This is a genomic window from Corynebacterium sp. HMSC22B11 (assembly GCF_001815965.1).
Classification (GTDB): domain Bacteria; phylum Actinomycetota; class Actinomycetes; order Mycobacteriales; family Mycobacteriaceae; genus Corynebacterium.
Genome location: NZ_KV823470.1, coordinates 57,672 through 114,556 on the forward strand (window position 1 = coordinate 57,672; position 56,885 = coordinate 114,556).

Genomic DNA, 56,885 nt, shown 5'->3' on the forward strand with positions numbered 1-56,885 from the left:
CCGTGAACACGAAGGGTGGACAGCACAGCGGCCTGTTCTCCCGGCTGCGCAAGCACTTCTCCCGCGCCTAAAGCGGCGCAATAAGGCCGATAAGGCCGACCTAGCTCAAGCATCCGTGCACCGGCTCAACCAGCCGAGCCACCAGCGGAAGAAGCGGAAAGAATCTAGTGACAGAATCAGTGTTCATCCAGCCCCTGCCTCAGGGTGTCGCGGTCGGTGATTCCGTTCAGCTTACCGGGGCAGAGGCGCGGCACAGCCAGGTCAAGCGCATTGCCGACGGGGAGGCGGTCATCGTCAGTGACGGTGCCGCCACCGCTGTGCGCGGCACGTTCTCGTCTGCGGGAGTGCACGTTTCGGAGCTGCTGGAGTTGCCGCAACCCAGTCCTCGGGTGACGATCGTTCAAGCGTTGCCGAAGTCCGACCGCTCCGAGCTGGCGGTGGATCTGATGGTCCAGGCTGGGGCGGATCGCATCATCCCATGGGCGGCCAGCCGCTGCATCGCCCGCTGGGACAAGAAGGAAGATAAGGCGCTGGCTCGCTGGGAGAAAACCGCGTTCGCGGCCACCAAGCAGTCCCGTCGGCTCGTTCTTCCCGAGATCACCGGGCTGTTGCGCAATCTCACCGACCTACCGAAGCTGGTGCCGGGGCTAGCGAGCCCCGCGAGCACCGCGCGCCTCGGGATGCTTCACGAGGACGCCCGCGGCAGCTTCCGCACCTTCGTTGAGGGTGCTGCCGATGTAGAGGACATCGTCCTGGTCATCGGGCCAGAGGGCGGCATCGCTCCGGAGGAGCTGGCGACCCTCGAGGAGCTCGGCGGCCAAGCGGTCGTCCTCGGCCCCGAGGTGCTGCGCACGGCCACCGCCGGCGCGGTGGCGCTGGGTGCGATTGGCGCCCTCACGGACCGCTGGGGCGCGGTAGGATAAAGCCCATATGGTTCCTCATAATGTCCGCACCCACGGAGCCCACGCAGCGCAATCACCACGCCCGCGAGTCGCCAGCTCCACCCTCGAACTTCCCCCAGAAGCCGTGCTGGCCATCTCCGGTCCAGCAGATGAGAATCTCAGGATCGTCGAAGACGCCGTCGACGCAGACATCCTGACCAGAGGCAACCACCTGGTCTTGCGAGGCGAGGCCAGCGAGGTGAGCCGCACCCGCAAGATCCTGATGGAGATGGCCGCCATCGCTGATCACGGCCAGGCCGTCACCCCGGACGTCACTCGCCGCATCATCGAAATGCTCGACGAGCAGGGCGCGGCGCTGAACTACAAGGCTGCCCCCATCGTCAGCTACCGCGGCAAGGCGGTGCGGCCGAAGACCCTTGGCCAGGAAGAATACGTCGAGGCCATCGACAACTACTCGGTCGTCTTTGGGCTCGGCCCCGCAGGCACGGGCAAGACCTACCTGGCGATGGCCAAGGCAGTGCAAGCGCTGCAGGCCAAGGAGGTCACCCGGATCATCCTGACCCGGCCAGCAGTGGAGGCGGGGGAGAACCTCGGTTTCCTGCCCGGCACCCTGGGCGACAAGATCGACCCCTACCTGCGCCCCCTCCACGACGCGCTGCGGGAGATGGTGGACCCCGAGATCATCCCGCGACTCATGGAATCCGGCGTCATTGAGGTCGCCCCGCTGGCCTATATGCGTGGCCGCACGCTGAACAACAGCTTCGTCATCCTGGACGAGGCTCAGAACACAACGCCCGCGCAGATGAAGATGTTCCTCACCCGGCTGGGTTTCGGGTCGAAGATGGTCATCACCGGCGACCTGACCCAGGTGGACCTGCCGAAGAAACAGCGCAGCGGCCTGGCCGCCAGCCAGGAGATCCTGGATGGGGTGGACGGCATCCGGTTCGCCGAGCTCAGCAGCAACGACGTCGTCCGGCACCGCCTGGTGACCCGCATCGTGGACGCCTATGAGCGCTTCGAGGCTGAAGAGGAGCTCGCCCGCTTGGACCGTGAAGAAGAACAGGAATGGAGAACCCGCTAGTGAGCATCGAGGTTTTTAACGAATCCGGCTGGGGCGAGATCAACGAGGAAGAGCTGATCGACGTCGCCCGCTACACGCTGTGGACCATGGACGTCCACTCCAGCGCGGAGCTGTCCATCCACATCGTGGACGAGGAGACCATCGCCGACCTCCACCTGCGCTGGCTGAACCTGCCGGGTCCGACGGACGTGATGAGCTTCCCGATGGATGAGCTGACCCCGGGCTGGGGCCGCAAGGACGGCCCGCCGACCTCCCCGGCGATGCTGGGCGACATCATGCTCTGCCCGAGTTTCGCGAAGGGGCAGGCCGAGCGCGCCGGCCACTCCCTGGCCCACGAGCTGGACTTGCTGACCGTGCACGGCGTGCTGCACCTGCTGGGCTTCGACCACGTGACCCCGGAGGAGGAGCAGCAGATGTTCTCCATCCAGAACGAGGTCCTGGCGAATTGGTACGACTCCCAGGAGGAGCGCGGCGTGAAGTTCGGCCCGAAGCCAAGCGGTGCTGCAGCCTTCCCGAGCGCGGCCGACCGCGACGACACCGGCTCCGGCAGCTCCTTCAGCACAGGACCAGAAACCGAGCCGAAGTAAATGGACTCCTGGATAATAGCTGGCACTATTGGCCTGATCCTCGCGCTCGCGGTCGGCGCGATGTTCTCCCTTGCTGAGACAGCACTATCCTCGCTCTCTCCGGCGCGGGTCGAATCGCTGGTGAAGGACGAGCGCCCGGGGGCTCGCCGCTTGGCGAAGGTCATGGCCCGCCGCGCGGAGCACATCAACCTGCTCGTCCTGCTGCGCACCCTGTGCGAGGTCACGGGCACGGCGCTGATGGCCGCGGTGTTCGTCGAGGCTTTCGGCCTACACGTTTGGTCTCTGCTTGCCGCGATCCTGCTGACGGCGCTCATCAACTTCGTCGTCATCGGCGTGCTGTCTCGTACTTTGGGACGTCAAAACCCCTACTCCATCTCCCTGGCGGCGGCCCCGCTCCTGCTAGGGGTGAACCGGGTCTTCGGTTTTCTCGCCCGCGGGTTGGTGCGCGCCGGTTCGGTGCTCTCCCCGGGCCGTGGCTTTAGGGATGGCCCGTTCGCCTCGGAGATTGAGTTGCGAGAGATGGTGGACATCGCGACGGAGCGCGGGATCGTGGAGACCGACGAGCGTCGGATGATCCAGTCTGTTTTCGATCTGACGAATACGACTGCGCGCGCGGTGATGGTGCCCCGCACGGAGATGGTGTGGATCGAGGACACCAAGTCCGCCGGGCAGGCGACGAGCCTGTGCGTGCGCTCGGGGCTGTCCCGGCTTCCGGTGATCGGCGAGGACGTCGACGACATCGTCGGCATCGTCTACTTGAAGGACCTGGTCGCGCAGACGTACCACGACCAGGACGCCGGCCGTCACACCCCGGTGACCGAGGTGATGCGCAAGCCGAATTTCGTCCCCGATTCCCGGATGCTCACCGACCTGCTCGAGGACATGCAGCGGGACCAGGTGCACCTGACGATGCTGGTTGACGAGTACGGCGCGGTCGCGGGCCTGATCTCCATCGAGGACATCCTGGAGGAGATCGTCGGCGAGATCTCCGACGAGTACGACGCCGACGAGGACCTGCCGATCGAGGACCTGGGCGATGGCCGCTACCGGGTCAGCTCCCGGCTTTCCCTGGGGGAGCTGGAGGAGCTTTTCCGCGAGCAGCGCTACGAGGGCGGACACCACGGGGAGCCGAGGAACCCCTCCCGTGGCGAGCCTGGAAATGGGGAGGCAGACCACGAGGAACGCGGCGGAGAAGGCTCCTGGGAGGACCGCAGCTGGATTCCGGAGCGGGCCACGGAGATCGAATTCAGCGAGGAGCAGCACGACCAGGCCGACACCGTGGCTGGGCTGGGCGCCCTGGAGCTGGGCAAGGTGCCGATGCCGGGGGCGGAGATCACCACCGCCGGGCTGCACCTGGTCTTCGAGGGCGGTCATAACAAGAGGGGGCGCTACATCGTGAAGTCCGCGGTCGTCAGCCGGGTGGACCCGGGGGAGGAACAGCCCGATGCGGATAGCGCCGAGGCGGTGGGCCCGTCCGGTTCCGGCGAGGCTGCCCCGCGACGCGATGATTCCGCCCCGCGGCCTGCAGTAGGGCAGAATGGGGAGGGTGACTAGCGAGATGAACTTCCCCGATGAGTCGATGCTCCCCGCCGATGCCGCTGCCAACCCAACAGCAGGCAGCCCCGCTGCCGACGGTGCGGGTGCTGGGCTCGGCTTCGACACGCCCGAGGGCTTCCGCTCCGGCTTCGTGAGCTTCGTGGGCCGGCCGAATACCGGTAAATCCACGCTGACCAATGCCCTGGTTGGGGAGAAGATCGCCATCACGGCCGATCAGCCGGAAACCACCCGCCACCCGATCCGTGGGCTCGTGCATCGCCCGAAGGCCCAGATCGTCGTCGTGGACACCCCGGGCCTGCACCGGCCGCGCACACTGCTGGGCGAGCGGCTCAACGACGTGGTCAAGGAAACCTACGTGGACATGGACCTGATCTGTGTGTGCGTGCCAGCCGATGAGAAGATCGGCCCCGGCGACCGCTGGATCGTGGAGAACGTCCGCCAGGTCGCGCCCAAGGTGCCGCTGATGGGCATCGTCACCAAGACCGACAAGGTCTCCAAAGACCGGGTTGGCCAGCAGCTGCTCGGCCTGCACGCCATGCTCACCGAAGCACTCGACGACGCCGAGGTGGACGTCGTCCCACTGTCCGCCCAGGACGGATTCCAGCTGGACACCCTGGTGGACGTCATCGCCGAAAAGCTGCCCGAGGGACCGAAGTTCTACCCAGATGACCACGTCACCGACGACGACACCGAGACCCGCATCGCCGAGCTGATCCGCGAGGCCGCGCTGAGCGGACTGGAGCACGAGCTGCCGCACTCGGTGGCTGTGAAGGTCGATGAGATCCTGCCGTCCCCCACCAGGGAGGGCGTGCTGAACGTGCACGCGGTGATCTACGTGGAGCGGGAGGGCCAGAAGGCCATCCTGCGGGGCCGCAACAACCGCCGCCTGTCGCGGATCGTGCACAACTCTCGCCTCCAGATCATCGAGATGCTGGGGCAGAACATCTACCTGGACGTCCGCCTGAAGGTGGCAAAGAACTGGCAATCCGACCCGAAGGCATTGGAGCGCATGGGCTTCTAAAACCACGCCCGGCCCGGCCACTGGGCGCGTCGCGGCACACCGGCGCGATCGCGCATCCAAGGAGTACACATGGATAACCCCGAGAACCAACCTTCCGACTTCTCGCCCCGCACCCCGGGCGAGCTGACACCTGAGCAGGCCCGGCAAGCCAACGAGACCTTCCTGCAGGGCCAGGGCATGGACCACAGCGCCGGGGACCCCAGCGCCGAGGATCACGGCGCTGGGACTCGTGGTGCTGGGACTCGTGGCGTTGGGGCACACGCTGGCGTGGACGTTGCCCCACGCGCGCCATTCGCAGCGGGGTCGGCGGGCTACCCGGCGGATCAGGACCCGCAGGGTGGCAGCTTCCTCGGCGCGCTTTTCGACTTCAGCTTCCGCCGCTACGTCACCCCGAGCGTGGCCCAGGTGCTGTACATGGTGCTCTTCGTGGTCATCGGCGTGGCCGCGGGGCTGGCGCTGCTGGGTGCGGTGAGCGTGTTCTTCTCCGGTCAGCCGCTGGGCTTCAGCCTGCTGGTCTTCGTCCTGGCTGTCCCGCCGATCGTGCTGATCACGGTGGCGGTGCTGGCGCTGTCCCGCGTCTACCTCGAGGTTGCCGTGTCCCTGATCCGCACCTCCCAGTCTGTGCAGGCCATCGACGCGCGCCAGGAGCAGCGCCTGCGCGCCATGGAACAGGAGCAGAACCAGAACCCGGGACAGAACCATGGCGCGCAGAATTAACCAGCCTGCGCAACAGGGGGCCTTCCTCCGGACCCTGACGGATTTCGGCTTTGACCGCATCCTTTCCCCCGGCTTCATCCGGGTGCTCTACATCCTGGGCATCGTGATCATTCTGGTGAACGCGGTGGTTATGACCTTCGGTTCGATGATCGGGCTGAGTGGGGTGGGCATTTCCATCAACGGCTTCGATGGTTCCGAGTTCTTCACCAGCTCTCCGGAGATCAGCTTCGAGCCGAACGTGGCCAATGTTCTGGTTTCCGGCGTGCTCTACGCTGTCCTCGCCTTCATCGAGATCGCCCTGCTGCGCGTCGGCCTGGAGATGGTCGCCGCCATCGCCGCGACGGCCACGGCCTGGCAGCGGATCCGTCGCCGCTCCGACGCGCACCCCGAGCTCATCGTCTAAGTAGCTGCCTCACGCGGTAGCCTGTCAGCCATGTCATCTTTTTCGCCTCGCCCGAACTTCCGGGACGAGGCTTTCGTCTTGCGCAGCTACAAGCTGGGGGAGGCCGACCTCATCCTCGTGCTGCTGACCCGCAGTCACGGGGTGGTGCGCGCGGTCGCCAAGGGCATCCGCAAGACGAAGTCCCGCTTCGGGGCCCGCCTCGATCGTTTCTCGAAGGTCAACGTGCAGGTCTACCGGGGCCGCAGCCTGGGAAAGATCACGGACGCCGCCTCCCTGGCTAGTTACGCCGGCCCCATCGTCGCGGACGTGGACAAGTACTTCGCCGGGGCCGCGATGCTGGAGCTCGCCCAGATCCTCTCCACCGCGGAAGGGTCCTCCGAAGCCGTCTTTTCTAGCTTGGACGCAGGCCTCGCCCTGCTTGCCGGAACTGACCCAGCCACCCCAGAGCTGCCCCCAGTGAGCGTGGCCGATCGCTTCGTCCTCCACGGGCTCGCAGAAGCTGGCTGGATGCCTAGCCTCGTGGACTGCGCCCAATGCGGCCGTCCTGGGCCACACCGGGCCTTCCATCCGCGCGCCGGGGGCAGCGTGTGCGTGCTCTGCCGCCCACCGGGTTCGGCCACCCCGCCGCCCGAGGCGGTGCGCCTGCTGTGGCTGCTGGCTCACGATCGGCTGGCAGTGGCCGCCCAGGTCGCGGCCAATCCCGGCAATGTGCGGGTGGCCCACGAACTGCTGCTGGCACACGTCCGCCAGCAGCTAGAGGTCGCCTGCCCGGCCTACGCGGCCCTGTGAACCGATCGGACCCGGCCGGGAAGAATCATCCGCCAGCCGGTGGCGTCGTCCCCACAACAACGGGGTGACCGCGGGAGGGGATAACGGATCCGCGGAGCGGGGCTGGCACAATGGCTGTTGTGAAGAACGAAACCGCAACCCGAGAACAGATCGCCAGCCTGCCCACCGGGCTTGTGCCGCGGCACATCGCGCTGGTCATGGACGGCAACGGTCGCTGGGCGCAGGAGCGCGGCCTGGCACGGACCGAGGGGCACAAGCGCGGGGAGTCGGTGCTGATCAGCCTGGTGGAGGAGTGCCTGGAGCTGGGTGTCGAGGCGCTCTCCGCCTATGCTTTCTCCACGGAGAACTGGCGGCGCTCGGCCGAGGAGGTGCGCTTCCTCATGGGCTTCAACCGCGATGTGCTGCGCAAACAGCGCGATTACCTGGATTCCCTCGGGGTGCGGATCCGTTGGGTGGGCCGCCGACCGCGTCTGTGGCGCTCGGTGATTAGCGAGCTGGAGCGCGCGGAGGAGCAGACGAAGCACAACACCCGGATGACGCTGTACATGTGCATCAACTACGGCGGCCGCGCGGAGATCGCGGATGCGGCGAAGGCCCTGGTGGCGGAGGCGAATCAGGGGCGGATCAAGCCCCGGGATGTCTCGGAGAAGGATTTTTCCCGCTACCTCGACGAGCCCGACATGCCGGATGTGGACCTGTTCCTGCGCCCGTCGGGGGAGCAGCGGACCAGCAATTTTTTGATCTGGCAGTCGGCCTACGCGGAGATGGTCTACCAGCAGGTGCTCTTCCCGGACTACACCCCGGCTCACCTGCGCGGGGCGATCTGGGAGTTCGCTTCGCGGGATCGCCGTTTCGGTGGCGTGAAGTAGGATTGCTCTCTGGTTTTCTTTTCCGCTTCTCTGATTTTTTTAGGACGTCGCCGCCGCGGCGTGAGGAAGGCGTGATGGTTCGTGGTTGATCAGCCGGATCAGCGGCCCAACGAGCAGCCTGCCGAGCTGTCGGCTGAGCAACCAGTGGAGCAGCCGACCAAGAAGCAGATCGCCACGTGGCGGCGCTATCTCGCCGACGAGCGGGCGGAGGGGGCCGTCTACCGCGAGCTGGCGCGCAAGAAGACGGGGGAGGAGCGCGAGATCCTGCTCGGCCTGGCTGAGGCGGAGGCCCGGCACGAGGCCTATTGGCGCGCCCGGCTGGGCGAGTACGTTGGCCTGCCGCAGAAGGCCAGTTTCAGCACCCGGGTGCACGCCTTCTTGGCGGAGCGCTTCGGTTCGGTCTTCGTGCTTGCGCTGCTGCAGTCGGCTGAGGAACGCCGCAGCGGGGTGGCGGATATCGACGCGGCGGATTCCATCCTCGCGGACGAGGCCATTCACGCCGAGGTTGTCCGCGGTCTGGCGGCGCGTGGCCGGGCACGGATGTCGGGGGACTTCCGGGCAGCGATCTTCGGCGCCAACGACGGGCTAGTGTCGAACCTCGCGCTGGTGCTCGGCATGGTGGGTACCGGCGCCCCCTCCAACGTGGTGTTGGTGACCGGCATTGCCGGGCTGCTTGCCGGTGCGCTGTCCATGGCGGCCGGCGAATACGTTTCGGTGTCTAGCCAGCAGGAGCTGCTCGCCGCCAACGCCCCGGCGGAAGACACGGCGGGGGCGGTGCCCAAGCTGGACGTGCGGGAAAACGAGCTGGAGCTGGTCTACCGCGCCCGCGGCATGGCGCCAGAGGAGGCCCGGGCGAAGGCGCAGCGGGTCTTCGAGGAGATTCTTTCCTCCCCGGCCGTGGACGTGGGATTGACCCACGAGGATCCGGCTCACGAGTCCCCTCGTCACGGGGATTCGGCGGAGGCAGAGAAGGGGGACGAGGAGTCCACGGGCTCTCCGGTCTCCGCCGCGGTGTCGAGCTTCCTGCTGTTCTCCCTGGGCGCGATCGTGCCGGTGCTGCCGTACCTCTTTGGTGCGGAGGGGTTGAGCGCGGCGGTGATCGCCTGCGTGCTGGTGGGCCTGGCGCTGCTGCTGACCGGCGGGATCGTGGGCCTGCTCTCGGGTGCCTCCCCGGCTAAGCGCGCGTTCCGCCAGCTGGCGATCGGTGCCGGGGCCGCTGCGGTGACCTACGGGCTGGGTTCCTTCTTCGACGTCAGCGTCTAAAACTTCTAGGCCTGCTTGGCGGCGCAATCGGCGCAGAGGCCGAAGATGTCCGCGGTGTGGCCGGTCTTGCGGAATCCGTACTTCTTTGCGACGTCGCGGGCCCAATCCTCCACCGGGCCGCCGTCGATCTCCACGGTGGTGCGGCACTCGTTGCACACCAAGTGATGGTGGTGGGTGTCCATGGCGCAGTGCCGGTAGAGGGTTTCCCCGGACTCGTTGTTGAGTGTGTCGATCGCCCCCATCGCGGACATCTGCTGCAGGGTGCGGTAGACCGTGGTGAGCCCAACCTTCTCGCCGGCCGCGACGAGGCGCGCGTGGATGTCCTGGGCGCTGGCGAACTCCTCAACCTGTTCGAGCATGGCGACGACCGCCGCGCGCTGCCGGGTGTTGCGTTGACCGATGTTGATTCCGCCGGTGGAGTTCTTGCTGACCATGAATCGAAGCCTAGCCCTGCCGACGCTGATTTTCAATAAGTTGTCAATAGTGAGTCTGGGGGTGCTTCGGTGGGGAGGGGGCGCACTGAAACGCCGAATTGCCATATCGGTTAAGATGGCCTCTGGTAAGCGACTGCCCTGGTGCCCAGGAATGCACGTCGCGCAACAGTGCAAGAAATTGCAGAACAGAGTTCGTTTTTAAAGGAGAGCGTCCCAGCATGGCAGGAAAAGTAGATGCCGTTGTCAACCTCGCGAAGCGTCGCGGCCTGGTTTACCCCTGTGGTGAGATTTACGGCGGTACCCGCTCTGCGTGGGATTACGGCCCGCTGGGCGTGGAGCTCAAGGAGAACATCAAGCGCCAGTGGTGGCGTTCGATGGTGACCAGCCGCGGCGACGTCGTCGGCCTGGACAGCTCCGTCATCCTCCCGCGCCGCGTGTGGGAGGTCTCCGGTCACGTGGACGTCTTCACCGACCCACTGGTCGAGTCCCTCTACACCCACAAGCGTTACCGCGCCGACCACCTGCTGGAGGCCTACGAGGAGAAGCACGGCCACCCGCCGGCAAACGGCCTGGCCGACATCAACGACCCGGAGACCGGCCAGCCGGGCAAGTGGACCGAGCCGCGCGCCTTCTCCGGCCTGATGAAGACCTACCTGGGCCCGGTCGACGATAAGGAAGGCCTGGCCTACCTGCGTCCGGAGACCGCACAGGGTATCTTCACGCAGTTCAAGAACGTCATGAACTCCTCCCGCCAGAAGCCACCGTTCGGTATCGCCCAGATCGGTAAGTCCTTCCGCAACGAGATCACCCCGGGCAACTTCATCTTCCGTACCCGCGAGTTCGAGCAGATGGAGATGGAGTTCTTCGTCGAGCCGGGCACCGACGAGGAGTGGCAGGAGTACTGGATCGAGCAGCGCCTGAACTGGTACGTCAACCTGGGTATCGACCGCGAGAACCTGCGCCTGCGCGAGCACACCGAGGACGAGCTGTCCCACTACGCCAAGCGCACCGTGGACGTCGAGTACGCCTTCCACTTCACCGGCTCCAAGTGGGGCGAGCTCGAGGGTGTCGCCAACCGCACGGACTACGACCTGAAGACCCACTCCGAGGGTTCCGGCGAGGATCTGTCCTACTACGACCAGCAGAAGGAAGAGCGCTGGATCCCGTACGTCATCGAGCCGGCCGCCGGCCTGGGCCGCTCCCTGATGGCCTTCCTCGTCGACGCCTACACCGAGGAGGAGGTGCCGAACGCTAAGGGCGGCACCGACACCCGCACCGTCCTGAAGCTGGACCCGCGCCTGTCCCCGGTGAAGGTCGCCGTCTTGCCGCTGTCGAAGAAGGAGACCCTGACCCCGACGGCGGAGAAGATCGCTGACAAGCTGCGCGGTCTGTGGAACATCGACTACGACACCTCCGGTGCCATCGGCCGCCGTTACCGTCGTCAGGACGAGATCGGCACCCCGTACTGCGTGACCGTTGACTTCGACACCCTGGAAGACAACGCCGTCACCGTCCGCGAGCGCGACACGATGGAGCAGGAGCGCGTCGCCATCGACGAGCTCGAGGGCTACCTCGCACAGCGCCTGGCTGGCTGCTAATGAACAGCGACATCCGATGGGGCGTGCCCAGCGACGGGCACACCTTCCCGATCTACGCCGGCCCGGCGGATGACATGGACCGCATCGCGGAGTTCGCCGACGAGCGCGGGGTACAACATATCCGCTTCGGCGGCGACACCTGGCGGCTCACCGCCGACGAGGGACCGGAGGCACAGGCGGAGACCCCGACGGGCACCTGGACGGCGAAGGGGAACAGCGATAAGTTCCACACCGCGGACCGGGTGACCATCAACGCGGACCGCCACGAAATCGGAATCATTGCTGAATCCCGACGCAACTTCGTCCTCGACATCGATGGCGAGAAGGCGGGGCAGTACAGTTCCGACAACCGGGGCCTGCGCAACCTCCACGTGGAGTTCGAAGGGCCGGGGGAGAAGCTGCCGCTGGATGTCCAGGTCTTCGTATCCTGGGTTGCCCGGCGTACCCTGGAAACTCGAGTGGTTCGAACCACGGGGATGTTGACGATGGCGCTGGCCATTTGCGTGGTCATCGCGATTGTCGTCTGGTTCACCACCTAGCCGAAGAATAAAATTCTTAAGGAGCATCATCAATGCCAAGTGGTCGCAAACTCATCCGTAAAGCGGTGAAGTACGGGGCACTGGCCGCCTCTGCCGTTGCGGCGGTGGACATCATCCAGCCAAAGCACGCTATTCGCCGTAACTACCCGGTCCTGGGCCGCGCCCGCTGGATGATGGAATCCATCCGCCCGGAGATCCAGCAGTACTTCGTCGAGTCCAACACCGACGGCCGCCCGTTCGACCGCGTGACCCGCACGATGGTCTACCAGAACGCGAAGAACATCCCGGCGGAGGAGGCCTTCGGTACCCAGCGCGACCTCTTTGTGCCGGGCCGCGACCACCTGCTGCACTCCACCCACCCGGTGCCGGCCCGCACCGATGCGCCACTCGTGCGCCTCGGCGGCCCGGAGTGCACCCAGCCCTATGACATCTCCCTGTTCAACATCTCCTCGATGTCCTTCGGCTCCCTGTCTGCCAACGCTGTGCTCGCCATGAACAAGGGCGCGGCGATGGGCGGATTCATCCAGGAGACCGGCGAGGGTGGGCTGACCAAGTACCACCTGGAGTACGGCGCGGACCTGATCTGGGAGATCGGCTCCAGCTACTTCGGCTGCCGCACCGAGGACGGCCACTTCGACCCGGAGCAGTTCCGCGTCAAGGCGAACTACCCAGAGGTCAAGGGCATCCTCATCAAGCTCAGCCAAGGCGCGAAGCCGGGCATGGGCGGCATGCTGCCGGGCCACAAGGTCACCGCGGAGATCGCCGAGGCCCGTGGCATCGAGGAGGGGCAGGACTGCCTCTCCCCGGCGTGGCACTCCGAGTTCGACACCCCGCTGGAGCTGATGCACTTCGTCAAGAAGCTGCGCCGCCTGGCCAATGGCAAGCCGGTGGGTATCAAGTTCTGCGTGGGTTCCCGCCACGAGGTGCTCTCCCTGTGTAAGGCGATGCTCAAGGCGAAGACCGCGCCGGATTGGATCACCGTCGACGGTGCCGAGGGCGGCACGGGCGCGGCCCCGCTGGAGTTCCTGGACCGCGTGGGCACCCCGCTGACCGAGGGCCTGATGATCGTCCACAATGCCCTGGTGGGCACGGGTCTGCGCGACCAGGTCGCCGTCGGCGCGGCCGGCAAGGTCGTCGGTGGCGCGGACATCATCCGCCGCCTCGCGATCGGCGCGGACTTCACGATGTCCGCCCGCGGCATGATGATGGCCGCAGGCTGCATCCAGGCCAAGAAGTGCCACGACAATACCTGCCCGACTGGTGTGGCCACCCAGAACCCGTGGCTCTCCCGCGGCCTGGACGTGGACAGCAAGGCCGAGCGTGTGGCGAACTACCACCGCAATACGCTGAAGTCCACCACTCGCATTCTGGGAGCCATGGGTCTGCATGACGTCAGCCAGCTGGGACCCGGCCACCTGGTGCGCCGCGTGGACCAGACCCAGGCCCGCCCGTACGAGGATCTTTACCCGTGGCTCGAGCCGGGCAGCCTGCTGGAAGGCAAGGCTCCGGACGACTGGCAGCGTGACTACGACCGCGCGACTTACGACCAGTACTCGATGCTGCCGCCGGTGCAGGGCCGTGTGCGCCGCCCGGGGCACCACTTCTTCGCCGAGGGCAACATCGGCAGCGTCTAGGGGTTAAACGCCCCGTGGGCTGGGGTGGTTCTGCCGGTGCGGGGCACCTGGTAACGACCTCCCACGGGGACGGAGACAGGACTAACGGAGCGCGAGATGCAGCGGTATCAGTACACGGAGCACGACTGCGCGCGCCGTCATGCCGTCGCACCGAAGACCCTGGGGCTGGAGGGATCGGTCCCGGATGGCCGGGAGGATTTCGACCGCGACCGGGCGCGCGTCCTGCACTCCGCGGCGCTGCGCCGCTTGGCCGATAAGACGCAGGTCGTGGGACCGGGGTCGGGGGACACTCCGCGCACCCGGCTCACACACTCCCTGGAGGTCGCCCAGATTGCCCGCGGCATCGGCAAGACCCTGGGCGCGGACCCCGACCTCGCGGACTTGGCGGGGCTGAGCCACGACATCGGCCACCCGCCCTATGGCCACAACGGCGAGCGCGCCCTGGACGAGGCCGCGGCCAGCATCGGCGGCTTCGAAGGTAACGCGCAGACCCTGCGCATCCTGGCTCGCCTGGAGCCGAAGACCCTTGGGGAGGACGGCACCTCCTATGGTCTGAACCTCACCCGCGCCGCCCTGGATGCGGCCTGCAAATACCCCTGGGGGCCGACCGCCCCGGATGGCACCCCGCGCCGCAAGTACAGTGCCTACGAGTCCGACCTGCACATCCTGGAGTGGATCCGTCAGGGCGCGCCCGAAGGGGAGCAGTGCCTGGAGGCACAGATCATGGACTGGTCGGACGATGTTGCTTACTCCGTCCACGACGTCGAGGATGGCATGCTCTCCGGTCGCATCACCCTGGGTGTGCTGTGGGACCTGGTGGAGCTGGCAGCACTCGCGGACAAGGGAGCCCACCACTTCGGCGGGGAACCCGAGGAGTTGCTGGAAGCGGCGGACCGGTTGCGGCAGATGCCGGTGGTCTCCCGGGCCGCGGACTTCCGCCACAGCCTGCAGGACTTGGTCGCGCTGAAATCGATGACTTCGGAGTTGGTCAGCCGCTTTGTGACGGCCGTGGTTACCGCGACCCGTCGGGAGTACGGCACCGGACCGCTGGGCCGCTATGCGGCGAACCTCGTCATTCCCGCGGAGGTTAAGGCCGAGGTCACGCTGCTGAAGTCCATCGCCGTGCTCTATGTGATGGACGAGAAGCTGCACCTGGCGGAGCAGGATCGCCAGCGGGAGCGCATCTTCCGCGTCACGGAGTTCCTGGCCCGTGGCGGTGCCGGGGCGCTGGATCCGGTCTTCCGGCTCTGGTACGAGAACGCGGCCACGGAGGTGGAGCGTCGACGTGTGGTCATCGACCAGGTCGCCTCGCTCACCGAATCCCGGCTGGAGCGCTTGGACGCCTCCGCTGCCGGTATCAGCGCGGCGTGGGCATAGTATTTTCTTCGCGTTAATCCTCGGCGTCGGGGATCTCGCAGAAGCTTTCGAAGTGGTCGGAGGTGTAGTACCAGACCTCAGGGTCGGTCTCTGTGCCACCGCCGACGACGAGGCGGCGCTCGCCCCGGTGATTCAGGCCCGGGGTTTTGACGGTGTACTCGCGGTAGTAGCTGGACTTCTCCTTCGGCAGGAGGCCCTCGTAATTGCCGAAGTGCTTGCCGTCGTGCGGGCCGTCGTCGGAAGGGGCGCCGGTGAGGATGTCCTCGATCTGCTCCCGGGCCTCCTCCGGCAGGGTGTCCACCGCGCACTCGGAATCAGCAGCGCTATCCGCGCCCGGGTTCTGCTGGGCAGCGTTGGAGGACTGCCCGGACTGGGAGCTGCCACCCTGGCCGCCGCCGGCGTTATCGTCATCGCCGAAGAGACCGAGTTGGCTCGCCCCGGCCAGCGCCAGGGCGACGACCACGCCGCCGACCGTTCCGTACTTACCAGCTTTAGGACCGTTGTTCTTCTGCGCCATAACAGCCAGTTATACCGGGCGGGGTAGGGCTAGTTGCCCACCGGGGTGATCGGCAGGCGCAGCGCGGCCGGGGCGGTGGCAGGAACCATCGGGGAGGCCGGCTCCACGGCCTCGATGCGCTGATATCCCTCGGACTGGTTGGGGCGCGGGTCCGCCTCGCCCTTATTCGGCCACATCGCAGCGGCGCGCTCCGCGTTGGCGGTGATGGACAGAGAAGGGTTCACGCCGGGGTTGGCGGCCATGGACGAGCCGTCGACCACGAAGAGATCCGGCAGCCCCCACACGCGGTGATAGGGGTCCACCACGCCGTCGTCCGGGGAGCTGGAGATTGAACAACCGCCGAGGAAGTGGGCGGTCAGGGGGATGTCGACCACCTCGGACCACACCCCGCCTGCCAGGCCACCCTTGCGCAGGGAGGCCAGGATGCGGGTGGCCTTATTGCCCTCCGGGATCCAGCTGGGGTTCGGCTCGCCGGTGCCCTGCTTGGAGGTCAGCCAGGTGAACTTCCCGAGCGTGCGCGGGTAGGTGGTCAGCGAGTTATCGCGGGACTGCATCACCAGGTTGATCACCGTGCGCTGCGACCAGCGGCGCAGGTTCACCAGGCGAGGGATCTGGCGGAACTGGAGAACCAGCTGGCGGAGGAACTCGAGCACGCGGGGGCGCAGTTTGTCGCCGTCGGTCATGAGGGTCTGCAGCAGGCCCATGGAGTTCGAGCCCTTGCCGTAGCGCACCGGTTCGATGTGGGTATCCGGGGCGGGGAAGTAGCTGGAGGTGATGGCCACGCCCTCGGAGAAATCCCACTCCGGGTCGTACTTCTTGAACTGCGCGCCGAGCAGGGCCTCGGAGTTGGTGCGGGTCATCGTGCCGAGGGAGTCCGGCAGCTGTGGCAGGTTGCCGTTGATCTTCTGCCGGTGCAGTAGGTTCTGGGTGCCCCACGCACCCGCGGCGACGACGACCTTGTCCGCGGTGAATCGGCGGGTCTTCTTCTTGCCCAGCAGGCCTCCCGTGGTCTTCGTATCCACGTTCCAGCCGCCGCCCGGTTTGCGGGTGATGTCGGTGACCGTGGTCAGCGGGTGGACCTCGGCTCCACCCTTCTCGGCGAGGTAGAGGTAGTTCTTCAGCAGGGTGTTCTTCGCCCCGTGGCGGCAGCCGGTCATGCACTCGCCGCACTCGTGGCAGGCGGTGCGCTGCGGGCCTGCGCCACCGAAGTAGGGGTCCTCCACGGTCTGTTTCGGCTTGCCGTTCAGCCCCACCTTTTCGCCGAAGAACACGCCCACCGGAGCCATGCGGAAGGTATCGCCCACGCCGAGTTCCTCGGCGGTCTGCTTCGAGAGTTTGTCCGCCGGGGTCATGGTGGGGTTGGTGACCACACCCAGCATGCGGCGTGCCTGGTCGTAGTAGGGGGTCAGCTCGTCCTTCCAGTCGGTGATGTGTGCCCACTGCTTATTGCGGAAGTACTCGTCCTCGGGCTGGTAGAGGGTGTTGGCGTAGTTCAGCGAACCGCCGCCGACACCGGCGCCGGCGAGGATCATGACGTTGCGCAGCAGGTGGATGCGCTGGATGCCGTAGCAGCCGATCGCGGGTGCCCAGAGGAACTGCTTGAGGTGCCAGGAGTTCTTCGCGAAGTCCTTGTCCGCGTAGCGCTTGCCGGCCTCGAGGACACCGACCTTGTATCCCTTCTCGACGAGGCGTAGGGCGGTGACGGAGCCGCCGAAGCCGGAGCCGATGATGAGGACGTCGTAGTGGGTTGCGGTCATGGCGACCTACCTTCCCGGGTCTGTGGTGCACGCGATGGGTAAACATCGTGGCAAATAAGTATGTCAGGGAACCTATGTTAAAAAGCTGGCCCGGTTTTGTCTGGCGAATGGGCGTTCCGCTCGGCCGCATCCCGTATCTGCCGGGTGTATTAGCATGTCCCTTATGGCTAAGGGCAGGATCCCGGAGCGGGACATCGAGGCGATTCGCGAGGCAACGCCGATCGAGGAGATCGTGGGGGAGTACGTCCAGCTCACGCCCGGCGGCGTCGATTCCATGAAGGGATTAAGCCCGTTCAAGGATGAGAAGACCCCGTCCTTCCACGTCCGCCCGAACAAGGGCTACTTCCACTGCTTCTCTACCGGCGAGGGCGGGGACGTGTTCAGCTTCCTCATGAAGATGGAGCACCTGACCTTCCCGGAGGCCGTGGAGCAGGTCGCCGAGCGCATCGGTTACCGCATCAACTACGAGGGCGGCGGCCCGGGGAGGCGGGAGAAGCCCGGCACCCGCCAGCGACTGGTCGCGGCGAATAAGGCGGCCTTCGAGTTCTACCGGGAGCAGTTCGCCTCGGACGTCCAGGGTGCGGACGTGGCCCGTCAGTTCCTCATCGACCGCGGCTTCACCCAGGAGCATGCGGATCAGTTCGGCTGCGGCTACGCCCCGCCCGGCTGGGACACCCTCACCAAGCACCTGCTGCGCAAGGGCTTCGAGTTCCAGGAGCTGGAGGCCGCTGGCCTATCCCGCATGGGATCCAAGGGGCCGATCGACCGTTTCCATCGCCGCCTGCTGTGGCCGATCCGTTCGGTGGCAGGTGACGTCATTGGTTTTGGCGCCCGTAAGTTGTTTGAGGACGACAAGCTGGGCAAGTACATGAACACCCCGGAGACCTTGCTGTACAAGAAGTCCAAGGTGCTCTTCGGTATCGACCAAGCCAAGCGCAGCATCGCGCAGAAGCACCAGGCCGTGGTGGTGGAGGGCTACACGGACGTCATGGCCATGCACGCCGCGGGAGTGGACACGGCGGTGGCCTCCTGTGGCACGGCCTTCGGCTCCGAGCACCTGGCGATGCTGCGGCGCTTCATGCTGGACGACCGCTACTTCCGCGGCGAGATCATCTACACCTTCGACGGCGACGAGGCCGGCCAGAAGGCCGCGCTGCGCGCTTTCGAAGGGGACCAGCAGTTTACCGGCCGCAGCTATGTCACCGTCGCTCCGGGCGGCCAGGATCCCTGCGATATCCGCCTGGAACGCGGCGACGAGGCGGTGCGGGAGCTGGTCTCCAACCGCATCCCCATGTTCGAGTTCGTGATCCGCACCCTGCTGGAGGGTTACGACACCGCCGCCGTGGATGGCCGTATCCACGCGATGCGGCGGATCATCCCGGTGCTCGCCGGGATTAAGGACGACGCCCTGCGCGACGAGTACTCCCGCCAGGCCGCCGGTTGGGTGGGTTTCGACGACCCGGACGACATCGTGGCCCAGGTGCGCGAGGAGGCCCGGCGCGGCCGGACGGAGAAGCCGAAACTGGAGCTCAAGCGCGGGGCGGCGCGCCGGGAACGGCTCGCGAAGGGTGCCGCTCCAGCAGGTCCGGGCGCGGCGAACCAGGGCGGTGTTCCTGGCGGAGAGGATTCCGGCGGTCACCTGCGGGTCGTGGCGGGCATGGAGCGCCCGGACCCGAAGGACGAGTTGTTACTGGGTATCCGCGAAGTCCTAAAGCTGGGGCTGCAGGAGCCGGAGCTGGCGGGGCAGATCTTCGACCTCATGCCGCCGGAGAGTTTCCTGCACCCGACGTATATCGCGATCGTCAATGCGATGGCCGCGGCTGGTGGTGCCGCCCAGGCCAAGTCCGGTTCGGGGTGGCTGGACGCGGTGAGTAACAACGTGCCGGATGCGATGGGGCAGGCCGTGGTCTCGGAACTCGCGGTGGAGGACCTGCAGTGCCAGCAGGAGCGGCTGCCGTACTATGCCTCGGCGATCATGGCCCGGATGCAGGAACGCTGGGTGAGCAACGAGGTTGCTGAGCTGCGCGCGCAGATGCAGCGGATGCGGCCGGACGAGGACAAGGAGGCCTATATGGCCACCTTCGCCGACCTCACCGCGCTGGAGAAGTACCGGCGCTCGCTCAACGAGCGGGCCAACGCCTACGGGGAATTCACCTTCGGTAACTAAGCCGCCCGCCGCTCCTGGGCTGTACGACGGGCATTCAGCTGGCGGGTCAACGCCGGCGGTGAAGCGGCCGGCGAGCAGCGGAAGAGGGACGAGACCCTAGCTCTAGCGAGCCCTAGCGGGGCTTCTTGGGGGAGCGGGGGCGCTTGAACTCGGACGCGGAGCGTAGCGGACGGTCATTGGGGTGGGCGTCGTCCGGCTCGACGATGCTGTGCCCATCGGCCAGCGAGCTGCGGGTGTTGGCGTTCAGGTCGCGCACCTCGTGCATGCGCGGATCCGGGTCCAGGCGATTGGCCAGGGCCTTGCGGCTGGCACGGAGCGCGGACTGGGCGACCTCAGAGTTGATCGCGGTTTCGTAGCCGCGCCGGATCTGCTCGTAACGGCGCCGCCCGGCCTTGGTTCCCATCAGGTAGCCGGCTGCGGCCCCGACAACGAACTGGATCATGAAGTTCAAGCCCTCCCAAACGTGGTGTGCACTCGGCCACCGCCCGCCCGGGTGTTTGGCTAGCGGTGGAGCTGTGAAAGCCTAGTCTACGTCATAACCCCGCCGCGGGAATCAGCTTCGCCCGAGTGCGAGGGGCCCACATACTACCCGCGCAGCAGCCCCGGGGCGCACCCGCGGAACTTATGCCACAATGGAAAGTGCAAGTCAGCGCCCCGCTGAACGGGTTGACGTCCTAAAAATGACGGAACGTGGCAGCGGTGGCGCCAAAAATTTAGACACAGCAGGAGGAAAGCATGACTCAGAGCGTTAAGGCAGTGGTCTCGCGCGGCAAGGGCGACCCGGTGGAGCTGGTGGATATTCAGATTCCCGCCCCGGGCGCGAACGATGTGGTTGTGCAGGTGCAGGCCTGCGGCGTCTGCCACACCGACCTCGCATACCGCGACGGTGGCATTACGGACGACTACCCCTTCCTGCTGGGCCACGAGGCTGCGGGTGTGGTCTCGGAGGTCGGTGAGGACGTCACCCACGTCGCCGTCGGCGATTATGTGGTCCTGAACTGGCGCGCGGTGTGCGGCGAGTGCCGAGCCTGCAAGAAGGGCCAGCCGCACTACTGCTTCGATACCTTCAATGCTTCGAAGAAGATGACGCTCACTGACGGCACCGAGCTGGAGCCCGCCCTGGGCATTGGTGCGTTCGCGGAGAAGACCCTGGTCCATGAGCGTCAGTGCACCAAGGTGGATCCGGAGGCGGACCCGGCGGCTGCGGGTCTGATGGGCTGTGGCGTGATGGCAGGCCTGGGCGCTGCGGTGAATACCGGTGAGATCCAGCGCGGCGAGTCCATCGCCGTCATCGGCCTGGGTGGCGTGGGCATGGCCGCCGTCGCTGGTGCCGAGGTCGCCGGAGCCAGCACGATCATCGCGATCGACATCTCCGAGGACAAGCTCACGCGCGCGAAGGAGGAGTTCGGCGCGACCCACACCATCAACTCCCGCGGCCTCACCACCGACGAGCTGGTGGAAAAGGTTCAGGAGCTCACCGGCGGTTTCGGCGTGGACGTCGCCGTGGACGCGGTGGGAGTCCCGGAGACCTTCAAGCAGGCCTTCTACATCCGCGACCTGGCTGGCCGCGTGGTGCTGGTAGGCGTGCCGACCCCGGAGATGACGCTGGAGCTGCCGTTCCTGGACGTGTTCTCCCGCGGTGGCGCCCTGAAGTCCAGCTGGTACGGCGACTGCCTGCCGGAGCGAGACTTCCCGACCTATATCGACCTCTACCGCCAGGGCCGTTTCCCGCTCGACCGCTTCGTCGACGAGCGCATCGGCATCGCGGACGTGGAGGCCGCCTTCGAGAAGATGCGGGGCGGCGAGGTCATGCGCTCCGTGGTGGAGTTTTCCTAAAAACCCCTTGCTGCGGGGTTCGCAGCGCTGTGTTACCGGGGTACTGGCACCCCAATGAAGGAGAAGAATCATGAGCGATAACGCGATTAAGGACATCATTTCCCCAGGTCAGCTCTCTGGCGCGGGCGAGAAGCTGCGCGTGACCCGGGTGATCACCAACGGCACCTTCGCCCTGGACGGCGGCGAGTGGGACGTGGAGAACAACATCTGGGTCATCGGTGATGATAAGGAGTGCTACATCATCGACGCCGCCCACGAGCTGGACCCGATCCGGGAGGCGGTCGACGGCCGCGAGGTCAAGGCTATCCTGTGCACCCACGCGCACAATGACCACATCACCGTGGCGCCGGAGCTCTCCCAGATCTTCGGCGCGGACATCTACGTCCACCCGGCGGACCGCGTGCTCTGGGACCAGAGCTACCCGGACCTGGAGCCGAAGAAGCTGGCCGACGGCGACGTCTTCGAGGTAGGCGGCGTGGAGCTCAAGACGATGAACACCCCGGGGCACTCGCCGGGCTGCTGCGTGTTCTACGTGCCGGCCGCGGACGTGCTGTTCTCCGGCGACACGCTGTTCAACGGTGGTCCGGGTGCGACGGGGCGTTCCTTCTCGGACTTCGACACGATCATCGAGTCGATCAAGACGAAGCTGCTGACGCTGCCGGCGGAGACGAAGGTGCTCACCGGCCACGGCGATTCCACCGCCATCGGGGACGAGGCCCCGCACCTGGACGAGTGGATTAAGCGCGGCTACTAGTGCGCTGGATCGGGGCCTTAGGGGTCTCGGTCGAGGGGCCGTGGGGATTCTTCCCGCGGCCCCTTTTCCTCGTCTTTGGTGTGTCTTTTTGCGTTTTACCGTGCCACTGCGGAACCCCTTGCCTCATACCCCCAGGGGGTATAGGGTCGGTGGTGGAAAGGGGATGGAAAACTTGTCTCAACACCAAGACAGCTCGGCCACCGAGGTGGGCGCCATCGGGGCAGCCCAGCCAGTTCTCGACCTGGACTACCAGATCACTGGCATGACCTGCGCTTCGTGCGCGAACCGGATCGAGCGCAAACTCAACAAGCTGGACGGGGTGACCGCCTCCGTCAACTACGCCACGGAGAAAGCGCACGTCGAGCAGGACGGCGCCGCCGAGGCAGTGACGGATGAGCAGATCCGGGAGATCATCGCGGACATGGGCTACGAGGCCCAGCTCTCGCAGCCGCTGGCTTCCCAGCCTGGCGCCGGTGACCCGCAGGGCGGGGCCGGCGAACAAGGGGCGGCGGACGCACCTCGGTCAGAGGCCGAACCGACGTCCCAAACCCCAGCGGAGCAGGCGGCAGAGCGTGAGCTGGAGGGCCTGCGCAACCGCCTGATCGGGTCCCTGTGGCTGGCGATCCCGGTGATCGTGCTGGCCATGATTCCGAACCTGCAGTTCACGAACTGGCAGTGGCTCTCGCTGACGCTGGCCGCGCCCGTGATCGTGTGGGCCGGTTACCCGTTCCACCGCGCAACCTGGCTGAACATCAAGCACGGCGCGGTGACGATGGACACCCTGATCACCGTGGGCACGGGGGCGGCCTTCCTGTGGTCGCTGGTCGCGCTATTCTTTGGCACCGCCGGCGAGCCAGGCATGAGCCACACCTGGAACCTGTTTAATGCCCACAGCGACCCGATGGGGGATATTTACCTCGAGGTCGCCGCGGGCGTGATCATGTTCGTCCTGGCGGGGCGCTACTACGAGAAGCGCGCGAAGCATCGTGCTGGCGAGGCGCTGCGTGCGCTGAGTGAGCTGGGTGCAAAGGATGTTGCCGTCGTCGATGACGCCCAGGGTGGCAACGAGCGCCGCATCCCGATCGGCCAGCTGGCTGAGGGTATGTACTTTGTGGTGCGCCCGGGCGAAAAGATCGCCACGGACGGGCGAGTGGTGGCAGGAAGCTCCGCAGTGGACGAGTCCATGCTGACCGGCGAATCCGTGCCGGTGGAGGTCGCCCCGGGTGATGGGGTGACGGGCGCGACCGTCAACGCATCGGGCCGACTGATCGTTGAGGCCACCCGTGTGGGCTCCGATACCCAGCTGGCGCAGATGGCCAAGCTGGTGGAGCAGGCGCAATCCGGCAAGGCCGATGTGCAGCGGCTGGCCGACCGGGTGTCCGCGGTGTTCGTGCCGGTGGTCATCGCCCTTGCAGTCATCACGTTGGTCGCCTGGCTCCTGATCACGGGTGATGTGGGTGCCGCGATGGCCTCGGCCGTGGCAGTGCTGATCATCGCCTGCCCGTGTGCGCTGGGCCTTGCCACCCCGACCGCCCTATTGGTCGGTACGGGCCGGGGTGCATCGATGGGCGTGCTGATCCGCGGGCCGGAGACCCTGGAGCAGACCCGTGGCGTGGATGCCATCATTCTGGATAAAACCGGCACCATCACGACCGGCGAGATGACGGCTACCGAGGCCTGGCTCGCGCCGGCTGCGGACTCGATCGCGGATGGTTCCGGCAAGGCCGGGTTCAGCGAGGCGGACCTGTGGCGCATCGCCGGAGCGGTGGAGAATCACTCCGAGCACCCGATCGCCCAGGCGATCGCCGAGCGTGCCCGCAAGGAAATCGGCGGCGAACTGCCCGAAGCGGAGGACTTCGAGTCCGTCCCGGGTCGCGGCGTGACCGCCACCGTCGACGGCGTGACCGTTCAGGTCGGACGCGGCTTCGAGACCTCCGACGGCACCACCGTTGGCGCCGAGATCGTCGAGCGCAGCGGGCTGGGCGGCACCGTGGTTCCGGTGCTCGTCGCCGGTCAGCTGGCTGGTGCGGTCGCCGTCGAGGACGCGGTGAAGCCGGACAGCGCGGAGGCCATTGCTCAGCTTAAGGAGCTGGGCCTGGAACCGATGCTGGTCACCGGTGACAACGAGCAGGTCGCACGTGAGGTCGCCGACCTCGTGGGGATTAACCCCGACAACGTGCGGGCGGGCGTGATGCCCGCCGATAAGGTCACTGCGGTCAAGGATCTGCAGGCCGAAGGCAAGCGCGTGGCGATGGTTGGCGATGGCGTCAACGATGCCGCCGCGCTGGCCCAGGCGGACCTCGGTATCGCCATGGGCACGGGGACGGACGTGGCTATCGAGGCCGCGGACATCACGCTCGTGCGCGCCGAGATGAGCGCGGTGGTGGACTCCATCCGCCTGTCGCGCAAGACCCTGCGCACCATCAAGATGAACCTGTTCTGGGCCTTCGCCTATAACGTCGCGGCGATCCCGCTGGCCGCCTTCGGCCTGCTGAACCCGATGCTGGCGGGTGCGGCCATGGCACTGTCCAGTGTGTTCGTGGTCTCGAATAGCCTGCGACTGCGTGGCTTCAAGTCCATCCAGCCTGAGGTTGAGGAGAAGTAGTCACCATGGATAATCCGAAGCCAGCAACCAAGAGCGACTGCCACGCGCCACAGCACGGCGAGCCCGCGGCCAATGGCAAGGTTGATCACAGCGAGAAGCCGCTCAGCGGCCACGGCGACCGGGCCAAGCTGATCGCGCGGCTGAAGCGCATCGAAGGCCAGGTGCGCGGTGTGCAGCGGATGGTCGCCGAGGAGGAGTACTGCATCGACGTGCTCACCCAGATCGCGGCACTGCAGTCCGCACTCAAGGGGGTGGGGCTGGTGCTGCTGGAGGAGCACATGGCGCACTGCGTGGTGCAGGCCGCCCGCACCTCGGATCAGGCGGTGGAGGAGAAGCTGGAGGAAGTGTCGCAGGCGATCGCGCGCTTCACTCGCTAACTGCCTAAGGGCGGGGTGAAGGATACGAAAACCCCGGCGGGGCTGGTGCTCTTTCCAAGCTGCCGGCCCGCCGGGGAGCCGCCCCGCGTCGGGCGGCGAATGATTCTTTGTGGGACCAGCGGGGCTCGAACCCGCGACCAGCGAATTATGAGTTCGCGGCTCTAACCGACTGAGCTATGGTCCCGCCACCAGGTCATTGAACCATACCGTAGCCTTAAAGCCGATATTCCGGGTCTGACCTGCTGATTTGGTGCTTATAGGCTTGCTGGGTAGAGTGTCTATTCGTTGCCAAGATGGCATATTCCCCCATAGCTCAATGGCAGAGCACTCGACTGTTAATCGAGCGGTTGCTGGTTCGAATCCAGCTGGGGGAGCGACACTATAACCCAGGGCCCGCAAGCCCTGGGTTTTCTTCTTTTCTACCGTCCTGTGAACCTGTTCCCAGTACCGGGCTGGGGGGTGGTGCCAAGATTTGGTGGACGGGTTAAGCCTTAGTAAGCTTCCTCCTGAGCATTCCCCCATAGCTCAATGGCAGAGCACTCGACTGTTAATCGAGTGGTTGCTGGTTCGAATCCAGCTGGGGGAGCAAAAAGGCCCAGGCTTTAAAGCCTGGGCCATATTTCTTTCCACAGCCGGGGCGCATGCTGGGAGGGGTACGCGCCACCGCGCTAACCGGAGCTAGCGGGAACTATCGTCTTCGCTGTCCGCGTCTTCCTTGGAGTGTTCCTCTGTGTCCGAATCAGAATTAGATCCGGAGACACGTTCAGTCCAGTAGTCCTCCATCGCTCGGGCATCGTTGGCGATCTCCGCCTCTGCCTCGGCCCGGGCCTCAGCGTCAGCGATGGCCTGCTCGAACTCTTCCCGCTCGATCTGTGCGCCGGCCTTCTCTTTCAGCTTGTGGACGATGTAGTCCTCCGAGGCATTGTCGGTGTACCAGGTGTGGAAGGACTCGTCCTCCACGTCCACGGCTTCAGCAGCACCCTGGCCCTCCGGCACCTGGGTGGCGCCGAAGATGAAGTGGCCATCGTGTTCGTCCAGGCCCCGGCGCACGCCCCGGTCGATCGCCTCCACGGCGAAACGACGCCGTAGCATCACCGGGTCATTGTGCAGGTCCTTCGCCCACGCGACCATCACGCCGATGAGGATTACCGCGAACGGCAGAGCACAGGACACCATGATGGACTGCAGGCCGGAGAGGGCATCGTCGCCACCGGCGAGAAGCAGGAACAGGGCGACCGAACCCAGGGCGGTCCCCCAGACGATCGTTACCGGCAGGGATGGGACCGGCCGACCGCTCTGGGACATCGAACCCATCACGTTCGTCGCGGAGTCCGCGGCCGTGTTGAAGAAGATGATGATCGCTACCAGTCCGATGATGCTCACGAAGCCGGAGAACGGCAGCTTGTCGATGAGGTCGAACATGACGTTCTCGCCCGAGCCCTTGATCTCGATCGGGTCGCCGTTGAGGGTGCGCCAGATGGTGGTGCCGCCGAAGACGACGAACCAGGCGATAGACAGGCCCGACGGGACGAGCAGCACCACGGTGACGAACTGGCGCAGAGTGCGGCCCTTGGAGATCTTCGCGATGAACATGCCCACGAACGGGGACCAGGAGATCCACCAGGCCCAGAAGAGCATGGTGTAGGCGGTGACGAACTCCTTCTCCACCGGGCCCTCGGAGGGGTTGGTGGACATCATGTCGATGAAGTTCTGGATCAGCTGCATCACCGTGACCGGCAGCAGGTCGAAGATGAACAGCGTTGGGCCGGTGATCAGCACAAATAGGCCCAGAGCGATGACCAGACCCATGTTCGTATTCGACAGGATGCGGATGCCGCGCTTGACCCCCGAGGTCGCCGAGATGATGAAGACCACGGTGAGGATGGAGATGATCGCCACCACCACGCCGTCGCCCTCCAGGGGCTTGCCGGTGATGATCGAGGTGCCCGTGCGGATCTGCAGAGCGCCGATACCCAGGGAGGTCGCGGTGCCAAAGAGGGTGACCAGCACGGCGAAGATGTCGATGATCCTGCCCGTGACCCGGTTATTCGGGTCGGTGATTAGCGGCTCGAAGAGCGAGGAGATCAGCGGCAGGCGCCCACGGCGAAAGGCGGCATAGGCTAGCGACCCGCCGACCAGCGCGTAGACCACCCACGGCAGGGAAGCCTGGTGGAGGATCGCGGCGGTCAGCGCTGGGAACACGGCGTCCTGCGTCCCCGCTTCCACGCCAGCAAACGGTGGCGGGTTGAGGAAGTGCGTCAGTGGCTCCATCGGGCCGTAGAAGATCAGGCCGATGCCCAGGCCCGCGGCAAAGAGCATGGAAATCCAGGCGAAGGTGGAGAACTCGGGCTCGGAATCATCCGCTCCGAGCCGAATCTTGCCCGTTGGGCCAAGACCCACGACCAGCAGGAACACCAGGGCGGCGATCATGATCGTGGTGAACATCCAGCCGAAGTGCACGACCCCCCACTCGCGCATCGCCCCGCCGGTCTCGGCGAGGTTTTCGGGTGCGATGATCGCCCATGCCAGCACGCCGACCGCGGCGAGGAGCGCCACGGCGAAGACCGGCTTGTTGGTTTTGAACTCCGCGTCGGTGTTTTCGACGTCGATGCCGGGGATCAGGGCCGGGTGAATGGAGCGCTCACCGCTGGAGGCCTTCGCCAGGGCGGTGCGGGCGCGCCTGGTCATCGCGGCCTGGGTTTCGCGGCGGCGGGCACGTTCCTGGTGGGCACGCTCGGCAGCTCGCTGCGCGCCGGCTGCAGCTGCTTCCTTACGCCGCTCTGCGGCTGCCTGTTCGGGCGGCAGCCCTTGGGGTTTGTCTGACATGGTGGGGCCCTTCCTCACACTTGCTCGCTGAAATGTGTAGTGATTTCGGCATAAATGCGTTCAGTGTAGTGAAGGCGGGGGCTGGCGTCCCCGAAACGCCGGTTATGAACCGGTTCTGGATTGTCGACCGGTTATGGGGCTGCGCCGGATGCTTGAACCATGCCGCAGCCGGGTGCGTGGCGCGGGCGAAGTGGCTAGCTGTGTGCTCCGGCCAGTCGCGGCGCGCTGCTGTCCACATTCGGCGGAAGGTTGGGTTCCTCCTGGACGCCATTGCTGGTCGCCCGGGTGGTGACGGAGCCGGTCGTACCCTGCGCGGTGCGGTAGGTGACCTGGACGGCGCCGTCCCCGAGGCGTTGAATTCCGGTGACGGCGGTGATCAGCCGCGGTTGCGGGGAGTTTACCGGGTTGCCGTTGTGATAGAACAGCACGGCTTCCTTTGGCCCGTCGTGCTCGCCGGCGATGTGGATCCAGGACAGCGTCTTGCAGGGGTTATAGCGGTTCGCCTTCAGCGTGTAGTGGAAGCTGCCGCCGCCAGCCATCGGGATGGTGGTGTTGTTCAGCGGTGGGGCGCTGCGGTTGCGGCAGTTGTAGTCCGGCGCGCTCGGCGCCGGCGTTCTTGGGGTGTTTGCCGCCGCGTTGCTGCGGTCGGGTTGTGGCGCACCGTTGTGGGGCGACGTCGCCGGCTCCGGCGTGCCCCCGTGTGCCGGGTCGGTATCGCTGGCCGTGGTGGGGTTGGGGGCGGCGTCGCTGCTTGACGTGCTGGGGGAGGCGTCGCTGCTCGTCGTCGTGGGCTGAGCACTCGAGGAGGTTGCGGAGGTCTGCCCGGTGGGTTCTTCTTCCTCCGAGCCGCAGGCGGTCGCGGTGGCGAGCAGGGGGAGGGTGCACGCCAGGAAAAGTAGCTGGCGGGACCGGGATCGGGCAGGTGTTGGGTGGGCCACGATCGTCTCCTTCCTCTGGGCCTGCTGAACAGCGGCGTTAACCACACGACGTTAATCTCACGGTGTTGATCACGCAGTGCTGGTCTCACGGTGCTGAACGCGCGGGGTGAGCTGTTGTGAAAGCCAGTGTAACGGCCGGGGGTGTGGCGCGGGTATGTCAGGTTGCTTGGGTGCATCGCGTTGTCTGCCCCGTGCGCTAACTTTAGGGGCATGACGAAGCCACAGAATCACCACTCTGATGACCCCGGCGCCGAGGGCGGGGACGCCTCGGGCCCGCAGCCACCGCAGTACCGCCGCCCCGGGGATACCCCAGCCGGCGATGGTGCCGGACAGCCGGGCGCCAACCCTTGGGCTCAACCGGGCGCTGGCCCGTCCGCGCAACAAGGCTCCGGTCAGTGGGGGCAGCAGGATCCGGGCCAGTGGGGACAGGCTGGCGCCGGGTATGGCGCTGGTGCATCCCAGCAGTGGGCGCAGCAGAACCCCTATGGCGCCCAGGGGCAGGCTGGCCAGTGGCAGGGACAGGGCTATAACAACCAGGGATACGGTGGGCCGAACTACGGCAACCAGGGCTACCCGGAGCAGAGCTACGCGGGCCCGGGTGGAGAGTGGCAGGGCCAGGGTTACGAGAACCAGGGCTATCAGGAGCAGCCGGAGGAGAAGTCCAACGGGCGCAACATCCTGATCATCGTGCTGCTGGTCCTGGCGCTGTTGGCTGCCGTGGCCTTCGCTGCCTTCTGGTTCACCGGCAAGCCAGGCGAAGGGAAGAGTTCCGAGCAGACCACCGTGAGTTCGTCCGAGGCAACGGATGCCCGTGGCACCGAGGACGAGGACGCCGACGCTCAAGGGGACGACCGCGACGATGACGAGGACGCCAACCGCGGGGACGATGACAAAGACACCGACGATGAGGCCGAGTCCCGTCCGAAGAATCCGCGCCTCCCGGGGTACGCGACCCCGGTGAACAGCTCGGCGCGGAGCTCGAACCCGGGCGGCGACCTGAATAGCGTCTGGAAGTCCGGCCCGACCAGCGATAGCTTCGCCCTCGCTGTGCGCGATGCCTACGTGGACGCCTACCTGGACGGCGACGAGGACGAGTTCAACCACGTGGTCGAGGCCTATAGCGATGTCACGGGCACCAGCTACACCATGAGCTGCCGCGATAACGGCGAGTACGTGCACTGCACCGGTGGAAACGACGCCAATGTCTACATCGCTTAACCGGCGCGCGGCGATCGCGGGAACCGTCCTGGCCACCGGTCTGGGGTTGGCGTCCTGCACCATTCCCACCGACCACCGGGAAGAGGAGGAATCGACCGTGGCGCAGACCGGCCCTCGCGAGGCCGTGGGGCCCAAGCCCACGCGCGGGGCGGAGCCGGGCCGGGACGGGGAGCGGCGCGGGCCGCAACCGACAGGGGAGGAGACCGCGGAGGGCGCACCCATCGACCAGGCGAAGCTTGAGGCGATCGTCCAGGAGGTCTCGACACGCTTTGGTGCTCAGGTTGGCGTGAGCCTCGGCAGCGGTGCCGGGGCCGTGCAGGCCGGCGCGCTGCGGGGCGAGTCCGAGCCAGCGTGGTCGACGATCAAGGTGCCGTTAGCTATCGCCGCGCTGCGCTCCGGGGGAGGGGATAACTCCGCCGCCGCCCGGGCCATCCAGTCCTCGGATAACGCCGCGGCGGAGCGGTTGTGGGCATCGCTCGGCGGTGGGGCTGCTGCGGCCGATAAGGTTGGGGCGGTGATCCGCGAATACAGCGGGCAGGAGGTGTCGGTGCAGCCAACCGTCACCCGCCCGGGCTTCAGCGCCTACGGGCAGACCCGGTGGTCGCTGGCGCAGCAGGCCGACTTCGCCGCAGGCCTGGCGGAGGGCGCGGGGCAGGACCCGGCCGTTGGTGAGGTCTACCGGCTGATGGGGCAGATCATGCCCGGGCACGCCTATGGCATCGGTCAGCTATCGGGGGCCGCCTTCAAGGGCGGTTGGGGGCCGGACGAAACCGGGGGCTATTTGGTCCGCCAGTTCGGCGTGGTGCCGGCAGGTGCGTTTGCTGGTGGCGGAGCTGGGGACGGCAGCGCCGCCGCAGCGGACGCTGTGGTGCCGATCGCGATCGCCGTGCGCGCTGCAGACGGGTCTTACGAGACCGGCCAGCAGGTGCTCAACGCGATCGCACAGAAGCTCAGCGCTGGGGTGTAACCGCGGGGGCTCAATCGCCGAAGTTGAGCCGCCGGGCCCGCGCCTCCTGGGAGTTGCCGGGCCCCAGCCCCCGGGAGGGCCGGGTTCAAGCGAGGCCCAGCCACGAATGCCCGGGCAGGCCTAGTCGGCCATCGCCTCCCACAGCTGGGCGTTGAACTCCGGCCACCGGTCCTTGGACCAGTCGCCGAAAGGCTCGTCGGTGAGCACCACCGCGGCCAGCCCCTGGTCCGGGGCGAACCACAGGAAGGTGCCGGACTGCCCGAAGTGCCCAGCCACCGTGGCGGGCATGTTCTCGCCCATCCAGTGGGGGTGCTTCTCCCCGTGAATCTCAAAACCCAGGCCCCACGGGCACGGGGTCTGGCGCCCGTAGCCAGGCACCACGCCCACCAGGTCGGGGAACTGTACAGTCAGTGCCTCGGCCACGGTCTGCCCTGCGAGCAGCTTCGGGCGCAGGAACTCCTCGGTCAGGGTGGTCACCGCGGACGCCGAGGCGCTGAAGCCGTGGCCAGCGGAGCCCTCGACGGTGATCTCGATGCCCAACGGCTCGCAAATGCCAAGCCTCACGTACTCCGCGAAGGACATCTCGGTGGCCTGCTCGATGAAGCTGGCCAGCACCTCGTAGCCCGCCGAGGAGTAGATGCGCCGGGTGTGCGCCGGGCGCATCTGCCGGTGCTTCCGGAACTCGATACCGGAGGCGTGGGAGAGCAGCTCGCGAACAGTCGGGGGCTCCTCGAAGGAGGGCACCAGCTCGGCCGGAACCTTGTCATCCAGCTCGAAGGCGCCCTCCTCGACGGCCATTAGGGTGGCGTAGGCGGTGATGAGCTTCGAGACGCTGGCCAGCTGGAAGACGTGCTCCATGTCGCCGTGGGTAACGACGTCAGCCTCGCCTCCCGTGCCGTCGGCGTCGTCCCCACCCCCGAGCGTGATGGCCGCGGCCGCCACGTTCTTCACCGGCCAGTCCGCGACCTGGTTGAGCACATCCGTGATTGCGGAATCAGTCATGCTTACTCGCAAATGTCCTTTCTCGGTGCTGTCCCGTCGCCGTCTAGTTGCCCGCCTGCCGGGCCTCGATGAGCTCGGCGAATTCCTTCACCGTCATGCTGGCCTGCAGGTCCATCTCGTCGATGCGCACCCCGAACTTATCCTCAGCCTGGGTGATGATGTCGATCCGCGACAGCGAATCGATCGCCAGGTCCTCCTCGATCCGGGCATCTGGGGTGATCTCCTCCAGGGGCAGGCCCGAGGCGGCCTCGATGATGCGGGCCAGCCCGGCAGCCACTCCGGCCTCCTCGGCGGGAGCCTCCGCGGCCTTAGCCTTCGCAGCGGACCCCGAAGCCTTCGCAGCGGGTTCCTCACCTGCCGCGCCGACCGAGCCGCCGAGGGCTGCGGCGAGCTTGGCCTTCGCGTCCTCGGAGAGGCCGGATTGCGGGGTGGCAGAAGAATTCTCGGGCATTGCTTACCTTCCTGAACGTCCTAAACTTCCTGAACCTTAAGCCTTCGTCGGGTCGCCGACGTTCAGGTCCTCGGCGGCCTTGATGGCGATCTGCCGATCAATCTTTCCCTCACGAGCCAGGCTGAGCAAAGTAGCAACCACGATGGACTCGGTGTCGATGTTGAAGTACCGGCGGGCGGCGGCGCGGGTATCGGAGAAACCAAAGCCATCGGCACCCAGGTTGATGAAATCACCCGGCACCCAGCGGCGCACCTGCTCGTGCAGCGCGGTAGCGAAGTCGCTGACCGCGATGAACGGGCCGTCGTAGCCCTCCAGCACCTGCTGGATATACGGTGTGCGCGGCTCCTCGCCCGGGTTGCGCAGCTCCTCCAGCCCGGCCTCCTGGCCGTCGCGGGCCAGCTCGTTCCAGCTGGTTACGGAGAAGATATTGGTGTTGACCCCGTACTCGGCGAGCATCTGCTTTGCGCGGATGGCCTGGCCCATGCCCACACCGGAGGCGAGGATATTCGCGGTGTGCTCCAGTTCCTCGGCCTCGCCCGCGTCCCCGGTGATGCCCTCGTCGATGCCGACCAGCTTGTCCGCCGGGCTCCACAGGTAGATGCCCTTGAGCAGCCCCTCGACGTCCAGGTTCTCTGGCTGGGCAGGCTGGTGCATCGGCTCGTTGTAGACGGTGAGGTAGTAGATGACGTCCTCGCCCTGGCCGTCGCCGTCCGGGCCGGAGCCTTCGCCGTACATGCGCTGCACGCCGTCGCGCAGGATGTGGGCGATCTCGTAGGCGAACGCCGGGTCGTAGGTCACGACGGCCGGGTTGGTGGTCGCCAGCACAGGGGAGTGGCCATCCATGTGCTGCAGCCCCTCGCCGGTCAGGGTGGTGCGCCCGGCGGTCGCGCCGATCAGGAAACCGCGGCTCATCTGGTCGGCGGCCGCCCAGATGGAGTCCCCGGTGCGCTGGAAGCCGAACATCGAGTAGAAGATGTACAGCGGGATCATGGCCTTGCCGTGGGTGGCGTAGCTGCTGCCGGCGGCGATGAAGCTGCCCACGGAACCGGCCTCGGTGATGCCCTCGTGGAGGATCTGGCCGTCCTTGGCTTCCCGGTAGCTCAGCATGAGGTCGTGGTCCACTGGGGTGTAGTTCTGCCCGTGGGTGTTGTAGATCTTCAGCGTCGGGAACCAGGAATCCAGGCCGAAGGTGCGCGCCTCGTCCGGGATGATTGGCACCAGGCGCTCGGCCATGGTCTCGTCACGCATGAAATCTCGCACGATGCGCACCAGCGCCATGGTGGTGGCGACCTTCTGCTTGCCGGAGCCCTTCAGGGCGCTGCGCATCGTCTCCACCTCGGGCACGGCGAGCGGCTCGAAGCGCTGGCGGCGCTCCGGCAGGAAGCCGCCGAGCTCCTTGCGGCGGTTGAGCATGTACTCGATCTCCGGGGCGTCCGCGCCGGGGTGGTAGTACGGCGGCAGCTCCGGGTCCTTCTCCAGCGTCTCGTCGCTGATGGGGATGTCCTGCTTGGTGCGGAACTGCTTCAGGTCCTCGAGGCTGAGGCTCTTCATCTGGTGGGTGGCGTTGCGGCCCTCGAAGTTGTGGCCCAGGCCGTAGCCCTTGATCGTGTGCGCGAGGATGACGGTCGGCTGGTCCTTCGTCTCCATCGCGCGGGCGTAGGCGGCGTAGATCTTGCGGTAGTCGTGGCCGCCGCGGGGCAGCGCCCAGATCTCCTCGTCGCTCATGTCCTCGACGAGCTTCTTGGTGCGGGGGTCGCGGTTGAAGAAGTGCTCGCGGACGTAGGCGCCGTCGTTGGCCTTGAAAGTCTGGTAGTCGCCGTCCGTGGTGTTGTTCATGACGTCGACGAGCGCGCCGTCCTTATCCTTTTCGAGCAGTTCGTCCCACTCGCGGCCCCAGATGACCTTGATGACGTTCCAGCCGGCGCCGCGGAAGAAGCTCTCCAGCTCCTGGATGATCTTCGTGTTGCCGCGGACTGGCCCGTCGAGGCGCTGGAGGTTGCAGTTCACGACGAAGGTGAGGTTGTCCAGGTTGTGCAGGGCGGCCATCTGGATCGCGCCGCGGGATTCCGGCTCGTCCATTTCGCCGTCGCCGAGGAAGGCCCAGACGTGCTGTTCGGAGGTGTCCTTCAGGCCGCGGTCGTGCAGGTAGCGGTTGAAGCGTGCCTGGTAGATCGCGTTGAGTGGTCCCAGACCCATGGAGACGGTGGGGAATTCCCAGAACTCGGGCATGCCGTGCGGGTGCGGGTAGGAGGGCAGGCCGACCTCTGGCTTGGAGGCCTCCTGGCGGAAGGCGTCCAGCTGTTCTTCGCTGAGGCGGCCCTCGAGGTAGGCGCGGGCGTACATGCCGGGGGAGGCGTGGCCCTGGAAGAAGATGTGGTCGCCGCCGCCGGGGTGGTCCTTGCCGCGGAAGAAGTGGTTCAGTCCGACCTCGTAGAGGGGAGCGGCGGAGGCGTAGGTGGAGATGTGCCCGCCCACCCCGATGCCGGAGCGCTGGGCGCGGTGCACCATCACCGCCGCGTTCCAGCGGGTCCAGCGACGGTAGCGCTTCTCCATCTCCTCGTCACCGGGGAACTCCGGTTCCATGGTGGTGGGGATGGTGTTGACGTAGTCGGTGGAGGTCAGCGGCGGCAGGGGAACGCGCTTGGCGGTGGCGCGCTCGAGGAGGCGGAGCATGAGGTAGCGGCCGCGGTCCGGGCCGGCGTTGTCGAGCAGCCCGTCCAGGGAGTCCATCCACTCCTGGGTTTCCTCCGGGTCGCTGTCGACGAGGTAGGACGCCACCCCGTCGCGGATGTTGCTGAAGTGGGTGTCCTCACCGACGCTGGGTGTGCGGCGGTCCTCGGAGTCTGATTGTGGCTTGTTGGCCATGGCGTGCCTCCTCGCTCAAGGGGTTGTTCTTTCTCCCCAGCCTACGTATTCAGGGTCGGTGGTGGGAGGGCGTGATGGGTGGCTTGGCGCGGTACGGGCACGGTACTGGCATGGCGCTGGCGATGAGTGGGCGCGGAGTGCCGCAGGCAACGTGGCGGAGCTTTATCCGCGGGGAGGGGAAGATGGGCGGGGAGAATCGTGAAAAATGTGTCCCACCTTAAGGTCTGCTGTGTTAGCTTGGGTCACATTAGATGATCAGCAAGGAGCTGGTCTTGAGCTACACCAGAAAGGTTTTTCACAACAGTGGGTAACACTCCCAGCGCCCCAGTCCGCGACGAGAAAGGCTCGGAGGGACTGAATTGCGCAGAGCTGCTGGAGGTCTCCAGCGGCACGATCATTCAGGAGCTCGGCTGGGATGAGGACTGCGATTCCTCGATCAGCGAGGCCCTCGAGGACGCAATCGGCGAGGAATTGCTGGGCCCGGATACCGACGAGCTCGTTGACGTGGTGCTGTTGTGGTGGCGCGAGGAGGACGGCGACCTGGTCGACGGGCTGATGGACGCCAACCGTTCCCTGAGTGAGGACGGTCGCGTCTGGGTGCTGACCCCGGCGCCAGGCCTGAAGAACTCTATTCAGCCGGGTGAGGTCGCGGAGTCCGCGCAGCTGGGTGGCATGGTGCAGACCGGTTCGGAGCGTCTGGGGGACTGGCAGGCTGCGTGCCTGGTCGCGCGCGGTGCGAAGCGCTAGCCCTGGGCCTATTTGCCCCGCCGGGATGGCTGGGCTAATCTCTCTAGCTGTTGCGCGCTCTTAGCTCAGCTGGAAGAGCAACTGGTTTACACCCAGTAGGTCGGCGGTTCGAACCCGTCAGAGCGCACCGAGTCAAACCCTTGCGAACAGTAGGTTCGTGAGGGTTTCTTTTTATTTCACGCACATGTGACGCTGTTGCGTGGGGTTAGTGCCTGGAAAGCCGCAGCACCGTGGGGGTCGTCGGGACATCCTCGGGTGAGCCTGTGCATTGGCTGCAGTGGCGCGGCGTCCGTGGATTCTTGAGCGTCGGGGAGGGCGGGCTAGAGTTGGTTCTCGTAAAGGGAGTCCTTGGATAGCGGGTTCCTGACAGCACCAGGCAGGCCCGACGGGAGGAATGAACGATGGCGGTCGATCCACAGCGCGGCCAGGAGCAGAAGCGCGGCTTTCGGGCTTTTTTGACGCCGGGCTGGATCCTCTCGGCTGTTTTCGTGCTGCTGTTCACCTATTTCGCCTTCAACACCCTGGCGCCCTGGCAGCTGGGGAAGAACACCAAGCGCACGGAGTTCAACGATCGGCTCAAGGCCGCGATGGAGCAGGCCCCCGTGCCCGTCTCGGAGGTGCTGCCTCAGGAGCCTGCGAAGCCGGTGGAGGAGGCGCAGGAGTGGCGCCACGTGAGGTTGCAGGGCAAGCTGCTGCCGCAGCAGGAGGTGCTGCTGCGCAACCGCCCCGTGGAATCCGCGCCCGCCTACCAGGTCATCACACCATTCGAGACCACGGACGGCACCACGGTGCTAGTCAACCGCGGGTGGGTGCCCGCGGAGAGTCGGGATAATCGCCCGGAACTGATCGCGAAGGCCCCGGCAGGGGAGATGGAGCTGACCGGCTACGTCCGGCTCGGGGAGGGAAAGAACGACCGCGGGGTGATCGACGCGGAGGGTGCTAAGCAGACCACCAGCGTGAACGCCGAGCAGATCGGCGCGGCGACGGGCTTGACGCTGGCGCACGACTACGTGCAGCTCGACGAGCAGTCCACCGAGGCCATCACTGATCGCGCCGGGGACGCAGGGGTCGCACCGCACCCGATTCCGCTGCCCAAGATCGAGTCCGGCCCATATCTTTCCTATGGCATCCAGTGGATCGCCTTCGGCATCATCGCTCCGATCCTGCTGGGGTGGTTTATCTGGTCGGAGATCAAGGAGCGCCGCCGGGAGCAGCTGGAAAATGAGCAGCTGGCCACCGTAGACGCTGGTGCGGGCGCAGGCCCGAACCCGGGGGAGGCAGCGGCAGTTGGTGCTGCGGGCACCGGCGGTGATCAGGCCACGGAGTCCAATGCGGCGGCTGGCGACGTCCTCACCGAACCGTCGCGGGAGACTCAGCGCCAGGAGGCACAACGCCAAGAGGACGCGATGGCTGCCCGTTACGGCAAGGCAGCCAAACGACGCGGCTTCGGCTGGAACCAGCCGGGAGACGGCGAGCGTTTCTAGCAACACAGCGCCGCGGCTTCGGCTGGAATCAGCCGGGAGACGGCGACCGTTTCTAGCAACACAGCGCCGCGGCTTCGGCTGGAATCAGCCGGGAGACGGCGACCGTTTCTAGCTCACCGCGTGTTCCGCGACGTCCTGAAGCCCCGCTAGTTCTCCTGCTCGTCGAGGATCGACTCGATGAACTCGACGATGCCCGGCACGGCGGCCTCGATTTCCTCAGCGGCGCTCGCGAAGTCCGCCTCGGTGCCGTAGTAGGGGTCCGCGACTTCGGGGTGCGGGCGATCCACGGTCACGCTGGCGGGGTCGAAGGCTCGGTAGAGGTGGATCTTCTGCGGGTCCACGCCCCGGCGCTTCAGGCCCGTGACATGCCCCTTATCCATCGCGAGGAAGATATCCGCGGCCTCGTGCTCCGGGCCGAAGGTCGCGGCGACGTGCTCGGCACCGTCGTAGCCCTGATCGGCCAGCTGCTTGACTGCCCGCGGGTCCGCGCCGTCCCCGACATGCCAATCGCCCAGGCCGCAGGAATTCACGCTGACGTTCTGCAGGCGGGGGTCGCCGCTCTTCGCCAGCGCGTCCGCCAGCATGATTTCTCCCATCGGGGAACGGCAGATGTTGCCGGTGCACACGACGGTGATCAGGGACAACGGGTGGGACGCGTCAGGGTCAGGCATAGCTTCCTTTGGTGCTTCTCGGTTCGTGGAGCTGCGCGCTCAGCAGGTTCATGGCGGCGGATTCTCGCCGCGCGTGTCACGAGCTTCAGCGCTGCTCAACGATGCTTTTGAGCTCTTCCGGGGTGTTGGCAATCAGGGGGACCTGGGCCAACTCTTGCTGACTACCATAACCCCAGTTCACCAGCACGCAATCTATGCCCTGGCTCTTAGCACCCTGCGCGTCGTGTTTGCGGTCGCCGATCATGAGGAACTGGGAGGGCTCCGTTTCGTGCTCGGCGTTGATGAGTCCCATGACGTAGGCGACGACGTCCTCCTTGTGCTGTCGCGGTCCGCCGTCATCTTCGGCGGTTCCGAGGTAGTCGAAGTACTCCAGCAGCCCGAAGTGCTTCAGGGCACGAAGGGCACCGGTGTAGGACTTGGACGTCGCGGTGGCCAGGATGTGGCCCGCCTCCCGCCACTCGGTCAGGAGTTCCGGGATGCCGGGGAAGAGGGCGGAATCCAGCCAGCCGCCGCTGGACTGGTGCTTGCTGTAATTGGCCATGACCGTCTCGACCTGCTCGGCAGGGACGCCCGCAGCGGCGATGGAGTCCCGCATCGGGGGACCGGGCAGCCCGCGGAGGAAGTCCTCGTCCGGGATGGCGTACCCGTGGGTGCTCAGTGCGTGGATGAATGAGGCGCGGATGCCGGGGTAGGAGTCGATGAGGGTGCCGTCGACGTCGATAAGCAGGATCTTTTTCATGCCACCCACTGTGCCATTGCAGTGCGGCCACTGTGCCATTGCAGTGTGGCCACTGTGCCAGCTCGGTGTTCCTGGTGCGGGGCGAGCGGTGGGAGGACATCCCGGCGCGGTGGGGCGGTGGGTGGATCGGGTGGGGGAGCAGACCGGATACAGCGGGGGTTCGGACGGGATACAGTGGAAAACAATTCCGGGCCGCCCGGCCCGGGTCACTCAAGCCACCAAGGAGCGTGATCCCGCGTGACGACCACCGCGAGTAACCCCCAGACCACCTCGGATGCTGCGCAGCTGACGGTGGGCCAGGTTGTCGCCTGCCTGGAGGAGGCCTACCCGCCGAAGCTGGCGGAGTCCTGGGACGCGGTCGGTCTGATCTGCGGGGACCGCGCCGAGCCCGTGGCCAAGGTGGCCTTCGCGCTGGACTGCACGGACGAGGTCGTGGATGCTGCGATCGACTCGGGCGCGGACATGCTGGTGGTCCACCACCCGCTGCTGCTGCGCGGGGTCACCGGGGTTCCGGCGGATCATCCGAAGGGCCGGATTGTGCACAAGCTGATCCGCAACCGGGTCGCGCTCTTCGCCGCGCACACGAACGCTGACTCGGCGCGCCCGGGGGTCAACGATGTGTTGGCGGAGCTGCTCGGGGTTCGCGCGGGTCGCCCGCTGCGCCCGATCCCGAACCCGATCGACAAGTGGGGCTTCACGGTCCCGGTCGATTCCGCGGAGGCGGTGAAGCAGGCAATTTTCGACGCCGGCGCGGGCGTGGACGGGGACTATTCGGAAGCCTCCTTCGAATTCCGCGTCACCGGGCAGTTCCGCCCAGGTGACGCGGCCAGCCCGCACATCGGGTCCCGCGGCGAGCTGGAGCGGGTGGCCGAGCTGCGCGTTGAGTTCGTCGCCCCAGCCCACCTGCGGGAGAAGGTGCGGGCAGCCCTGCTGCGCGCCCATCCTTACGAGGAGGTTGCCTATGACGTGGTGGAGAGCCACGCCGGAGACCTGGGGGAAAAGGACCTGGGCATCGGCCGGGTCGGCGAGCTCGACGAGCCGATGACGCTGCGCCAGTTCACCCAGCGGGTGGCTGACCGGCTGCCGTCGACGGTCTGGGGCGTGCGTGCGGCCGGCGACCCGGAGAAGCTGATCCGCACGGTCGCGGTGGCCAGCGGCGCGGGCGATAGCTTCCTGGGCACCATTGCGCGCATGGACGTGGACTGCTTTCTCACCTCCGATCTGCGCCACCACCCGGTGGACGAGCACCTGCGCGCTGGGGGCTGCCCGGTGATCGATACCGCACACTGGGCCAGCGAGTACCCGTGGTGCGGGGCGGCGGCCGCGTTGGTGGGCCAGAAGCTGGGCGTGGACACCGAAGTGCTGGAGCAGCGCACGGACCCGTGGACGGTGCACGAGGCCAGCACGGGCGGCTTCGAGCAACGCCGTTAGTCGACACTGGCGCGCCCCGCGTGTCAGCGGTGCGGCGGTGAGCAGCGAGCAAGCGTTATCGGTGGAGTAGGGAAGGCAAGGCAGCGGAAGATATGGGAGGCAACATGCGCTTGAGCGTGGAATGCGATGGCGGTTCGCGCGGGAACCCGGGGCCGGCGGGTACCGGCTCGTCGGTCAAAGACGCCGCGGGGGCGGAGGTCGGCTGTGTGTGGCAGTTCATCAAGCACGCCACCAATAACGTCGCCGAATACCAGGGGCTGATCAACGGCCTGAACTTGGCGGTGGAGATCGCGGGGCAGCAGGGCGTGAAGCCGGGGAGCCTGAGCGTGGATGTGCGCATGGACTCCAAGCTCGTGGTGGAGCAGATGTCCGGCCGGTGGAAGATCAAGCACCCGGACATGAAGCCATTGGCCCAGGAGGTCAAGCGCATCGAGGGCCAACTCGCGCAGGTGAGCTACACCTGGGTGCCGCGTGCCCAGAATGCACGCGCCGATGAGCTGGCCAACCGTGCGATGGATGAGCGCGAGGGCGGCCAGTGGATCGACGAGGAGCTGGTTGCGGCCGGGTCTGCTGCCGCCGCATCGCCGGCCGGCGATGCGGAGGGCGCGGACATGCTCTTCGACCTCGACCAGCCCGCGGAGGATGCCGCTGCCGGAGCCAAGCGGGAGGAGCCCGCACAAACAAACACCGCGGCGACAACCACCGCGAAGAAAAACACGGCAGAAACGCAACGCGAGGACGAGGAGCCTCAGCCTGCTGGGGTCTCACCCACCGCGTGGATGGGCAAGACCGCGCCGACGACCCTCCTTCTGCTGCGCCACGGCCAGACCGAGCTCAACCGCGACGGCAAATACTCCGGCCGCGGTAACCCGGAGCTCACCGACCTGGGCAAGAAGCAGATCGCGCACGCCGCCCGCCACATCAGCGAGCGCGGCGACGTCGACGTCATCCTGAGCTCGCCGTTGGGCCGCTGTCAGGAGACCGCACGGGCCGCCGCCGAGGCGCTGGGCATGGGCAAGGACGCGATCACGACGGACGAGGCCATCATCGAGATGGACTTCGGCGCCTGGGAGGGCCGCCGCTTCGCCGAGATCCAGGAGGACCACCCGGAGGAGCACCGGGAGTGCTTCAACTACGCCACCGCCGCGCCCCACGGCGGGGAGTCCCCGGAGCAGGTTTACCGGCGGGTCTCCGAGTTCGTGGATCGCGTCGTTGCTGAGTACCCGGGCAAGACGGTGCTGGTGGTCACCCACATGATGCCGATCAAGTCGGTGCTGCGCCGGGCGCTGGGCACCGGCGGGGAGATCTACCGCAGCCTGCACCTGGACGTGGCCAGCCTCTCGGTGGCGGACTTCCTGCCCAACGGCGCGGGCGTGGTCCGGCTGGTCAACGAATCTCATTACCTCGGCTAGCGGCCTGGGGGTTAGACTTAAGGCTTGTCGAGGCGGCCGGGTGGCTGCGGCGTGGTGGAACCACCGGCCGGTTTTTGCCGGCGGGTCAGGCCCCTTGTCGAGGAAAGTCCGGACTCCACAGAGCACAGTGGTTGCTAACGGCAACCCAGGGTGACCTGCGGGCAAGTGCAACAGAAAGTAGACCGCCCGCCCACCGTTTTTGCGGTGCATGGCGGGTGAGGGTGAAAGGGTGCGGTAAGAGCGCACCAGCGTGGCAGGCGACTGTCGCGGCTAGGTAAACCCCACTGGGAGCAAGGTCAAGGAGCCGCGCCTCCCCGTCCGTCGCAGGGCGGGGTGCGTGGAGTTGTCTGAGGGCTGCTCGCCCGATGAAGGACAGGTGGACTGCTTGAGGCGCCCAGCAATGGTGCGTCCAGATGGATGGTCACCTCGTGCCACCCCTCGTGGGTGGCATCAGACAGAATCCGGCTTAGAGGCCGCCTCGACACTCACACTTTGCATCTACACTGGTGGGAAGTATCAACCCGAAAGGATGGGTGAAACCCATGGCAGAAGAAAAGTGGTACTTCGACACCAAGACCGGTGAGGTCACCAAGGGTAAGTCCAGCGGCTGGGATACCCGCATGGGCCCCTATGACTCCGAAGAGGCTGCCCGCCAGGCGCTCAGCATCGCGCAGCAGCGCACCGAGGCCGCCGATGCTTATGACGAGCAGGACGACTGGGATAACGAGGACTAAGCTCCGGCTTTCCGCATAGTTCATGAGCAGCACCGAACACGGCACCAGAGAGCACGGCGCCAACGAACCCAGCACAAACCAACCCGGCATCGCAGAACAAGCAGATCTGAGCGGACTCACCTCCGCCGAGGTCGAGGAACGCACCCGGGCGGGCAGGACCAACAAGGCCACCCGCACCACGGGGCGCACGACCTGGGAGATCATCCGCGCGAACGTCTTCACCCGCATCAACGCGATGCTGGGTGTGCTCTGCGTGATCGTGCTGGCCACCGGCTCCTGGATCAACGCCGCCTTCGGCCTGTTGATCATCGCGAACTCCGCGGTGGGCATCATCCAGGAGCTCCGCGCGAAGCGGACCCTGGAGAATCTCAAGATCCTCTCCGAGTCCCGGCCCCGCGTCATCCGCGACGGCGAGGAACGGGAGGTCACCCAGAACGAGATCGTCGAGGGGGATTTGATCCGCGTCGGTTCCGGCGACGAGATCGTGGTCGACGGTCCGCTGCTGTCCGGTTCGTTGTCCATGGACGAATCCCAGCTCACCGGGGAGGCGGACCCGGTGCGGCACAACCCCGGCGACGAGCTGCTTTCCGGCTCCTTCGTCAAGCACGGCAGCGGTGTCTTCCGTGCGGAGAAGGTGGGCGGGGAGTCCTACGCCGCCCGCCTGGCTGCGGAGGCCAGCGATTTCTCGCTCACCGATTCGGTGCTGATGAGCGGCATCAACTCGATCCTGCGGGTGATTACCTGGCTGCTGATCCCCACCGGACTGCTCACCATTTTCACGCAGCTGACCCGCACGGACGCCCCGATCCGCGAGTCGATCCTCTCTATGGCCGCGGCGCTGGTGCCGATGGTGCCCGAGGGCCTGGTGCTGATGACCTCCATCGCCTTCGCAGTGGGCATCGTGCGCTTGGGCAAGTACAAGGCCCTGGTCAACGAGCTGGTCGCCATCGAGGGGCTGGCCCGCGTGGACACGATGTGCACGGACAAGACGGGCACACTGACCAGCAACGAGATGGAGTTGGAGGCGGTTGTCGACGAACACGGCGAGGGCGCCGGCGCCGAGACGTTGCGCGACCTGCGCCGTCTCTTCGCCTCCCAGTCGGATCTGAATAACACGGCCGAGGCCATCGTCCAAGGGCTCGACGAGTGGGCCGAACACCCAGCCGAGGGGGAGGGGTCCGGCGCCACCGGTTCCTCCCAGCTCCAGTCCTCCCAGCCCCAGGCTTTCGAGGGCAGCGAGATCCCGTTCTCCTCGGCCTATAAATTCTCCGGCTTTCGCGTGGCGGATGGTCCGACCTTCGTGCTGGGAGCGCCCGACGTCCTGCTTGATAAGGACACTCCCGCCGCCAACGTCGCGGCGAAGGAGGAGGCCGATGGGCGCCGCGTCCTCGCCTTCGGGCGCGCGCTGGACGAGGTCGAGGACCCGGACGAGGACGGCGCGAACGTCACCACTCCTGAGCTCGGCGACCCGGTGCTGATCGTCCTGCGGCAGAAGCTGCGCCCCGATGTGGCCGAGACCCTGGCGTACTTCGAGCACGAGGGCGTGGACGTCAAGATCATCTCCGGCGATAACCCCGGCTCCGTCGCCGCGGTTGCGAAGGAGGCCACCGGCGAGCAGCTGAGCTCCATCGACGCCCGCGAGATCGCGCCGGAGGACATGGAGCAGGCCGTTCTGGAATCCGAGGTCTTCGGCCGTGTGAAGCCCGAGCAGAAGCAGGCGATGGTCGAGGCCCTCCACGCCCACGGCCGCACCGTCGCGATGACCGGCGACGGCGTCAACGACGTGTTGGCGCTGAAGAAGGCCGACATCGGCGTGGCGATGGGCTCCGGCTCCGCCGCGACCCGCAGCGTGGCGCAGTTGGTGCTGCTCAACGACCGCTTCTCCTCGATGCCGCACGTCATTGCCGAGGGGCGCCGGGTGATCGGCAATATCGAGCGGGTGGCGAACCTCTTCCTCACGAAGACCGTCTACTCCGTGGTGCTGGCGATGGTCGTGGCCGTGGCGGGCGTGACCTTCCCCTTCCAGCCGATTCACGTGACGATCACGGGCTGGTTCACCATCGGTATCCCCGCGTTCATCCTCTCCCTGGCTCCCAATACGGAACGGCCGCGGGATGGTTTCGTCCGCCGCGTGCTGTCGCTGGCGATCCCGGGCGGGGCAATTGTGGGCCTGGGCTCGGTGATCATGTGGCTGGTGATCTACCCAGGCGATGGGGCGAGCGTGACCGAGCAGCGTCAGGCGGGTACGGCGGTGCTGCTGGCGCTGATCATCATGGGGCTGTGGGTGCTGAACATCGTGGCCCGCCCGATGAAAACGTGGAAGTGGGCGCTGTGGTTCGGCTGCATCGGCGGCTACCTGGTGCTCTTCCTGATCGCTCCGATCCGCGAGATCGTGCTGCTGGATATTGGTAATACGCGCCTGATGATCACCGGCGCGGTGGTCGGGCTGTGTGGCGCCGTGATGATCGAGTTCTCCCAGTTCCTGGCCCGCCGTTTCCTCCTCCATCAGGATTAAGGACGTCGCGAGCCACGCTGATGCTCGGCGCTGACTGATCCGGCTGGGCAGTGTGGGATCTCTGCCCCGGTCAAGGGCTGGGTAATACAAAAACGCCGCCCGCCGGGGCCGTGGCTGGCCCAGGTGGCGACGTCCTAACAGAAAGAGCGCGTAGCTAGAAGCAGTGCTCCTCGGCGGGGAAGGTGCCCTCGGCGACCTCACGCTTATAGGCGGCCGCAGCATCCGTCAGAGACGCGCCGACCTGGGCCCACTGCTTGGCGAACTTCGGGCGGTGACCATGTTCTGGCAGGGCGACCATGTCGTGCCAGACCAGCACCTGGGCGTCGGTGTCCGGACCAGCGCCGATGCCGATGGTGGGGATCGGGAACTGCTCGGTGGCCTGCTTCGCGACGTCCGCGGGCACCATCTCCAGCACGACCATCTCGGCGCCCGCCTCGGTGACGGCGGCCATGTCATCCAGCAGCTGGGCGGCGGAATCCCCGCGGCCCTGAACCTTAAAGCCGGAGAGCTGGTTGACGGACTGCGGGGTGAAACCGATGTGCGCGCAGACCGGGATACCGGCCTCGGTCAGGGCCTTGATGCGGGGCGCCATGCGGCGGCCGCCCTCGATCTTGATCATCGCGGCACCGGAGCGGCGCATCATCTCGGCGGCACTCTTCACGCACTGCTCATCGGAGGCCTCGTAGGTGCCGAAGGGCAGGTCGGCGATGACCAGCGCATTGCCGGCGCCGCGGACCACGCCGGCGGCGAGGAAGATCATCTCCTCCAGGCTGACCTGCTGGGTCTGGTCATAACCGAAGACCACATTGGCCGCGGAGTCGCCGACCAGGAGGCATTCCACTCCGGCCTCGGCGAAGGCGGCGGCGGTGGAATAGTCATATGCGGTGAGCATCGCCCATTTCTCGCCGCTGGCCTTGCGTGCTGTGAGGTCGGAGATGCGAACTTGCTTGGTGGGAACCATGTACCCACGCGGGGAATCCTGTCGAGCCATGAATGTGATTGTGCCAGAAGCACCCAGGGCGTGTCCGGGCTAGTGCCTAAGATGGGGATTATGAGCAGCCAACAGGAATTCGTCCTCCGCACCCTTGAAGAACGCGATATCCGCTTCGTCCGCCTCTGGTTCACCGATATTCAGGGTTATTTGAAGTCCGTGGCCGTGGCTCCCGCCGAGCTGGAGGGGGCGTTCACGGAGGGGATTGGTTTCGATGGTTCCGCGATCGAGGGCTTCTCGCGGGCCTTCGAGGCGGACACGATCGCCCAGCCGGATCCCTCAACTTTCCAGATCCTGCCCTTCGGTGCGGAACAGGACGGCTACCTCTCCGCCCGCATGTTCTGCGACATCACGATGCCGGATGGGCAGCCATCCTGGGCGGACCCGCGGCAGGTGCTGCGCCGCCAGCTGGCGAAGGCCGCGGAGGACGGCTTTAGCTGCAATGTTCACCCGGAGATCGAGTTCTTCCTGGTGAAGTCCATCGACACCGACGGCCAGCCGCCGGTGCCCGCCGATAATGGTGGTTATTTCGACCAGGCGGTGACGGATAATGCGCCGAACTTTAGGGCCGAGGCGATTAACTCCCTGGAGCGGATGGGCATCCCGGTGGAGTTCTCCCACCACGAGAACGGCCCTGGCCAGCAGGAGATCGACCTGCGCTTCGCGGATGCGCTCACGATGGCGGACCACGTGATGACCTTCCGTTACCTGATCAAGCAGGTCGCGCGGCGCAATGGGGTGCGGGCGACCTTCATGCCCAAGCCTTTTAGCCAGTACCCGGGCAGCGCGATGCACACCCACATCTCCCTGTTCGAGGGGGAGGATAACGCCTTCCACGACCCGGACGACGAGTTCCGGCTCTCTGCCACCGCGAAGAGCTTCATCGCGGGCATCCTGGAGCACGCCCCGGAGTTCACCGCGGTGACGAACCAGTGGGTGAACTCCTATAAGCGCATCTCCTATGGCGAGGAAGCACCGCGTGCGGCGAGCTGGGGCGCGTCCAACCGCTCGGCGATGGTGCGTATCCCGATGTACACGCAGCACAAGGCGGCGACGCGCCGGGTGGAGATCCGCTCCCCGGACTCGGCGATGAACCCGTACCTGGGCTACGCGGTGATGTTGGCCGCGGGTCTGAAGGGCATCCGCGAGGGCTACGAGCTGCCTGCCCCGGCGGAGGAGGATGTGTCCCTGATGACGCGCCGGGAGCGCATCGCCGCCGGCTTCAAGGATCTGCCGACGGACCTGGATTATGCGCTGCGGAAGATGGAGCGTTCGGAGATGGTGGCCGAAGCGCTCGGCGAGCATGTCTTCGAGTTCTTCCTGCGTAATAAGTGGCAGGAATGGCATGCCTACCAGTCTCAGATCTCCCCGTGGGAGCTGCGCCACCACCTGGAGTTCTAGGCCCCAGCGGGTAGCTGGGTTCTGTCCTGGCTACCCGGCGCTGCCTCCGGTTTCACGGTGAGACCGGAAGGTACGCGCCCAGCCCGCCGCCATCGACGTTTTTGTGAAGAAGTGAGTGTTCTATGACTAGGTCGCAGGGGCTTCCCCGCACCTCCCGTTCCGACGTCCCGTCCCCGCGGGTGCTGGGTCTGCGCCGCGAGCGCGCGGTGGAGGACCTGGAGATGCTGGGTTGGACCGGACGGGAGCACACCTCCCTGTTGTGGACGCTCGCGGCCGCCGGCAGCCCGGATCTGGCGCTGAATAACTTCGTGCGCCTGGTCGAAGCTCTGCGGGCGGCGGAGGAAGCCGGCGACCTGCCAGTGCCCGGCGCGGCGCATCCGGAGTCCGTGGCCGCTGCTGCAGCTGCCCAGGCCGGGGCAGATGCGGGCCAGGGTGGGACAGATACAGGGCAGGGCGCGGCACGTTCCGGCCAGCAGGACGCCGCGCAGGCCGACGCCTCCCAGATCGACCCAGCGGTGGGGGTGCCGGTGGGCCAGGTCGCCCAGTTCACGGATGTGAAGGCGGAGACCCTGCTTGCAGCGGTGGAGGAGAATCCCAACTTCCGGCGCCGCCTCTTCGCCCTGCTCGGGGCCAGTACCGCGTTGGGCGATCACGTGGTGGCCAACCCCGGCACCTGGGTGGATCTGGCCGCCCCGATGCCCAGCCGCCAGGAAATGATGGACGCGATGCTCGCCGCGGTGGGGGCCACGCCGGTCGACGAGGCCGGCGAGTTGACCTTCAAGGCGGCGATCACCGGCAGCGAAGCGGACTCGGCGCTGATGGTGGCCTACCGCAACCTGCTGGCCAGGGTGGCGGCCATCGACCTGGCATCCACCATGGTGGAGCGCGGCCACACCCCGCCCAAAGCACTGGACTTCGAGGCCCTTTCCCTGGCGCTCACGGATGCGGCGGACGCGGGCCTGACCGCGGCGCTCGCGGTGGCCTGCAGCACGGTCTACGGAAAGCCGGGGGCGGAGAACGAAAAGCAGCCCGCCCGGCTGGCGGTGCTGGCGATGGGCAAGTGTGGCGCCCAAGAGCTGAACTACATCTCGGACGTGGACGTCATCTTCGTCGCCGAACCCGCGGATGCCCGTGCGATGCGCTGGGCGGGTGAGTTCATCAACATCGGCAGCCGCGTGTTCTTCGAGGTCGATGCGGCCCTACGCCCGGAGGGCAAGCGCGGTGCGTTGGTGCGCACCCTGGATTCCCACGTGAACTACTACCAGCGCTGGGCCAAGACCTGGGAGTTCCAGGCCCTGCTCAAGGCCCGCCCGATGAGCGGGGACCTGGAGCTCGGCAGAGACTACTGCGAGGCCATCGCCCCGATGGTGTGGTCGGCGGCGGAGCGCGAGGACTTCGTCCCAGATGTGCAGGCCATGCGCCGCCGCGTCATCGAGAACGTGCCCGCCGACATCCGCAGCCGCGAGCTGAAGCTGGGGGAGGGCGGCCTCCGCGACGTGGAGTTCGCCGTCCAGCTCCTGCAGCTCGTCCACGGCCGCACCGACGAGAACCTGCGCGTCTCCGCCACGGTCGCAGCCCTGCGCCAGCTCGTGGACGGCGGCTACGTGGGCCGCGAGGACGGCCAGGTGCTGATCCGCTGTTATGAGTTCATGCGCCTGCTGGAGCACCGCCTGCAGCTGCACCGGCTGAAGCGGACCCACACGCTGCCGGAGGAGGACGACGTCCAGGAGCGCCGCTGGCTGGCCAAGACCTCCGGCCGCGTGCGCTCCACGGACGCTTCGGGGACTCAGCGTTCCCTGGTGGAACAGCTGGAGTTGGATGTCCGCCAGTCCGCGCTGCAGATCCAGAACCTGCACCGGAAGCTGTTCTACCGCCCGCTGCTCTCCTCGGTGGTCGGGATGGACGCCGACGCCGTCCGCCTGTCCCCGGAGGCAGCGAAGCGCCAGCTGGCTGCGTTGGGGTACGAAAGCCCGCAGCGTGCCTTCGAGCACCTGCGCGCACTGGCCGATGGCACGACCCGCAAGCACAAGCTGCAGGCGATCATTCTGCCCAGCCTGCTGGAGTGGCTGTCCGCCACGGTCGACCCCGATGCTGGGTTGCTGGCCTACCGGAAGCTCTCGGAGGCGGCGATGGACCGCTCCTGGTTCCTGCGCCTGCTGCGCGACGAGAACATCGTGGGCAAGCGCCTGATGTTTCTGCTGGGAACCTCGCCTTTCCTGGCGGACCTGCTGCTGAATTCCATTGATTCGGTCAAGCTGCTCTCGGATGGGGCGAAGGGGCCAAAGCTGCTGGATCGGGAGCCCGCGGTGGTGACTCACTCGCTGGTCGCGGCGGCGAACCGGCAGCGGGACCCGGATAAGGCGATCGGTGTGGCCCGCGCGCTGCGCCGGGCGGAGCTCTCCCGCATCGCGGCCGCCGATCTGCTCGGCCTGATGAGCGTGGAGGAGGTCTGCGTGTCCCTGTCCTGGGTCTGGGATGCGGTGCTGGAGGCGGCCCTGCAGACGGAGATCCGGGCCTGGGAGGATGAGCACCAGACCAACGCCCCGGCCACGATCTCGGTGATCGGGATGGGGCGCTTGGGTGGCGCGGAGCTGGGGTACGGCTCGGACGCGGACGTCATGTTCGTCGCCGAACCCGTCGAGCAGGACGGCGACGGCACGAACGGAGCCCAGGCCGCCGAGGGCAAGAAGGACGCGGGCGTCGGGAAGGACGGCGCTGACGTCGAGAAGACGGACGTGGACAACAGCGGCGCGGAGAAGCCGGGGAGCAGCGCCGACGCTGCGGGTAGCGATGCCAGCGCGGTGGACCCACTGAAGTGGGCGATCACGATCTGCGAATCCGTACGCCGCCGCCTGGGCAAGCCTTCCCAGGACCCGCCGCTGGAGGTGGACAGCAACCTGCGTCCGGAGGGCCGCAACGGGGCGCTGGTGCGCACCCTGGCCAGCTACGAGCGCTACTACTCCGAGTGGGGCGAGACCTGGGAGCTGCAGGCGCTGCTGCGCGCCACCTGGATCGCCGGCGACAAGAACCTCGGCATGCGCTTTCTGCGGATGATCGACCAATTCCGCTACCCGGCGGGTGGGGCAACGGCCAAGCAGGTCAGCGAGGTCCGCCGCATGAAGGCGCGCGTGGACTCCGAGCGTCTGCCCAAGGGCGCGGATAAGAACCTGCACACCAAGCTCGGCCGCGGCGGGCTTACGGACGTGGAGTGGACCGCCCAGCTGCTCACGATGCAGCACTGCGATAAGGAGCATCTGCGCAACACCTCCACCCTGGGCGTGCTGAAGGAGATGGCAGCGGAGGAACTGATCAGTGAGGCCGACGCCCTGACGATGCGGGAGGCGTGGATCACCGCCACGAAGGCCCGCAACGCGCTCGCCCTGGTCCGCGGCAAGCGGAAGGACCAGCTGCCGGGCTCCGGCAAACCGCTGGCCCAGGTCGCAGCGGCAGCTGGCTGGCCCATCGAGGAGTCCCAGGAGTTCCTGGACGACTACCTGAAGAAGACGCGCCGGGCGCGCACGGTCGTGGACCGGGTGTTCTGGGGCGAGGACATCGTTGAGGACGCCGAGGGCAGCGAATTCGACCACATGGACCAGCTGGACTGGGGTGCGGACCACCACCCGGAGGACTCCCGCGCCTTCGGCATTGGCGACCACGTCGAGCTGGACAAGGTTCTCAACAGTGACATGCTGGACCGCGATTGGGCTGCCGACCGCCGCGACGAGGTGGTGCGGGCCTTCCGCGGGCGCCGACCGCGGCTGTAGGGGAGGAGCGCTGCCCGCCGAGCCCCGGCCACCAGCGCCGCGCTGCCCGCCGAGGCCGGTCCGCACCAGCACCGTCCGCCAGGCCCGTCCGGACCAGAACCGCGTCGGCCATACCAGCACCGCCCCGCCCGCGAAACTAGCCCCCTGGGGTGCCTCGGGAGGGCTGAGCACCCCCGAGGATTACCTACTTCGGGGGATGTATAGCGCCCCGATGCGGGGATTGTTCACCGTCAATTAACCCATCTGGGGGATGGAAACCTAAACTGTGCCCTGATCCCGCCCATAATCTGGGCGATTCCCCATAAACCCAGCAGGAGTATTCGTGAACCGGATCCCCCTTATTGTCAGACTGATCGCAGGCATCGTGATCGGCATCGTGGTCGGCGCGATCTGCCGCTCCGCGGATGTCGAGTGGCCGATCCGCGCGTTCGCCACCTTTAACCAGATCTTCGGCACTTTCCTGAGCTTCGTGATCCCGCTGATCATCTTCGGCTTCATCGCCCCCGGCATTGGTTCCCTGGGTCGCGGTGCGGGCAAGCTGCTGGGCCTGTCCCTGGGCGTTGCCTACAGCTCGACGGTCATCGCCGGTCTGCTGGCGCTGCTGACCTCCTTCGGTCTGTTCCGCTTCCTGCTGGACGGCGCCCAGGGCCTGATGGAAACCGATAACCCGGAGGACGCCCTCGTCGAGGCGTATACGAGCATCGAGATCCCGCCGGTGATGGACGTCATGACCGCGCTGATCCTCGCCTTCGTCGTCGGCCTGGGCATGACCCGCCTGACCGACCGCACGATGTACCAGCTGACGGATGATTTCCGTCAGATCATCGAGCGCCTGCTGAGCTCCGTGGTGATCCCGCTGCTGCCGTTCCACGTGATGGGCGTGTTCGGCAACCTGACCTACGCCGGTGTGGTGGCGAACATCCTCGCTGTCTTCGCGAAGGTCTTCATCATGGTGCTGGTCCTGCACTGGGTCATGCTGGTCTTCCAGTACTGCATCGCTGGTGCGGTCTCCAGCAAGAATCCGTTCACGATGCTGCGCACGATGCTGCCGGCGTACGTCACCGCGCTGGGCACCCAGTCGTCTGCGGCCTCCATTCCGGTCACCCTGCGCTCGGCGAAGAAGGCGGGCCTGCACCCACGCTTCGCGGACTTCCTGATCCCGCTGAACGCGAATATTCACCTCTCTGGCTCCATCATCACCATCACCGCCTGCTCCATGGCCGTGTGGGCATTGGCTCACGGTGAGATGATCTCCGTCGGCCAGATGATCCCGGTCATCCTGGTGCTGGGCATCATGATGGTCGCCGCCCCAGGCGCCCCGGGTGGTGCGGTGATGACCGCGCTGGGCGTGCTGGAGTCCATGCTGGGCTTCGACCAGCCGATGCTGACCCTGATGATCGCCCTGTACCTGGCGCAGGATTCCTTCGGCACCGCCGCGAACGTCACCGGCGATATGGCCGTGGGCCGTGTGGTCCAGGGCCTGGCATCGCGGGTCAAGGGCATCGAGATTCCAGAGGACGATCCGGAGCTGCAGGGCGCTGGCGCTGCCGCAGCTGCTGAGAATGAGGAACGCGACGCGTAAACCGTGACTTCTGCCAGTAACAGCCCCATTCCCACCACCGTGACCCCACGGGCGGTGGGAATTTGGGTTACGGGTGTTCTCGTCTACGTCATGGCGGTGCTGGGACGCACCTCCCTGGGCGTGGTCAGCGTGGATGCCCTCGACCAGTTCCAGATCAACGCCGGGCAGCTGGCGGTGTTCACCACCGTGCAGCTGGCGACCTATGCCTTCGCCCAGATCCCCGCGGGTCTGCTGGTGGACCGGCTGGGGCCGCGGAAGATGATGCTTTACGGGGCGGTGCTGATGGCCGTGGGCCAGGTGCTGCTGGCGTTGACGACGAGCTTCCCGGTTGCTGTGGCTGCTCGCGTGCTGGTCGGTGCCGGGGACGCCACCGCGTTCCTGTCCGTCATGCGGATCATTCCCGCTTGGTTCCCGCTGCGCACGGCGCCACTATTCGGTCAGGCCACCGGTGCGGTGGGGCAGCTGGGGCAGTTCCTGTCCGCGGTGCCCTTCCTCGCGCTGGTCGGTTCCGCTGGCTGGACCATCGGTTTCGTCTCCCTGGGTGCGGTGGGGTTGTTCGTAGGGATCGTGGCTTTCGTCGTCGTGTGGGATACGCCGGGTGAGCTGACGAGCGGCCGGCGCGGCGGCGTCGACAACCAAGAAGACGGACCGGGCCCCTCGCCGATGGTGGCGGTGAAGTACGCGCTGGGTAACCGCACCGCCTGGCACGGCTTCTTTATCCACTGGTCGGGGCTCTCCTTGTTGGTGGTGTTCACCCTGCTGTGGGGCATGCCGATCATGACGCTGGGCATGGGCATGGATAAGGCCACCGCGGGCTGGGCGATTTCTGCCTCCACGCTCGCGATGGCGATCTGCGGGGTGCTGGTGGGGTTCCTGTCCGCCCGGTTGGGGCGGTCGCGGTGGAAGGCCATCGTGGTGGGGACGTCGCTGGGTGCGGCCGCGTGGCTGCTGTTCTTCATCTCCCCGGAGCCGCGGACGGCCGCTGCGGCGTTCGTGATGAACGTGGTGATGGGGGTGGTCTCGCCGCTGGCGAATATCGGTTTCGATTCGGTGCGTGAGGAGTGCCGGCGTGAGTTCGTGGCCACCGCGACGGGGCTGGCGAATATGGGCGGCTGGCTGGCCGGGATGGCCGCCAACCAGGCGATGGGGATCTACCTGACGCTGGCTGCTCCGAACGGGGATTACACCTGGGCGGAGTTCCGCTTCGGCTGGTTCGTGGTGCTCGGCGTGTGGGCGCTGGGCCTGGTTGGAGTGGTGGCCACCCGGCCGCGTCGCTAGGATTCGGTGGCATGTCTCGCACTACTTCTCACGACGCGGCCCGGCCGGCCCGCGCGCTGCAGCTGACCGCACTGGGCGCCTATGTGGCGGTCGTCCTGGCGCTGACGGTTGGGAAGAGCTTCTACCAGATCGGTCTGCTGTGGAAGCCGGAGAATCAGCGGGTGCGGGAGCTGTTGCTGGTGCCTTTTGAGCTGGTCGGCCAGTCCCCGACGATCTTCGGGGTGGTCTTCGACTACGTGGGCAACGTGGCCTTCTTCGTGCCCCTTGGCATGCTGCTGGTCGTGGTGTTTTTCGGGGTGAACCGGCCGGTGTGGCGCGCGGTGTGGGTCGCGGCCCTGTTGAGCCTGGGCATCGAGGTCTGCCAGTACGTGTTCTCGGTGGGGCGTACCTCGGTGGACGACTGGTGGTGCAACACACTGGGCGCGTTCCTGGGCGCGTATTTTGCGGTGAAGATGGGGCCGCGTTGGCACAAGGTGTGGGTGTGGCTGGCGCTGGCACTCGGGGTGGTCTTCGCGGTATTGGTGGGGCTAGGCGACCGCTTGGGGGATCCGGAGAAGGTCGTCGGCTAAGGCTTAAAGGGAGTGATCCGATGAGTACGTTCACCAAGCACAATCCGGGGCGCACCGGCGCGTGGGAGGCCGCCGGGTTGGAGTGGCTGGCTGCCGCCCGGGACGGTGACGGGGCCGCCCCGAAGGACGGTGGCGGCGCCGGTGCCGCTCAGGGCGCCCGGGTGGTCGGCGTCGTGGAGCGCACCCCGGACACGGTCGTCCTGGAGCGGGTGCAGGAGACCCGACCCACCCCGGAGGCCGCGGAGGCCTTCGGTCGCGAACTAGCCGCCACGCACGCCGCGGGCGCCCCGTGTTTCGGCGCCGGCCCCGTGAACGCCGCGGGCGAGCCCTGGGAGGGGAGTGGCTACCAGGGCCCGAACGAGCACCTGTTGCCGCTGCCGCTGGGGGCCTGGGAGAGCTGGGGTGCGTTCTACGCGAACCTCTTAGAGCCCCTGATCGAGCCCGCCTGGGGCGGTCTGTCGGGCGAGGACCAGCGGGCCGTCCGCACCCTGCTGGAGCGCCTGCGCGACGGGGACCTCGACGTCCCCGGCGACCAGGCACCGGCACGCTGCCACGGCGACCTGTGGGCGGGCAACGTCCTGTGGAGCCCTGAGGGCGCAGTACTCATCGACCCGGCCGCGCACGGCGGGCACCCGGAGACCGACCTGGCCGCCCTGCAGCTGTTCGGCATCGCGCACCAGGAGCGCATCCTGGGTGCGTATCAGGAGGCCGCGGGCTGGGATTCCTCCTGGCGGCAGCGCGTGCCGCTGCACCAGCTGCACCTGCTTTTCCTGCACGTCGCGGTGTTCGGTGGTTCCTATGTGCGCCAGGCGATGACGGCGGTGCACCGCAGCCTCGCGCTCTAGCCACTACCCGCAGCCCGTCATCCGCCTCCCGCTAAGCTTAAGCCCATGAGATCCACGCTCCCGCTGCGTGCCATCCGGCTGCGCCACGTGCTGCGCGAGCCCAGCTCCTGGGTGCACCAGATGCCGGTCGTCGCTGATCTTCGTGAGCGTGGCCGGCTGGAGTTCCCCTCGCCGGTGACCGTGCTCTCCGGGGAGAATGGCGTGGGCAAGTCCACGCTCCTGGAGGCGCTCGCCCTCAAACTGGGCTTCGGGGCCACCGGGGGCCGCCTGGACGATCCGTTCAAACAGGCGAGCACGGGCACCGAGTCGCCGCTGGTCCACGACCTCGTCGCGGACCTTTCGCAGCCGCTGCTCCGAGGCTATTTCCTGCGCGCGGAGAGCCACCTGACCCAGGTGCTGCACAACCAGTCGCCGATGGAGACCGCGGGCCGAAACCGGCTGGAGGCAGACTGGGACATCACCGCCCGCTCTCATGGGGAGTCGATCTTCGACATCTTCCACGAGTACATCGACGGCGCCGGGCTTTACCTGCTCGACGAGCCCGAGGCCGGCCTGTCTACGATCCGCCAGATGGCGTTGCTTGGCCAGATCGCGGAGGAGGTTCGCCAGGGCGCGCAGTTTGTGATCGCCACGCATTCGCCGATCCTCATGGCCTTCCCCGGCACCACGATCTACGAGATCGGCGAGCACGGTATCTGCACCACCGCGTTGGAGCAGACCGAGGCCTTCACCGCGCTCGCGGAGTTCTTCGCCGATCCCCACGGGACCGTGGACTTCCTGCTGGGGGAGTAGGCCTTCTTCTTTTTAGGACGTCACCAGCTGGCGTCCTGCTGGGCTCGCCGGGTCGGTGTGAAGGGTCTTGGGGCTAGGCAGTCCGCGCGCCGGGGAACGCCGACGCCGTGTCTTCAGTGTGGAAGGCTGAGGCTTACACGACCTGCCCGCCGGGCCGGGAGAGCCGCAGCCACCAGCGAACGGCGATGATCGCCACGAGGATGCACAGCAGGTTGCGCACCACGAGGATGCTTGCCGGGATCACTGCCGGGCCGGAGGAAACCAGCCAGCCATAGGAGATGGGGAAGACCAGGAAGCTCAAGCCCGCGATGATTACGGTGAGCACCCCGAGTCCCAGGGGAGCGCCCTCGCTGGTGTCTAGTAGTACGTCCCGCCACCGGGCACCCTCGCCGCGCACACCGCGCCGCCCAATCCTTGCAGGCATGGCCAAGCAGATCAGGGGTGCCAGCCACAGCACGTACTGCGGAGAGAACACCTTATTGCCGAGCAGTAGCAGGGCCACGAGCATCGTCGCCGCAGCCAGGGCGCGCTCGGTGTTCCACCCGCCGCGGAGGAAGTGCCGCAGCGCGATGTACACGCCCAGCAGCAGGGTCAGCGCCATGACGGCGGTGGCGGCGTGCATCGCCAGCTCCACCCCGGGCCCGGTGACCTCGTAGCTCTTGGAGGAGGAGAGGTTGATCTCCCAGCGATCGTCGAAGGCAGAGAGGAAGGTAAACGGCGTGGCAGCGACCGACTCCACCTGGAGGCCGCGGACGTCCTGATAAGTAAGCGGGCTGATGACGCGCTCGAAGCCTTCGGTGGCGGTGGTGATACCCACCAGCACGGCGAGCGTGAGGGCGAAGAAGCCCAGCCGCTGCCACGTGCCGCGCGCGTCCCACC

The 56,885-nt window shown here is 66.7% G+C and carries 47 protein-coding genes, 4 tRNA genes, 1 other RNA gene and 1 pseudogene (2 of these 53 cut by a window edge); 39 read left to right on the top strand and 14 right to left on the bottom strand.

Annotated elements, in window-relative coordinates; genetic code table 11:
• The 11 genes from dnaJ to HMPREF3088_RS00770 form a co-directional block, all read left to right on the top strand.
• Positions 1 to 71, top strand: partial view of a molecular chaperone DnaJ gene (gene dnaJ, locus HMPREF3088_RS00720; RefSeq protein ID WP_070757644.1) — the end only. The gene continues 1,072 nt to the left of window position 1, outside the view; the window shows 71 of its 1,143 coding nt (coding positions 1,073–1,143); its start codon lies off the left edge, out of view; its stop codon occupies positions 69 to 71.
• Between the two features lie 96 nt (positions 72 to 167).
• A complete protein-coding gene (locus HMPREF3088_RS00725; protein WP_070757646.1) occupies positions 168 to 923 on the top strand; it encodes a 16S rRNA (uracil(1498)-N(3))-methyltransferase in 756 nt (251 codons plus the stop codon).
• A 7-nt stretch (positions 924 to 930) separates the two neighbouring features.
• The gene (locus HMPREF3088_RS00730; protein WP_070757648.1) at positions 931 to 1,983 is read left to right on the top strand and encodes a PhoH family protein; all 1,053 of its coding nucleotides are present in this window, start codon (positions 931 to 933) and stop codon (positions 1,981 to 1,983) included.
• Positions 1,983 to 2,570: an rRNA maturation RNase YbeY gene (gene ybeY / locus HMPREF3088_RS00735; RefSeq protein ID WP_210398558.1), complete on the top strand. Its 588-nt coding sequence runs from the start codon at positions 1,983 to 1,985 to the stop codon at positions 2,568 to 2,570. Before HMPREF3088_RS00730 ends, ybeY begins: the two co-directional genes overlap by 1 nt.
• Positions 2,571 to 4,124 (top strand): hemolysin family protein, encoded by a 1,554-nt coding sequence (locus HMPREF3088_RS00740; RefSeq protein WP_070757652.1) that lies wholly within the window; start codon positions 2,571 to 2,573, stop codon positions 4,122 to 4,124.
• 25 nt (positions 4,125 to 4,149) lie between these two features.
• Entirely contained in the window at positions 4,150 to 5,148 is a 999-nt protein-coding gene (gene era, locus HMPREF3088_RS00745; RefSeq protein ID WP_371441278.1) for a GTPase Era, read from the top strand.
• A 69-nt stretch (positions 5,149 to 5,217) separates the two neighbouring features.
• Positions 5,218 to 5,865: a DUF4282 domain-containing protein gene (locus HMPREF3088_RS00750; protein WP_070757656.1), complete on the top strand. Its 648-nt coding sequence runs from the start codon at positions 5,218 to 5,220 to the stop codon at positions 5,863 to 5,865.
• The gene (locus HMPREF3088_RS00755) at positions 5,849 to 6,268 is read left to right on the top strand and encodes a DUF4282 domain-containing protein (RefSeq protein ID WP_070757658.1); all 420 of its coding nucleotides are present in this window, start codon (positions 5,849 to 5,851) and stop codon (positions 6,266 to 6,268) included. The genes HMPREF3088_RS00750 and HMPREF3088_RS00755 overlap by 17 nt, the downstream gene beginning before the upstream one ends.
• Before the next feature lie 30 nt (positions 6,269 to 6,298).
• Positions 6,299 to 7,057: a DNA repair protein RecO gene (gene recO, locus HMPREF3088_RS00760; RefSeq protein ID WP_015381768.1), complete on the top strand. Its 759-nt coding sequence runs from the start codon at positions 6,299 to 6,301 to the stop codon at positions 7,055 to 7,057.
• Positions 7,058 to 7,167: 110 nt separating this feature from the next.
• The gene (locus HMPREF3088_RS00765; RefSeq protein ID WP_012360574.1) at positions 7,168 to 7,926 is read left to right on the top strand and encodes an isoprenyl transferase; all 759 of its coding nucleotides are present in this window, start codon (positions 7,168 to 7,170) and stop codon (positions 7,924 to 7,926) included.
• A gap of 81 nt (positions 7,927 to 8,007) precedes the next feature.
• On the top strand, positions 8,008 to 9,189 hold the full coding sequence (locus HMPREF3088_RS00770; protein WP_070757660.1) for a VIT1/CCC1 transporter family protein: 1,182 nt from the start codon (positions 8,008 to 8,010) through the stop codon (positions 9,187 to 9,189).
• Between the two features lie 5 nt (positions 9,190 to 9,194).
• Here HMPREF3088_RS00770 and HMPREF3088_RS00775 read toward each other — a convergent pair whose 3' ends face one another.
• Positions 9,195 to 9,728, bottom strand: a complete 534-nt coding sequence (locus HMPREF3088_RS00775) for a Fur family transcriptional regulator (protein ID WP_070757662.1) — start codon at positions 9,726 to 9,728, stop codon at positions 9,195 to 9,197.
• A gap of 113 nt (positions 9,729 to 9,841) precedes the next feature.
• On the opposite strand from HMPREF3088_RS00775, the gene HMPREF3088_RS00780 reads away from it, so the two are divergent.
• From HMPREF3088_RS00780 to HMPREF3088_RS00795, 4 genes are all read left to right on the top strand, one after another.
• On the top strand, positions 9,842 to 11,221 hold the full coding sequence (locus tag HMPREF3088_RS00780; RefSeq protein WP_070757664.1) for a glycine--tRNA ligase: 1,380 nt from the start codon (positions 9,842 to 9,844) through the stop codon (positions 11,219 to 11,221).
• A complete protein-coding gene (locus HMPREF3088_RS00785; RefSeq protein ID WP_070757666.1) occupies positions 11,221 to 11,760 on the top strand; it encodes a hypothetical protein in 540 nt (179 codons plus the stop codon). Before HMPREF3088_RS00780 ends, HMPREF3088_RS00785 begins: the two co-directional genes overlap by 1 nt.
• A gap of 32 nt (positions 11,761 to 11,792) precedes the next feature.
• Entirely contained in the window at positions 11,793 to 13,394 is a 1,602-nt protein-coding gene (locus HMPREF3088_RS00790) for an FMN-binding glutamate synthase family protein (RefSeq protein WP_070757668.1), read from the top strand.
• Between the two features lie 96 nt (positions 13,395 to 13,490).
• Complete coding sequence (locus HMPREF3088_RS00795; protein WP_070757670.1) at positions 13,491 to 14,771, top strand: deoxyguanosinetriphosphate triphosphohydrolase; 1,281 nt, start codon at positions 13,491 to 13,493, stop codon at positions 14,769 to 14,771.
• A gap of 13 nt (positions 14,772 to 14,784) precedes the next feature.
• Here HMPREF3088_RS00795 and HMPREF3088_RS00800 read toward each other — a convergent pair whose 3' ends face one another.
• Complete coding sequence (locus tag HMPREF3088_RS00800; protein WP_070757672.1) at positions 14,785 to 15,288, bottom strand: guanyl-specific ribonuclease; 504 nt, start codon at positions 15,286 to 15,288, stop codon at positions 14,785 to 14,787.
• A gap of 29 nt (positions 15,289 to 15,317) precedes the next feature.
• A complete protein-coding gene (locus HMPREF3088_RS00805) occupies positions 15,318 to 17,045 on the bottom strand; it encodes an FAD-dependent oxidoreductase (RefSeq protein ID WP_070757674.1) in 1,728 nt (575 codons plus the stop codon).
• A 163-nt stretch (positions 17,046 to 17,208) separates the two neighbouring features.
• Between HMPREF3088_RS00805 and dnaG the strand changes: the two genes are divergently transcribed.
• Positions 17,209 to 19,212, top strand: coding sequence for a DNA primase (dnaG, locus tag HMPREF3088_RS00810; protein ID WP_371441274.1), 2,004 nt, complete (start codon positions 17,209 to 17,211; stop codon positions 19,210 to 19,212).
• A 112-nt stretch (positions 19,213 to 19,324) separates the two neighbouring features.
• Here the strand turns inward: dnaG and HMPREF3088_RS00815 are convergent, their stop codons facing one another.
• Entirely contained in the window at positions 19,325 to 19,654 is a 330-nt protein-coding gene (locus HMPREF3088_RS00815) for a hypothetical protein (protein ID WP_070757814.1), read from the bottom strand.
• 293 nt (positions 19,655 to 19,947) lie between these two features.
• On the opposite strand from HMPREF3088_RS00815, the gene HMPREF3088_RS00820 reads away from it, so the two are divergent.
• The 4 genes from HMPREF3088_RS00820 to HMPREF3088_RS00835 all read left to right on the top strand — a co-directional run bounded on the left by HMPREF3088_RS00820 (position 19,948) and on the right by HMPREF3088_RS00835 (position 24,784).
• Positions 19,948 to 21,048, top strand: a complete 1,101-nt coding sequence (locus tag HMPREF3088_RS00820) for an S-(hydroxymethyl)mycothiol dehydrogenase (protein WP_070757678.1) — start codon at positions 19,948 to 19,950, stop codon at positions 21,046 to 21,048.
• 70 nt (positions 21,049 to 21,118) lie between these two features.
• Positions 21,119 to 21,802: an MBL fold metallo-hydrolase gene (locus HMPREF3088_RS00825; RefSeq protein ID WP_070757680.1), complete on the top strand. Its 684-nt coding sequence runs from the start codon at positions 21,119 to 21,121 to the stop codon at positions 21,800 to 21,802.
• Between the two features lie 163 nt (positions 21,803 to 21,965).
• Entirely contained in the window at positions 21,966 to 24,407 is a 2,442-nt protein-coding gene (locus HMPREF3088_RS00830) for a heavy metal translocating P-type ATPase (RefSeq protein WP_246817968.1), read from the top strand.
• Positions 24,408 to 24,412: 5 nt separating this feature from the next.
• Positions 24,413 to 24,784: a metal-sensitive transcriptional regulator gene (locus HMPREF3088_RS00835; protein WP_070757682.1), complete on the top strand. Its 372-nt coding sequence runs from the start codon at positions 24,413 to 24,415 to the stop codon at positions 24,782 to 24,784.
• A gap of 110 nt (positions 24,785 to 24,894) precedes the next feature.
• Here HMPREF3088_RS00835 and HMPREF3088_RS00840 read toward each other — a convergent pair.
• Positions 24,895 to 24,968, bottom strand: a tRNA-Ile gene (locus HMPREF3088_RS00840).
• Between the two features lie 118 nt (positions 24,969 to 25,086).
• Between HMPREF3088_RS00840 and HMPREF3088_RS00845 the strand changes: the two genes are divergently transcribed.
• Positions 25,087 to 25,158: transfer RNA gene (locus tag HMPREF3088_RS00845), tRNA-Asn, on the top strand.
• 140 nt (positions 25,159 to 25,298) lie between these two features.
• Positions 25,299 to 25,370 (top strand) — tRNA-Asn (locus HMPREF3088_RS00850).
• A 92-nt stretch (positions 25,371 to 25,462) separates the two neighbouring features.
• Here the strand turns inward: HMPREF3088_RS00850 and HMPREF3088_RS00855 are convergent.
• On the bottom strand, positions 25,463 to 27,610 hold the full coding sequence (locus tag HMPREF3088_RS00855) for a BCCT family transporter (protein WP_070757684.1): 2,148 nt from the start codon (positions 27,608 to 27,610) through the stop codon (positions 25,463 to 25,465).
• A 194-nt stretch (positions 27,611 to 27,804) separates the two neighbouring features.
• Positions 27,805 to 28,548 carry an LppP/LprE family lipoprotein gene (locus tag HMPREF3088_RS00860; protein WP_070757818.1) on the bottom strand — a complete coding sequence of 248 codons (744 nt, stop codon included), beginning with the start codon at positions 28,546 to 28,548 and terminating at the stop codon, positions 27,805 to 27,807.
• A 210-nt stretch (positions 28,549 to 28,758) separates the two neighbouring features.
• Between HMPREF3088_RS00860 and HMPREF3088_RS00865 the strand changes: the two genes are divergently transcribed.
• Both HMPREF3088_RS00865 and HMPREF3088_RS00870 read left to right on the top strand, forming a co-directional pair.
• On the top strand, positions 28,759 to 29,766 hold the full coding sequence (locus HMPREF3088_RS00865) for a hypothetical protein (protein ID WP_246817969.1): 1,008 nt from the start codon (positions 28,759 to 28,761) through the stop codon (positions 29,764 to 29,766).
• Positions 29,750 to 30,733 (top strand): serine hydrolase, encoded by a 984-nt coding sequence (locus HMPREF3088_RS00870; protein ID WP_070757686.1) that lies wholly within the window; start codon positions 29,750 to 29,752, stop codon positions 30,731 to 30,733. The genes HMPREF3088_RS00865 and HMPREF3088_RS00870 overlap by 17 nt, the downstream gene beginning before the upstream one ends.
• A 120-nt stretch (positions 30,734 to 30,853) precedes the next feature.
• On the opposite strand, the gene HMPREF3088_RS00875 is transcribed toward HMPREF3088_RS00870, so the two are convergent.
• Genes HMPREF3088_RS00875 through aceE form a run of 3 tightly spaced genes read right to left on the bottom strand, consistent with a single transcriptional unit; the run spans position 30,854 to position 35,051 of the window.
• Entirely contained in the window at positions 30,854 to 31,735 is an 882-nt protein-coding gene (locus tag HMPREF3088_RS00875; RefSeq protein ID WP_070757687.1) for a serine hydrolase domain-containing protein, read from the bottom strand.
• Between the two features lie 43 nt (positions 31,736 to 31,778).
• Positions 31,779 to 32,186 carry an acyl carrier protein gene (locus HMPREF3088_RS00880; RefSeq protein ID WP_070757689.1) on the bottom strand — a complete coding sequence of 136 codons (408 nt, stop codon included), beginning with the start codon at positions 32,184 to 32,186 and terminating at the stop codon, positions 31,779 to 31,781.
• 36 nt (positions 32,187 to 32,222) lie between these two features.
• The gene (aceE, locus tag HMPREF3088_RS00885) at positions 32,223 to 35,051 is read right to left on the bottom strand and encodes a pyruvate dehydrogenase (acetyl-transferring), homodimeric type (protein ID WP_070757691.1); all 2,829 of its coding nucleotides are present in this window, start codon (positions 35,049 to 35,051) and stop codon (positions 32,223 to 32,225) included.
• A 303-nt stretch (positions 35,052 to 35,354) separates the two neighbouring features.
• On the opposite strand from aceE, the gene HMPREF3088_RS00890 reads away from it, so the two are divergent.
• The 3 genes from HMPREF3088_RS00890 (at position 35,355) to HMPREF3088_RS00900 (ending at position 37,282) form a co-directional block, all read left to right on the top strand.
• Complete coding sequence (locus HMPREF3088_RS00890) at positions 35,355 to 35,798, top strand: DUF3052 domain-containing protein (RefSeq protein WP_070757692.1); 444 nt, start codon at positions 35,355 to 35,357, stop codon at positions 35,796 to 35,798.
• A gap of 54 nt (positions 35,799 to 35,852) precedes the next feature.
• Positions 35,853 to 35,925 (top strand) — tRNA-Val (locus HMPREF3088_RS00895).
• Between the two features lie 274 nt (positions 35,926 to 36,199).
• Positions 36,200 to 37,282, top strand: a complete 1,083-nt coding sequence (locus HMPREF3088_RS00900; RefSeq protein ID WP_070757694.1) for an SURF1 family cytochrome oxidase biogenesis protein — start codon at positions 36,200 to 36,202, stop codon at positions 37,280 to 37,282.
• 146 nt (positions 37,283 to 37,428) lie between these two features.
• Here the strand turns inward: HMPREF3088_RS00900 and HMPREF3088_RS00905 are convergent, their stop codons facing one another.
• Together HMPREF3088_RS00905 and HMPREF3088_RS00910 are read right to left on the bottom strand one after the other, a co-directional pair.
• Entirely contained in the window at positions 37,429 to 37,953 is a 525-nt protein-coding gene (locus HMPREF3088_RS00905) for a low molecular weight protein-tyrosine-phosphatase (RefSeq protein WP_070757696.1), read from the bottom strand.
• 85 nt (positions 37,954 to 38,038) lie between these two features.
• Positions 38,039 to 38,692, bottom strand: a complete 654-nt coding sequence (locus tag HMPREF3088_RS00910) for an HAD hydrolase-like protein (RefSeq protein ID WP_083317289.1) — start codon at positions 38,690 to 38,692, stop codon at positions 38,039 to 38,041.
• 237 nt (positions 38,693 to 38,929) lie between these two features.
• Here HMPREF3088_RS00910 and HMPREF3088_RS00915 point away from each other — a divergent pair, with 237 nt between their 5' ends.
• The 5 genes from HMPREF3088_RS00915 to HMPREF3088_RS00935 all read left to right on the top strand — a co-directional run bounded on the left by HMPREF3088_RS00915 (position 38,930) and on the right by HMPREF3088_RS00935 (position 44,784).
• Positions 38,930 to 40,123: a Nif3-like dinuclear metal center hexameric protein gene (locus tag HMPREF3088_RS00915; RefSeq protein WP_070757698.1), complete on the top strand. Its 1,194-nt coding sequence runs from the start codon at positions 38,930 to 38,932 to the stop codon at positions 40,121 to 40,123.
• A 92-nt stretch (positions 40,124 to 40,215) separates the two neighbouring features.
• Positions 40,216 to 41,535 carry a bifunctional RNase H/acid phosphatase gene (locus HMPREF3088_RS00920; RefSeq protein WP_246817970.1) on the top strand — a complete coding sequence of 440 codons (1,320 nt, stop codon included), beginning with the start codon at positions 40,216 to 40,218 and terminating at the stop codon, positions 41,533 to 41,535.
• Positions 41,536 to 41,563: 28 nt separating this feature from the next.
• An RNA gene (gene rnpB / locus HMPREF3088_RS00925) (RNase P RNA component class A) lies at positions 41,564 to 42,020 on the top strand.
• A gap of 57 nt (positions 42,021 to 42,077) precedes the next feature.
• Positions 42,078 to 42,269: a hypothetical protein gene (locus HMPREF3088_RS00930; protein WP_070757700.1), complete on the top strand. Its 192-nt coding sequence runs from the start codon at positions 42,078 to 42,080 to the stop codon at positions 42,267 to 42,269.
• A 22-nt stretch (positions 42,270 to 42,291) separates the two neighbouring features.
• A complete protein-coding gene (locus HMPREF3088_RS00935; RefSeq protein ID WP_070757703.1) occupies positions 42,292 to 44,784 on the top strand; it encodes an HAD-IC family P-type ATPase in 2,493 nt (830 codons plus the stop codon).
• Positions 44,785 to 44,938: 154 nt separating this feature from the next.
• Here HMPREF3088_RS00935 and panB read toward each other — a convergent pair whose 3' ends face one another.
• Positions 44,939 to 45,775, bottom strand: a complete 837-nt coding sequence (panB, locus tag HMPREF3088_RS00940) for a 3-methyl-2-oxobutanoate hydroxymethyltransferase (protein WP_070757705.1) — start codon at positions 45,773 to 45,775, stop codon at positions 44,939 to 44,941.
• A gap of 60 nt (positions 45,776 to 45,835) precedes the next feature.
• Here panB and HMPREF3088_RS00945 point away from each other — a divergent pair, with 60 nt between their 5' ends.
• The 7 genes and pseudogenes from HMPREF3088_RS00945 (at position 45,836) to HMPREF3088_RS00975 (ending at position 56,006) form a co-directional block, all read left to right on the top strand.
• Complete coding sequence (locus HMPREF3088_RS00945) at positions 45,836 to 47,176, top strand: glutamine synthetase family protein (RefSeq protein ID WP_070757708.1); 1,341 nt, start codon at positions 45,836 to 45,838, stop codon at positions 47,174 to 47,176.
• A gap of 122 nt (positions 47,177 to 47,298) precedes the next feature.
• Positions 47,299 to 50,736, top strand: a pseudogene (locus HMPREF3088_RS00950) (bifunctional [glutamine synthetase] adenylyltransferase/[glutamine synthetase]-adenylyl-L-tyrosine phosphorylase); the annotation flags it as partial.
• 526 nt (positions 50,737 to 51,262) lie between these two features.
• Complete coding sequence (locus tag HMPREF3088_RS00955; RefSeq protein WP_070757711.1) at positions 51,263 to 52,522, top strand: dicarboxylate/amino acid:cation symporter; 1,260 nt, start codon at positions 51,263 to 51,265, stop codon at positions 52,520 to 52,522.
• Between the two features lie 3 nt (positions 52,523 to 52,525).
• Entirely contained in the window at positions 52,526 to 53,800 is a 1,275-nt protein-coding gene (locus HMPREF3088_RS00960) for an MFS transporter (RefSeq protein WP_246817971.1), read from the top strand.
• 11 nt (positions 53,801 to 53,811) lie between these two features.
• Positions 53,812 to 54,369, top strand: coding sequence for a VanZ family protein (locus HMPREF3088_RS00965; RefSeq protein ID WP_070757713.1), 558 nt, complete (start codon positions 53,812 to 53,814; stop codon positions 54,367 to 54,369).
• Between the two features lie 20 nt (positions 54,370 to 54,389).
• A complete protein-coding gene (locus HMPREF3088_RS00970) occupies positions 54,390 to 55,214 on the top strand; it encodes a fructosamine kinase family protein (protein ID WP_070757715.1) in 825 nt (274 codons plus the stop codon).
• A 45-nt stretch (positions 55,215 to 55,259) separates the two neighbouring features.
• Entirely contained in the window at positions 55,260 to 56,006 is a 747-nt protein-coding gene (locus HMPREF3088_RS00975) for an AAA family ATPase (protein WP_070757717.1), read from the top strand.
• Between the two features lie 133 nt (positions 56,007 to 56,139).
• Here the strand turns inward: HMPREF3088_RS00975 and HMPREF3088_RS00980 are convergent, their stop codons facing one another.
• Positions 56,140 to 56,885, bottom strand: partial view of a hypothetical protein gene (locus HMPREF3088_RS00980; protein WP_070757719.1) — the end only. Its footprint extends 832 nt past the window's final position; 746 of the gene's 1,578 nt are visible here — the last part of the coding sequence; its start codon lies beyond the right edge, outside the window; it ends in the stop codon at positions 56,140 to 56,142.

Coding starts and splice junctions, on each gene's coding strand:
- HMPREF3088_RS00730 (WP_070757648.1), top strand. CDS start 931: ATGGTTCCTCATAATGTCCGCACCCACGGAGCCCACGCAGCGCAATCA.
- HMPREF3088_RS00740 (WP_070757652.1), top strand. CDS start 2,571: ATGGACTCCTGGATAATAGCTGGCACTATTGGCCTGATCCTCGCGCTC.
- era (WP_371441278.1), top strand. CDS start 4,150: ATGCTCCCCGCCGATGCCGCTGCCAACCCAACAGCAGGCAGCCCCGCT.
- HMPREF3088_RS00750 (WP_070757656.1), top strand. CDS start 5,218: ATGGATAACCCCGAGAACCAACCTTCCGACTTCTCGCCCCGCACCCCG.
- HMPREF3088_RS00755 (WP_070757658.1), top strand. CDS start 5,849: ATGGCGCGCAGAATTAACCAGCCTGCGCAACAGGGGGCCTTCCTCCGG.
- recO (WP_015381768.1), top strand. CDS start 6,299: ATGTCATCTTTTTCGCCTCGCCCGAACTTCCGGGACGAGGCTTTCGTC.
- HMPREF3088_RS00765 (WP_012360574.1), top strand. CDS start 7,168: ATGGCTGTTGTGAAGAACGAAACCGCAACCCGAGAACAGATCGCCAGC.
- HMPREF3088_RS00775 (WP_070757662.1), bottom strand. CDS start 9,728: ATGGCAATTCGGCGTTTCAGTGCGCCCCCTCCCCACCGAAGCACCCCC.
- HMPREF3088_RS00780 (WP_070757664.1), top strand. CDS start 9,842: ATGGCAGGAAAAGTAGATGCCGTTGTCAACCTCGCGAAGCGTCGCGGC.
- HMPREF3088_RS00785 (WP_070757666.1), top strand. CDS start 11,221: ATGAACAGCGACATCCGATGGGGCGTGCCCAGCGACGGGCACACCTTC.
- HMPREF3088_RS00790 (WP_070757668.1), top strand. CDS start 11,793: ATGCCAAGTGGTCGCAAACTCATCCGTAAAGCGGTGAAGTACGGGGCA.
- HMPREF3088_RS00795 (WP_070757670.1), top strand. CDS start 13,491: ATGCAGCGGTATCAGTACACGGAGCACGACTGCGCGCGCCGTCATGCC.
- HMPREF3088_RS00800 (WP_070757672.1), bottom strand. CDS start 15,288: ATGGCGCAGAAGAACAACGGTCCTAAAGCTGGTAAGTACGGAACGGTC.
- HMPREF3088_RS00805 (WP_070757674.1), bottom strand. CDS start 17,045: ATGACCGCAACCCACTACGACGTCCTCATCATCGGCTCCGGCTTCGGC.
- dnaG (WP_371441274.1), top strand. CDS start 17,209: ATGGCTAAGGGCAGGATCCCGGAGCGGGACATCGAGGCGATTCGCGAG.
- HMPREF3088_RS00815 (WP_070757814.1), bottom strand. CDS start 19,654: ATGATCCAGTTCGTTGTCGGGGCCGCAGCCGGCTACCTGATGGGAACC.
- HMPREF3088_RS00820 (WP_070757678.1), top strand. CDS start 19,948: ATGACTCAGAGCGTTAAGGCAGTGGTCTCGCGCGGCAAGGGCGACCCG.
- HMPREF3088_RS00825 (WP_070757680.1), top strand. CDS start 21,119: ATGAGCGATAACGCGATTAAGGACATCATTTCCCCAGGTCAGCTCTCT.
- HMPREF3088_RS00830 (WP_246817968.1), top strand. CDS start 21,966: ATGGAAAACTTGTCTCAACACCAAGACAGCTCGGCCACCGAGGTGGGC.
- HMPREF3088_RS00835 (WP_070757682.1), top strand. CDS start 24,413: ATGGATAATCCGAAGCCAGCAACCAAGAGCGACTGCCACGCGCCACAG.
- HMPREF3088_RS00855 (WP_070757684.1), bottom strand. CDS start 27,610: ATGTCAGACAAACCCCAAGGGCTGCCGCCCGAACAGGCAGCCGCAGAG.
- HMPREF3088_RS00865 (WP_246817969.1), top strand. CDS start 28,759: ATGACGAAGCCACAGAATCACCACTCTGATGACCCCGGCGCCGAGGGC.
- HMPREF3088_RS00870 (WP_070757686.1), top strand. CDS start 29,750: ATGTCTACATCGCTTAACCGGCGCGCGGCGATCGCGGGAACCGTCCTG.
- HMPREF3088_RS00875 (WP_070757687.1), bottom strand. CDS start 31,735: ATGACTGATTCCGCAATCACGGATGTGCTCAACCAGGTCGCGGACTGG.
- HMPREF3088_RS00880 (WP_070757689.1), bottom strand. CDS start 32,186: ATGCCCGAGAATTCTTCTGCCACCCCGCAATCCGGCCTCTCCGAGGAC.
- aceE (WP_070757691.1), bottom strand. CDS start 35,051: ATGGCCAACAAGCCACAATCAGACTCCGAGGACCGCCGCACACCCAGC.
- HMPREF3088_RS00900 (WP_070757694.1), top strand. CDS start 36,200: ATGGCGGTCGATCCACAGCGCGGCCAGGAGCAGAAGCGCGGCTTTCGG.
- HMPREF3088_RS00905 (WP_070757696.1), bottom strand. CDS start 37,953: ATGCCTGACCCTGACGCGTCCCACCCGTTGTCCCTGATCACCGTCGTG.
- HMPREF3088_RS00910 (WP_083317289.1), bottom strand. CDS start 38,692: ATGAAAAAGATCCTGCTTATCGACGTCGACGGCACCCTCATCGACTCC.
- HMPREF3088_RS00920 (WP_246817970.1), top strand. CDS start 40,216: ATGGGAGGCAACATGCGCTTGAGCGTGGAATGCGATGGCGGTTCGCGC.
- HMPREF3088_RS00930 (WP_070757700.1), top strand. CDS start 42,078: ATGGCAGAAGAAAAGTGGTACTTCGACACCAAGACCGGTGAGGTCACC.
- HMPREF3088_RS00935 (WP_070757703.1), top strand. CDS start 42,292: ATGAGCAGCACCGAACACGGCACCAGAGAGCACGGCGCCAACGAACCC.
- panB (WP_070757705.1), bottom strand. CDS start 45,775: ATGGCTCGACAGGATTCCCCGCGTGGGTACATGGTTCCCACCAAGCAA.
- HMPREF3088_RS00945 (WP_070757708.1), top strand. CDS start 45,836: ATGAGCAGCCAACAGGAATTCGTCCTCCGCACCCTTGAAGAACGCGAT.
- HMPREF3088_RS00965 (WP_070757713.1), top strand. CDS start 53,812: ATGTCTCGCACTACTTCTCACGACGCGGCCCGGCCGGCCCGCGCGCTG.
- HMPREF3088_RS00970 (WP_070757715.1), top strand. CDS start 54,390: ATGAGTACGTTCACCAAGCACAATCCGGGGCGCACCGGCGCGTGGGAG.
- HMPREF3088_RS00975 (WP_070757717.1), top strand. CDS start 55,260: ATGAGATCCACGCTCCCGCTGCGTGCCATCCGGCTGCGCCACGTGCTG.